Genomic DNA, 56406 nt, shown 5'->3' on the forward strand with positions numbered 1-56406 from the left:
CTGCTCGTGCTGGCGCTGCCGGTCGCGATCGTCGCGCTCGCGCTGCTGTTCGCGCTGTGGGTCGACCCCGCCACGGTCGCCGACACCCGCGTCGCGGTGGGCATCGCCGGGCGCGACCTCACCGTCGGCGCGCTCACCGTCGGGGCGGCCACGGCACTGCGGCTGGCGGCCATCACCGCGCTGCTGTTCGCCGCGGGCTCGGCGGCCGACGGACCGGACCTCGTGCGGGCGCTCGTGCAGCACCTGCGCGTGCCCTACCGCGTCGGCTACGCCGCCCTCGCCGCGCTGCGTTTCGTGCCCCGGTTCGCGCGCGAGCTCGACGTCATCCGGCGCGCGCACCGGGTGAGGGATGCCGCGCCCCCCGGCCCGTTCACCGCGCTCGCGCGGGGATTCGGCTACGCGGTGCCGCTGCTGGCCGGGGCCATCCGCCACGCGGAACGCGTGGCGCTCGCGATGGACGCGCGCGCGTTCGGCGCCCACGCGACTCGCACCGAGCCGCGGGTCGCACGCTGGCATCGCCTCGACACCGCCGTGGTCGCCGGGGGCTGGGTGCTCACCGTCGCGGTCTTCGTCGTCGTCGCCGCATCCTGACCCGAGACCCACGCCGCGGGGCGGCGGCTCCTGCCCGCGCATGACGAGGGGGACGAGGCATCCGCCCCGTCCCCCTCGTGCCGAGCGTCAGCGCTTGCCGACGATCTGACGCGACACGATGTCGCGCATGATCTCGTTCGTGCCGCCGTAGATGCGGTGCACGCGCGCGTCGAGGAACGCCCGGGCGATCGGGTACTCGGTGATGTAGCCGTAGCCGCCGTGCAGCTGCACGCCGAGATCGAGCAGCTCCCACTCGCGGTCGGTCGCCCAGAACTTCACCTTCGCGGCCTCCTCGGCCGTGAGCTTCTTGTCCTTGTAGAGCAGCATCGCGCGGTCGATGTACGCCCACATCACATCGACGGTCGTGGCCATGTCGGCGAGACGGAACCGGGTGTTCTGGAAGTCGGAGATCGACTGGCCGAACGCCTCACGGCTGAGCGTGTAGTCGCGCGTCCAGACGAACGCGGCCTCGCCCGCGGCGGCCGCCGCGACACCGATCGAGAGGCGCTCGAGAGGCAGGTTCATCATGAGCTGGATGAAGCCGAGGCCCTCCTTGCCGCCGATGAGGTTCTCGTCGGGCACGAAGACGTCGCTGAACGAGAGTTCGGCGGTGTCCCACCCGTGGAAGCCCATCTTCTCGAGCTTCTTGCCGTGGTCGAAGCCCTCCATGCCGCTCTCGAGGATCAGCAGGCTGAAGGCCTCGGGACGGTTGCCCTCGCCGGTCTTCACGAACGTGACGACGATGTCCGCGGTCTTGCCCGAGGAGATGAAGGTCTTGGCGCCGTTGACGATGTAGCCGCCGTCGACCTTCTTCGCGGTGGTCTTGATGCCGCGCAGGTCGCTGCCCGCGCCGGGCTCGGTCATCGCAAGCGCACCGAGCACCTCGCCGGTGGCCATGCGCGGGAGCCACTTCTCCTTCTGCTCCTGGGTGCCCATGTGCACGAGGTACGGAACCGCCAGGTCGTCCTGGATGCCGAACGCACCGGCAAGCGAGCCCTGTCCGACGCCGATCGTCTCCTCGAGCACAATCGAGCGGAAGCGGTAGTCCTGCAGCATGCCGGCGCCGCCGAACTCCTCCGGCACCGACAGGCCGATGATGCCCGCCTCACCCGCGGCCAGCATGGTCGCGCGGTCGATCTCGCCGTCCTTCTCCCACTGCACGCGCTTCTCGTTCGTCGCGTACCGCTTGAGGAACTCCTTGACGACGTCGCGGAACGCCTCGTGGTCCTCGTCGTAGATGTCGCGCTCCATGTGCGCAGTCCTTCCGTCTTCGCTTCGGCGGGATACCCGCTCGCGGCTGCGCTCGTGGCCACGCCGCCCCTGCGATCCTAGGTCGCGAGGCGGGCCGCAGGCCAGGGCATTGTGGAATTGCATGTCACCGTCTGCGGAACTCGGTGTCAGCGTTGTGGGGATGCCGCAACCGGGCCGGAGCAGCGGGATTCCGCGGCGATCCGGTACCGCGTTCGAGGGCGACCGGCAGTGCCGTAGTCAAGTGACCGGGTCGCGGTGCCCGAGTCGGCGAGGTGCTCGAGGTAGCGCCGACAGCTGACGCGAGAGAGTCCCGCGAGGTCCGCGATTTCGGCAGCGCTCGCCTCGCCCGCCTCGGCGAGCGCACTGCGCACGACGAGGAGCGTCGGAGCACTCAAACCCTTGGGCAGCTGCCGCCTGGCGCCGGGTCGCATCAGAGCATCGACCGAATCCTGGTCGAGCCCCGGGCGCATTGACTGCGGCACCCGTCGCTCAGCAAGGACATCGTCGATACGCGCATGAAGATCGTCCGCCGTGAACGGCTTCACCAGGTAATGCCGAGCACCGCGCATGCGAGCCGCTCGCACGGTGTCGACGTCACGGGCCGCCGTCACCGCGATGACCTCCGGCTGCACGATCGTGCCGTCGGAACGCAGCACCCGCAGGGCCTCGAGCCCGGTGAAACCGGGGAGGAACACGTCGAGCAGCACGAGATCGGGCGCGAGATCGCGCACCAGTCGCACCGCTTCCGGACCGGTCGCAGCCGTGCCCACGACCTGACATCCGCCGTGGGCGTCCACGAACCGGGCGTGCAGAGATGCGACGGCCGGAACATCGTCGACGATGAGCACGCGGAGGACGTTCATCGTGCGGTCACCGCCATCGGCACCCGTAGCTCGACCTCGAAGCACGCCCCGCCCCAGGGAGACCGCGACACCCGGGCCCCGCCACCGCGACGCCGCGCGACCCGCGCGACGAGAGCGAGGCCGATGCCGCGGCGGCGACCGGCGACATCCTTCGTGCTGAACCCTTCGTCGAAGGCGCGCCGAGCGACCTCATCGTCGAGGCCGGGGCCCGAATCGTCCACCCTCACACGCACCTCGCCCGACACCGCCTGCACGACCACCGCGACGCGATCCTCGGCACGACACGCGTCGAACGCGTTGTCGATGAGGTTGCCGATCACCGTGCGCAGATCATCGGATGCCTCCCCCGGCACCGTCCCCTCGACGTCCACCGTCATCACGAGCCCCCGCTCGCGCGCCTGCGCGAGCTTCACCGACAGCAGCGCCGCCAGTTCCGCGCCGAGGTTCGCGGCCGGCTCATCGACGGCGAGCGCCCCGCCTGAGCGACTCTTTGCGACGAACTCCCGAGCCTCATCGATCTGGCCGATCTCGAGCAGTCCGGAGATGACATGCAGGGAGTTGGAGAACTCGTGTGCCTGCGCGCGCAGTCCGTCGGTGAGCGACTGCGTGCCATCCATCTCCCGCAGCGCCGCGTGGAGCTCGGTGTGATCCCTCAGCAGCAGAGTGCCGCCCACGCGCCGGCCGTCATCGTCGATCGTGCCGGTGCCGCGGGCGATCAGTGCCCGCTCGCCCGCCAGCACGAGTCGCCCGTCGGGCTCGCCTTCCTCGAGCACGGCGAGGATCGGCGCATCGACCACCTCGGTGAGCGGGCGCCCGACCAGATCGTCGACGTTGAGCAGTCGTGCTGCGGCGTCGTTGGCCATCGAGACACGGCCGTCGCTGTCGACGGTGACGACACCCTCACTGAGACGGTGGAGCATCGTCTCCCGGCTGTCGACGAGCTCGGCGATCTGCTGGGGCTCCAGCCGGAAGATGCGCCGGCGAACGAGGGCGGTGACTCCAGCCGCTCCGAACACGCCGACCAGCGTCGACCCGGCGACCGCGACCAGCAGCCAGGGCAGCCAGATCTGCACGTCCGCGGCGAGGGCCGACTCCAGCATGCCGACGGACACGGTTCCGATCACGCGCTGCGCGTCGTCAAAGATCGGGACCTTCACGCGCCACGACTCGCCGAGGGTCCCGGTCTGCGTGCCGACATAGACCTCACCGGACAGCGGAACCGAGGGATCGGTCGACACCTTCTCGCCGATGCGCTCAGGGTTCGGATGGCTCAGCCGAATGCCGGCGGCATCCGTCACGACGACATAGGCGAGCTGCGAGGACTCGCGCAGCACCTCGGCGATCGGCTGGATCTTCGCGCTCGGATTCGGCGAGTCGAGGGCGTCATGGATCGAGGGCAAACGGGCGATCGATTGAGCGACGCCGACCATGCGCTCACGATGGGCGTCTCTGATGGCCAGTTCCTGCACGCTGATGGCGACCGCGCCCGTCGCGACCGTCACCACGCACACGATGGCGGCCTGCAGCAGAAGCAACTGCAGCCTCAGCGACATTGCTCGGCGCATGGAGGACATTCTGCCCGTTGGGTGGCGCTGACGGCGGCGCGCACGAGACCAATACTTTCCGAACCCTCGCTTACTTTCGCAAGCGCGCCCGAGCACATCGACCCCCCTAACGTCGGGTGGCATTGAGGGGATGCGACGGCGCATCCCCGTACTCGAAGGAGAGTCGACCTCACATGCGCACACGCTTCGCCACCGCCGCCCTGCTCGCGGCGGTCGCCCTCAGCTTGACGGCCTGCCATCCGCAGGCATCGAGCGGCGGCTCTGCAGCCGGACCGTCATCTGTGCAGATCATCGTTCCCGCCGATCCTGGCGGCGGCTGGGACCAGACCGGTCGCGCGATCTCGTCGACTCTCACCGGCGACAAGCTGGTCGGCGCCGCTCCGGTCAACAACGTGGGCGGCGCCGGAGGCACGGTCGGCCTCGCCTCGCTCGCGAATGAGCGCAACCCGTACACCCTCATGGTCACGGGCCTGGTCATGGTGGGCGCGGTGGAGACGAACTCGGCGCAGAACCGACTCGAGGACACGACACCGATCGCCCGGCTGACCGACGAGCCCCTGGTGGTCGTCGTGCCCAAGGATTCGCCGTACCAGACGCTCAAGGAGTTGGTCGACGCGGTGCTCGCCGATGGGCAGAAGATCACCATCACCGGCGGCTCCGCCGGTGGCGCCGACCACATCCTCGCGGGGCTGCTGCTCGAGTCCGCAGGCCTCGACGGGGCGGGCATCACCGAGAAGCTCAACTATGTGCCCAACTCCGGCGGCGGTGAAGCGGTGTCGCTGCTTCTCGGCAAGAACGCGTCGGCCGGCATCTCCGGCGTCGGCGAATTCGCCGAATACGTCACCTCCGGTGACCTGCGCGCCCTCGCGGTGTCCAGTGACGCCCCGGCGGCCCTGATCCCTTCGGCGCCCACCATGACCTCGCAGGGCTACGACGTCGTCTACACGAACTGGCGCGGGCTTCTCGCACCGGGCGGTATCAGCGCCGAGCAGAAGCAGCAACTGGTCGACCTGATCACCCGCATGCACGCATCGGCTGCGTGGCAGGCGACGCTCAAGGACAAGGGCTGGACGGACGCGTTCCTCACCGGGGATGAGCTCTCGACATTCCTCACCGCCAACATCTCCGACGTGCAGTCGACGCTGAAGAACATCGGGCTCACGTCGTGACGACGGACATCACTCCCACCTCCGGGGCGGCGTCGCCGCCCCGGAGGTGGAGCGGGGATCGCATCGGGGAGCTCGTGTTCGCGGCGCTGGTGTTCGGCCTCGGCCTCTACGCGCTGATCGGCGCCTTTGCGATCCGCACCCCCGCCGGCGCCCAGGTGGGCCCGCGCGTCTTCCCGTTCCTCGTGTCGGCGCTGCTCATCGGTGCCGGCGTCGCTCTCATCTTCGGCGTGCTCCGCGGCCGCCTCGGTCAGCGCGAGGAGGGCGAGGACATCGATTCGAGTGCCCGCACCGACTGGTGGACGATCACGAAGCTCGTGCTGCTGTTCGTCGGCGTCGTTCTGCTGCTGGACGTTCTCGGCTGGTGGCTCACCGCAGCACTTCTGTTCGGCGGCGCAGCCCTCAGCCTCGGCGCCAAGAAGTGGTGGATCGCTCTCACCGCCGGGCTCGTTCTGGGCATCGCAACCCAGATCCTGTTCGGCGAGGGCCTCGGGCTCTTCCTCCCCCGCGGCTGGGCATTCGACGCCTGGTACGGCCCCGGCCCCCTCTTCTAGGAACCTCATGGACAACATCTCCCTCCTCCTGCAGGGCTTCGCCACGGCCGTCCAGCCCGAGTACCTGCTGTTCGCGTTCATCGGCGTGCTCGTCGGAACCGCCGTCGGCGTACTCCCCGGCATCGGGCCGGCGATGACGGTGGCGCTCCTGCTGCCGCTGACGTACTCACTGCCACCCACCGCCGCGATCATCACGTTCGCAGGCATCTACTACGGCGGCATGTATGGCGGCTCGACCACGAGCATCCTGCTGAACACCCCGGGCGAGTCGGCGTCGGTCATCACGGCGATCGAAGGCAACAAGATGGCCAAACTCGGTCGGGGAGCAGCAGCGCTCGCGACTGCCGCCATCGGCTCATTCGTCGCCGGCACCATCGCGACCGCCCTCCTGACGCTCTTCGCGCCGGTGATCGCCGGCTTCGCGGTCAACCTCGCGCCGGCCGACTTCGTGGCCCTCATCGTCGTGGCGTTCATCACGGTAGGCGCGCTGCTGGGTTCGTCGGTCTCCCGCGGCATCGCCTCTCTCGGCATCGGCCTGCTCATCGGCCTCGTCGGCACCGAGCAGACCACCGGTCAGGCGCGCTACACGATGGGCATGCTTGCGCTCTCCGACGGCATCAGTGTGGTTCTCGTCGCGGTCGCGCTGTTCGCAGTCGGCGAGGCGCTCTACGTTGCAGCGAGACTGCGCAGCGGGCCGATCCCGATCATCCCCGTGACTCGCGGATGGCGCAGCTGGATGTCCCGCGAGGACTGGCGCCGATCGTGGAAGCCGTGGCTGCGCGGCACCGCGATCGGCTTCCCGATCGGAACGATCCCGGCGGGCGGCGCCGATGTCGCCACGTTCCTGTCGTACGCCACCGAGAAGCGCTTCTCGCGCCACAAGAAGCAGTTCGGACGTGGGGCGATCGAGGGGGTCGCCGGCCCCGAGGCAGCCAACAACGCCGCCGCCGCCGGTGTGCTCGTCCCGCTCCTGACACTCGGTCTTCCGACGACCGCGACCGCCGCGATCATCATCACGGCATTCCAGTCGTACGGCATCCAGCCCGGGCCGCAGCTCTTCCAGTCGCAGGGCGACCTGGTGTGGGCGCTCATCGCGAGCCTCTACATCGGCAACGTGCTGCTACTGGTGCTGAATCTGCCGCTCGCGGGCATCTGGGTGAAGCTCCTGCAGATCCCCCGTCCGTACCTCTACGCCGGAATCCTGACGTTCGCCGCCCTCGGCGCCTACGCGGTGCGGTTCTCGACGATCGACGTGCTCATCCTTCTGATCGTCGGGGCACTCGGGTATGTCATGCGGCGCTTCGGCTACCCGGTGGCCCCCCTCATCGTCGGCCTCATCCTCGGCCCGATGGGCGAGCAGCAGCTGCGTAAGGCGCTCCAGCTGAGCCAGGGCAGCATGGGCGATCTCGTGCTGCATCCGTTCGCGGCGACCTGTTACGCGGTGCTGATCGTGCTCGTCGCCGCGGGACTATGGCTCAAGCGTCGTCAGAACCGTTATGAGCGTGCCCTCGAGGCCTCGCTCGCCGCAACGACATCCCCCGCCGCAGCGGTGGATCGGCTGTGGGACGAGGGCGAGCGTCCGTCCGAGGTGTCGACCGACACGATTCGAACGGAAGAGGCAACGCGTATGGCGCGAGCCGCGCAGCGCGATCGACACGACGAGCGATGACGGATGCCTCGGGTGGCCGGACCGGTCACCCGAGGTAGTTCGGCGCGGCGGGCAGTCCGAAGAACGCCTCGAGCGTGTGGAACCCGCCGTCATGGTACGCCGCCGCGAGCTGCGGCCCGATGTAGCGCAGGTGCCAGGGCTCGGAGTCGTACCCCGACACCGCCGTCTGCCCCGGCTCGTAGCGCACGATGAATCCGTAGCGCCAGCCGTTCTCGGCCACCCATTTCCCGGCCGCCGACGTGCCGAAGCCGTCCATCGTGCCGCATCCGGCAGAGGTGCACGAGACGACGTCCGTCGCGAACCCGGTCTGGTGCTCGCTGTATCCGGGATGAGCGCTCGTCGCATCGGCAGCCGCCTTGCCGCCGTTCGCGACATTCGACGCGTACGTGCTCACCTGCGTCTGGTACGACCGGTAGCCGCTCACCACCCCGAGGCCGCCCACGCCCGCAGCGGCCGCGGCATCCGACATCGTGGTGAGGGCGGCAGCGGCGGGCGGCTGCAGTTGACCTGCCCCGTTCACGAGGCGCACACCGACCTTGGCGAGCGCGGCCGGCGCGAAGGACAGCGGCTCGAGCGGGCGCGCCTTGTCGACGACGACCCAGACGTGGTTCGCGTCGGCGAGGGTGATGCAGGGGGCGTCTCCGGAGACCACGGCGTCGCGGAACGCGGCACCACCGCCCACGGCCGTGATGACGGCCTCGTCGTCACGCGCGGCGAGCGCCGCGGTGACCGCCGGGTCGTCGCAGGGCCGCGGCGCCGGGTTGGGCGTCGACGTGAGTGCCGGGACGGGGAGTGCGGCAGCGACGGCGGGCGCAGCGGCCACGTGTCGCGGCGCCACGAGACGCGGCAGCACCGCGAACGCGCACGCCGACGCCACCACGATCGCGACCAGGCCGATCGTGACGGTCCATCGGAGCGCGGAGATCCGCGGGGCGTCGGCCATCAGTCCATTGTGTGCCGCGATGCGTGCGGCCGCGACCCATCGCATTCACATACCCTCACCTATTTACGATAGTGGGCGCCGCCAGACTTGACTTAACATCGATGCTTTGTTCGACTGTGCGCATGAGGTGGAACGGTCAACGCGTCGGAGAGACGGATGCCGCGGCCCTCGCGGGCCTCGACCGCGATGGCGGCATCGTGCGCAGCGTCACGACTCCCGAGTTCGCAGGCATCACCTTCCACGAGGTGCTGGCCAAGTCGGCGCTGAACCACGTGCCGGGGGCATCCGCGATGCCGTTCGACTGGACGGTGAACCCCTACCGCGGGTGCAGTCACGCCTGCGTCTACTGCTTCGCGCGCGGCACGCACACCTATCTCGACCTCGACGGCGGTCGCGACTTCGACACCCAGATCGTCGTGAAGATCAACGTCGCGGAGGTGCTCGCCGCCGAGGTGCGCCGCGGCAGCTGGGGCCGGGAGCACGTCGCCCTCGGCACCAACACCGATCCGTATCAGCGGGCGGAGGGGCGCTATCGGCTCATGCCGGGCATCATCGACGCGCTCGCCTCCTCGGGCACACCGCTGTCGATCCTCACCAAGGGCACGCTGCTGCGCCGCGACCTCCCGCTGCTCGCCGCCGCGCACGACGAGGTGGACGTATCACTCGCGTTCTCGATCGCCGTGTTCGACGACGCCCTGCAGAGCGCTCTCGAACCCGGCACCCCGACGGCCGCCGCGCGCCTGGCGACGGTGCGCGCCGCCGCCGACGCGGGCTTCCGCCCGACGGTGTTCCTGATGCCCGTGCTCCCCCACCTCACCGACTCGATCGCCCAGCTCGACGATGCGCTGCGGCGTATCCGTGAGGCGGGAGCGGCGCGCGTCGTCTACGGCGCTCTGCACCTGCGCCCGGGCGTGAAGCCGTGGTTCTTCTCGTGGCTCGCGCGGGAGAGGCCCGACCTCGTCGGGTCGTACCGCGGGCTGTTCCCCGGGGTGTCGGCGACGACCCCGGCCGCCTACCGGCAATGGCTCGCGCGACGGATGCGTCCGCTGCTGCGCGCCCATCGACTTGACGGGCGGGATGAGACCGAACTGCCCACGCGCACCCGTCGGGGCGCGGCATCCGCCCCGCCCGCGGTGCGCACGACGGGCGCCTCCGCGGTGCCCACCCCACAGACGACCGCGGCCGCCCGTCTGTTCTGACGGACGGCCGCGAAGGCGGCGACGGGGCTCGGCTCGGGCCCGCGTCATCGGATCAGGCGTCGACCTCGGCGAGCTGGCGACCGGCGAGCTCCTCGATGAGGTCGTCGCCCGGGCGGGCATCCTCGAAGGGCGCGTTGATCTCGGCGCGCTCGAGCATCTCCGTCATGCGACGACGACGCTGACGGGTGATGAGGGTCACGACCGTGCCGCTGCGACCCGCGCGTCCGGTGCGGCCCGAGCGGTGCAGGTAGGTCTTGTACTCGTCGGGAGCGTCGGCCTGCACTACGAGGTCGATGTCGTCGACGTGGATGCCGCGGGCCGCGACATCCGTCGCCACCAGCACACGCACCTTGCCGTCGGTCAGACGCTGCAGGTTGCGAGTGCGCTTGGCCTGGTTGAGGTCGCCGTGCAGCGCGACGGCCGGGATGCCGGCGTCGTCGAAGCTCTCGGCGAGCATCTCGGCGTAGGCGCGGGTGCGGGCGAAGACGAGCGTCTTGCCCTCACGGTCGACGAGCGAGGTGACGACCTCGGCCTTGTCGCGGTGGTCGATCACGAGCACGCGGTGGTCGATCGTGCCCGACTCCTGCGTCTCACCGGCGACCTCGTAGACCTCGGGCTCGACGAGGAACTCGTCGACGAGGGCGGCGACCTCACGGTCGAGGGTCGCCGAGAAGAGCAGCTTCTGACTGCCCTCGGCGGTGCGACGCAGGATGCGCTGCACCGGCTCGACGAAACCGAGCTCGCACATGTGGTCGGCCTCGTCGAGCACCGCGATGCTCACCTCGGAGAGGTCGAGACGACCCTGCTCGATGAGGTCCTCGATGCGGCCCGGGGTGCCGATGATGATGTCGACGCCCTTCTTCAGCGCGCCGACCTGACGGGCCTGCGGGACGCCGCCGTAGATCTGCGTGGTGAACAGGCCCACGCTGCGGGCGATCGGCTGCACGGTGCGGTCGATCTGCAGCGCCAGCTCGCGCGTCGGCGCGAGGATGATCGCCTTGGGGGCGCGACCGTACTCGCGCTTGCTGCCGGCCTGCGCGCGCAGGATCGACTCGACGAGCGGCGCGCCGAACGCGATCGTCTTGCCGGAGCCGGTGCGACCGCGGGCCAGCACGTCACGGCCGGCGAGGATCGGGCCGATCGTCGCCGCCTGGATCGCGAACGGGGCGGCGGCGCCGAGCTCGGCGAGGGCCTTCACGATGTTCTGACCGAGACCGAGCTCGGCAAAACCCTGACCCTCGACGGTCTCGGCCTCGACGGCCTGCGCCTCGAGACGCTCGTGCACGACGTCGACGTGCTCCTCGAAGCGGGCAGGCTTCGCGTTCCAGTCGGCGCGGTTCGGGGCGTCGTCACGACGGGGACGGGCATCGCGGCGGTCACCCGTGCGCGGGGCGCGGTCGTCGCGGCGGTCGCGGTCGCCGAAGGAGGGACGGTCGCCGCGGTCGCGGTACGACGGACGGTCGTCACGGTCACGAGCCGGACGACGCTCCGCCCGGTCACCGTACGACGGACGCTCGGAACGCTCGCCGTACGGACGACGCTCGGCGCGATCGCCGAAGGAGGGCCGGTCGCCGCGGTCGCCGTACGCGGGACGCTCGTCACGGTCACGCGCCGGACGACGCTCGGCACGGTCACCGTACGACGGACGCTGGTCGCGGTCGCCGTATGCGGGACGCTCGGAACGCTGACCGTACGCGGGACGCTCGCCGCGGTCGCGATACGACGGGCGGTCGTCACGGTCACGCGCCGGACGACGCTCCGCCCGGTCACCGTACGACGGACGCTCGGAACGCTCGCCGTACGGACGACGCTCGGCACGGTCGCCGAAGGAGGGACGGTCGCCGCGGTCGCCGTACGCGGGGCGGTCGCCGCGATCGCGGTACGACGGACGCTCTCCGCCGCGGGCGGGACGATCGGTGCGGTCGCCGTACGACGGACGCTGGTCGCGGTCGCCGTAAGGGCGACGCTCGCCGCGGTCCTCGAAGGAACGACGGTCGTCGCGGTACGAGCCGCGACCGCCGTCGGCGGCGTGCTGACGGATGCCGCGAGCCTCGTCGCGGCCGGCCTTCTCCTGGGCGCTCCAGCGACGCTTGGGCGCCTCGGCGGCCTGCTCGTCGGCGCGATATCCGCGGTGGTTGGGGCTCTTGGAGCCGGGACGGGCCGTGGCGCTCGAGCTCTCGCCCGGGCGGCGCTTGCGGTCCTGGAACCCGGTCTTCGACCCGTAGCGCGGGTCGAAGTTCTTCGCCGGACGACCGCCGGCGGGCTTCTTGTTCTTGGGCATGGTGAGTTCTTCTTCCTCGTGTCTGAACGCACGAGAACAGCGCTCGGTTCATGCCGAGCATCCCGGGCGCACGTGGGCCGGGGGCCGTTCAAGTGATGGTGGTCATGAGCGCCGAATAGCGCACACCATCGGCCCCGAGGACTCACACAAGAAAGAAAACCGCGTCACGCGGTGTCCGAAGCCGACCCTCTATCGTAGCGCACGTCGCATTACGCTGAAGACATGAGTGCTGCGCCGGCCACGGGCATCCCGTTTCACATCGGTCGGGGCGCGGTCTCGGCCTCCATCGCCCCCGTCGGCGCGGCGCTGCGCGCGGTGACGGTCGACGGCGTCGATCTCGTGCCCGGCTACCCCGATGAGCTGCCCACACCCGCTGCGTGCGGGGTCGTGCTGGTGCCGTGGCCGAACCGTGTGCGTGCCGGAGCCTGGAGCCAGCGCGACCGCAGCTACCAGCTCGCGCTCACCGAGCCTCAGCTGGGCAACGCCTCGCACGGGCTGCTGCGCTTCGCCACGTATGCAGCCGACGAGGTCGCCCCGGACAGCGTCACCCTGCGGGCACCGGTCGTGCCCCAGACCGGCTATCCGTTCCACCTCGACACGCGCGTCACGTATCGCATCGCGGAGCGCGGCATCGAGGTACGTCATGAGATCACCAATGTCGGCGGAGAGGACGCGCCCGTCGCCGTCGGAACGCATCCGTACCTGCAGATCTCGGATGTCGCGACCGCCGACCTGACCGTCGAGATCGACGCCGCGACCCGCTATCTGCTCGACGACCGCAAGCTGCCCGTCGGTACCGCCCCGGTCGATGCCGCCCACGACCTGCGCACGCCGCGTCGGGTCGGCGACCTCGACATCGACACCGCGTACGCCGACCCGGTGCGCGACGACGAGGGGCGCATCCACGGGCTGCTGCGCGCCCCGGACGGACGCACCGTCGACCTCTGGGCGGGCGATGGCTTCACCCACCTGCAGGCCTTCACCACCGACCGTTTCCCCGGCACCCCCGTCGCGATCGCGATCGAGCCGATGACGGCACCCGCCGACGCCCTCAACTCGGGCGATGGGCTGCGCTGGCTGGCGCCCGGTGAGAGCTGGCGACTGGTCTGGGGCATCGATCTCGTCGTGTGACCACGGATGACGACACCCCGCGCGTCGGGGGAATGGCGATGGATGCCGCGCGGTTGCGGCCTCCTCGGAAAGGAACTCCCATGAAGTCAGTGCAGATCGTGAGCTGGGGCGCCACCGACGACCTCGAAGTGCGGGACATCCCCACGCCCGAGGCGGACGGCGGACAGGTGCGGGTGAAGGTGCAGGCGACGGGACTCAACCCCGTCGATTGGAAGATCATCGAGGTGATGCAGGACAAGCCGGGCGGCTATGGCGCCCACATCGTGCTGCCGTCGGGCAACGGCAACGACTACGCCGGTGTCGTCGACCAGGTCGGCGAGGGTGTCACGGGGGTCTCCGTCGGTGATGCGGTCTTCGGCGGCAGCCGCTACTTCGCGCAGGCCGAGTACGTCGTCGTCGACGCCGGCAGCGTCATCCCGATCCCCGACGGGCTCACCGTCGCGCAGGCCGGCGGACTCGACATCGTCGGCCGCACGGCTGTGGCGAGCGTCCGTCAGGTCGCACCGCAGGCGGGCGAGACCGTGCTCGTCTCGGCGGCCGCGGGCGGCGTCGGCGTCATCGCCGCGCAGCTGGTCCGCCTCGCGGGAGCCCGCGTGATCGGCACGGCGAGCCCTGCCAACCACGGCTACCTCACCGAACTCGGCATCGAGCCGGTCGCCTACGGCGACGGACTCGTCGAGCGTCTGCGCGAGCTCGCGCCCGAGGGCATCGACGCGGTGCTCGACAACCAGGGTCGCGCGACCCTCGAGGCCGCGGTCGAGCTCGGCGTGCCGACCGGACGCATCAACACGATCGCGGAGCACTCCTTCGCGGCGCAGCACGGCATCTCCTCCGTCGGCGGCGCGAAAGCCGACAACAAGGACCTGGCCGAGCTCGCCGGCCGCGTCGCCACGGGCGAGATCCTCTTCCCGATCGATTCGGTGTACCCGCTCGATCAGGTGACAGCGGCCTACGCGCACCTGAAGGCGGGCCACCTGCGCGGCAAGGTCGTGCTCGAACCGTGAGCACGGAGTCGGGTCGGCGCGCAGAGCCGCGTCGTCCCGACTGCTGCGGCCGGCCCGCTGCTGCGCTCGGCGCGTCGCGCTCAGTCCGCGGGCGGGCCGAGCAGCGGCCGCAGCTCGAGGCGGCGGTTGCACGCGCGTGAACCCTCGATCATCAGGGTGCGCGCGGCATCCTCATCGTCCGCCTCGATGATCCAGAACCCCGACGTCCACTCGGGCGCCTCGACGAGAGGTCCGTCGACGAGCACCGGATCGGCGCCGCGACCGTCGATGAGAACGGATGCCGCAGGATGCGCGAGGCCCGCCCCGAACACCCAGTGGCCGCCGTCGACGAGCGTCTGGTTGAAGACGTCGATCGCGGCCATCTCCTCAGGCGTCGCCGACGAGCTGCGACTGTCGACCACGTTCACCAGGAACTGCATGGGGTGATCATCCTCCCGGAGCCGGCGCCGCGCCACTCGTCCGGTCAGTGCGCGGGGCTCGCCTCCGCCACGGCCGAGGTCTTCGCCGCCCGACGCGCCTGACGACGCTCCTTGGCACCCTCGACGAGGTTGTAGAGCGTCGGCAGCACGAGCAGGGTGAGAAGCGTCGACGACACGAGCCCGCCGATCACGATGATCGCGAGCGGCTGCGAGATGAACCCGCCGTGCCCGGTGATGCCGAGCGCCATCGGGGTCAGCGCGAAGATCGTCGCGAGCGCCGTCATGAGGATCGGGCGCAGACGCCGCGAGCCGCCGGCGATGACGGCGTCGTGGGCCGAGAGACCCTTCTCGCGGTACTGGTTGACGAGGTCGACGAGCACGATCGCGTTCGTCACGACGATGCCGATGAGCATCAACACGCCGATGAGAGACGCGACACCGAGCGGCACGCCCGTGACGACCTGCAGGATGATGGCACCGGTCGCGGCGAACGGCACCGACACCAGCAGCAGCAGCGGCTGACGCAGCGACTTGAAGGTCGCGACCATGACGATGTAGACGATGAGGATCGCCGCGAGCAGCGCGAGCCCGAGCTGCGAGAACGCCGACGACTGATCGGAGGCGACACCGCCGATCGTGGCGGTCGCGCCACTGGGCAGCACGGTGTCCTTGAGCGCGGTGTTGACGCTCGCGGTCGCTGTCGCCAGGTTGTCGGTCGACGGCGTGATGGTGATCGCCGCGGTGCGCTGGCCACGGTCGGTCGTGATCGAGACCGGGCCCTGACTCTGTGCGACAGTGGCGAGCGAGTCGAGGCGCACCTCGCCGGCCGCCGTCGGGATCTGCAGCGCCTTGAGCGCATCGACAGTCGTGGGCACGTCGCTCGCCTGCAGGTAGACACTCACGCCGGTTCCGTTCAGCTCGACGGTGCCGACCTGCTGCGGACGCATGGTGTTCGAGACGATGCTCCCGACCGCGACCTCGGAGAGCCCGGCCGCGGCGGCCTTCGCACGGTCGACCGTGACGGCGATGAAGGGCAGCGAGGCGGACAGGTTGCTGGAGATCTGACCGATGCCCGCCTTCCCCTGCACAGCCTTCACGAGCGCGTCGCTCGACTGCTGCAGCGAGGACTCATCCGGTGCGGTGATGTCGATCTCGATGTTGCTCGACGTGAACCCGCCGCCCGACGCCTGCACCTGCACGGTGCCGACGTTCGGAAGCGCCGACAGCGTCGACTCCACGCGGGTGCGCAGATCGACCTGATCGACCGAGGCGTCGGTGGTGATCGAGTAGGTCACGCCTGACCCGCCGCCCGAGAAGGCGTCGCGCAACGACGACCCGCTCGAGCCGATCGAGGTCTGCACCGTCTGGACGCCGCTGACGCCCTTCAGCGCCTGCTCGACCTGTTTCGCTGCGGCGTCCTCGGAGTCGAGGCTGGCCGCGTTGCCGAGCGACTGCGTCACCGTGAGCGTGTTCTGACCGGAGTCGCCCAAGAAGTTGATCTTCATGAGCGGCGCCAGCCCGCCGGTGCCGACCAGCACGAGCACGGCGATGAGCAGTGTCACCCAGGAGTGCCTCAGCGTCCAGCGGATGATCGGCAGGTACGCCTTCTGCAGGCGGGTGGGCGGGGCATCCACGTGCTCGGGGTCGATCGGGGCGCCCGCGGCATCCGTCACGGGCTTGCCCGGCCGCAGGAACCAGTACGCCAGCACCGGCACGATGGTCAGCGCCACGAAGAGCGAGGCGACCATCGCCAGGGTGACCGTGAGCGCGAAGGGGCGGAACAGCTCGCCGGTGATGTCGCCGACGAAGGCGATCGGCAGGAAGACGGCCACGGTGGTGAGCGTCGAGGCGCTCACCGCGGTCGCGACCTCGCGCACCGCCTTGATGATCGAGGGGAGCTTCTCGGCATCGCCGACGTAGTGACGTTTGATGTTCTCGATGACGACGATGGAGTCGTCGACGACGCGGCCGATCGCGATCGTCAGCGCACCGAGGGTCAGGATGTTGAGCGAGTACCCGAACGCCTGGATGCCGATGAAGGTGATGAGCACGCTCGTCGGGATCGAGATGGCCGTGACGAGCGTCGATCGCACCGACAGCAGGAACAGCAGGATCACCACGACCGCGAACACGAGTCCGAGCAGTCCCTCTTCGGCGAGCGACTGGATCGACTGCTCGATGAACGGCGCCTGATCGAAGACGACGGTGAACGAGCCGCCGCCGAGCTGGGTGGTGAGATCCGGCAGCGCGTCGCGCACCTCGCGGGAGACGTCGACGGTGTTCGCGGACGGGAGCTTCGTGATCGCGATCGTGAGGGACGGCTCACCGTTCACTCGGGAGATCGAGGTGATCGGCGCCTGGCCGAGCGTGACGGTGGCGACGTCGCCGATCGTGACAGCGCCCTTCAGCAGCTGCGGCGCGGTCGTGGGCACGAGCGGGAGTGCGGTGATCTGATCGACCGACGTCAGTTTGGTGCCGGTCTGCACCGTGAGGGTCTGGTCGCCCTCGGTGATCGTTCCGCCGGGGAAGAGGATGCCGTTCTGCGACAGGGCGTCCTTGACGGCGGTCTGCGTGTAGCCGTGTGCGGCGAGCTTTGCCGGATCGGGGACGATCGTGACCTGCTGGGCCCGCCCGCCGACGATCTGGGCGGCGTTCACACCCGCAAGCTGCTGCAGCTTGGGCACGATGACCGACTCGAGGCGCGCCTGGGCCGCCGCCTCGTCGGAGTATCCCGAGACCGCGACCTGGATGACGGGGAAGTCGGACACGCTCGCGGTCACCACACTCGGGTCGACGCCGCTGGGCAGCGTGCTCTTGATGCGGTCGATCGCGAGCGAGACCTTCTGCTCGGCGGTGGTGAGGTCGGTGCCGTACGTGAACGACGCCTGCACGATCGACGAGTTGGCGGTGCTGGTCGCACTCGAGGACTCGAGACCGGGCACCCCCTGGATCGCCGTCTCGATCGGGGTCGAGACATCGTTCGAGACGACCTCGGGCGATGCCCCGGGGTAGCTCGAGACGATCGCGAGCTGCGGGAACTCGACGGAGGGGATGAGCTCCTGCTTGAGGCTCGTGAGCGCGATGCCACCGAAGATCGCCACGACGATGGTGACGAGGGCGATCAGAGCGCGGTTCTTGAGGCTGAGGACGGCGAGGTGCGACACGGTCGGCCTTCGTGATCGTTGACGGATGCCGGAGTCCGGCCGATACACGTCTGTATCGGGGTCAGTATCGCACGCCGATCCTTCTGTATGACTGAGGGATGCTGCCGGTCGCGGCCGCGGCATCCGTCACCGCCGACGGCCGCGCTAGCACCGGGGCGCGGGCGTCGTCAAGCCTGGGCCGGCGGGCGGGGCGTGATGCCACTCTGGGCGTGCGCCGTCGTGCGCCTCTGCGAGGAGACCCCTCGCGCCGACCCACCGGAGGATCCATGAACATCGCCCTGGTTCTCATCATCGTCATCGCCATCGTGGTGGCGATCGTCAGCGGACTGAACGCCGCCCTCAGCTGGTTGCTGTGGGTCGCGCTGATCGTGGGCGTCATCGCGCTCATCGCATTCCTGCTGAGGGTCATCGGCGGCCGCAAGGCCTGACGCTTCCCCCGGACGTCGCGCGTTTCGGGTGCGCGCGCCGTCGACTCTCCGTCCCCCCAAGGAGAGCGGATGCCGCGGCTTTCTGCCGCGGCATCCTTTTGTGTCCGGGCATCACGTGTCGGCGCGATCGGCCCACATGCGAAGCGCGTCGCGCACGAACGTCGCACCGTCGACGCCGCCGTAGTTCGCGGCGAAACGCGGATCGGCGACGTACATGTCGCCAAGGCCGCGCACGTAGGCGCGTACGTCGCCGCCGTCGCCCGCGGGCGTGCCGGGAATCGCGCACAGCCAGGCGACGTGACGGTCGGCGAGGCGTTGCGCGTCGTCGCCGGACGGATCCTCCCCGGCGATCGCCGCGGCGCGCCAGTCGGACTGCAGCGCGCGGGAGCGCTCCTGCCACGCGGCGCGATCGTCGGCGCTCATGCCGCGCCACCACGCGTCGCTGCGGGCGTAGGCATCCGCGCCCCAGCGCCGCTCGACCTCCTCGCGGTGCTCCTCGTGGGCGAACCCGTCGAACATGTTCTCGGCCGTGAGCCGTTCTCCTCTCCGGAGTGCGTGGATGGTGTGGGTGACGGATGCCGCCTGTCGCCGCAGCCGCTCCTGCCGGCGTTCGATGGCGTCGAGGTGGACCTCGAGCGCCGTGGCCGTGTCGGCGTCGCGGTCGAGCGCGGCAGCGATGTCGGAGAGCGGCAGCCCGAGCTCCCGCAGCAGCAGGATGCGCTGCAGGCGCACGAGCGCGGCGTCGTCGTACAGGCGGTAGCCGGCGGCGGTTGTCGAGGACGCCGGCAGGAGTCCGATCGCGTCGTAGTGCCGCAGGGTGCGGCTCGTGACGCCGGCGATGCGGGTGACGTCCGTGATGCTGCGCATGCGGTCTCCGTTCGTCGGGGTGCGGCGCCGGCGAGGATGTCCGTCGGCGTCGGGTTCGAGCGTAGGGATTGACGCCGCGTCAAGGTCAAGCCCGCGACATCCGATTCTCGATCAGCGCTTACGCAAACGCGATATATCGTGTTATCGTCACAACACGCGATATATCGCGTTCATCGAACCAGGAGAACGACATGACCCCTGAGAAGTGGCTCATCCACCCGGGCGAGACCCGGGTCATCGACATCGCATCCGCGACCGCCCTCAAGGTGGGGCTCGTGGGCGGCGAGGTCGACATCGTCGCCCACGACGAGCCGACCGTGCGCATCGAGGTGCACGGCGTCACCGTCAAAGACCTCCGGGTCGAGGTCGACGGCGACCGCGTCGAGATCGACCACCCCCAGCTGCGGTGGGACAACTTCCTCGAGGTGTTCCGCAACTTCGGCTCGGGCGGCCCCAAGGCCGAGATCAGCGTGGCCGTCCCCCGCGACATCGCGCTCACCCTCGGCGTCGTCAACGCGAGCGCTCTCGTCGCCGGCCTCCAGCGCGACGCGCGTCTCAACACCGTCTCGGGCGACATCATCGTCGACGGCCACACCGGATCGCTCACCCTCAACGCGGTGTCGGGCGACGTCCAGGTGCGCGGGCTCGAAGGTCGACTCGGCGCCAACAGCGTGTCGGGCGACGTCGCCGCGACGGGCGTCATCACCAAGGCCGACGTCGACACCGTGTCGGGCGCGCTGCTGTTCGACTCGACCGGCCCGGTGCATCAGATCGGCTTCAACACGGTGTCGGGCGACGCGACCGTGCGTCTGGACCCCGACCTCGCCGTCAACTACGTGCTGCGCAGTGTCAGCGGGAAGGTGCAGCTCGACGGCATCGTGCATCGCGGCAACGGCCCGGGCGTGAACTTCACCGGATCGATCGGCGAGCTCAGCGGCTCGTTCGCCGACGTGCGCGTCAACTCGGTCTCGGGCGACGTCACGCTGCTGCGCCACACCCCCGACGCGGCGCTCTCCCCTGAGGACGGTGCCCGATGACTCCCGCGGTCTTCTCCCACGGCGACCTGCGCCTCTACCTGCTGAACCTGCTCGACGAGTCCCCCCGGCACGGCTACGACCTCATGCAGGCCCTCGCCGACCGCACCGGCGGTACCTACACGCCGAGCGCCGGAACCATCTATCCGCGGCTGTCGAAGCTGGAGGAGGAGGGGCTCGTCACCAAGACCGTCGACGGACGCAAGACCGTCTACGAGATCACCGACGCCGGACGCGCCGAAGTGGCATCCCGCCGGGGCGACCTCGACGGCATCGAGGCGCACCTGTCGGACTCGGTGCGCCTCATCGCCGAAGAGGTGCGCGGCAGCGTGCGCGACGCGATGAAGAGCCTGCGCGCCGACCTCGCGGCGGCCAAGGCCGACCAGCGCAGCCACACCCCGCGATCGTTCGTGACCGAGCCCGACGACCGCGCCGACAGCCGCGAGCAGGTGCGCCGACTCGACGTCGTGGTGAACGAGTTCCGCGCCCAGGTGCGCGCCGACGCCCGCACCCACGTCGCGCGCGGCGGGGAGCTCGCCGCGACCGTGGTCGACGAGGTGGAGCGCGCACTCGACGAGGCCGCGCGGGAGCTGACCCGGGCCCTGCGGCGCTGAGTGCCGCTGCGGTTCTCGGATGCCGCACCCCGGCGTCCGGCACCATGGCGACACCGTGCGCATCGCCCCGCACCCTGCACGGAGGCGGGGCGATGCGCCGTGTTATTCTGAGTGCTATTCTTCCCGGCTCCTCAGCCGGACTCGTGGATACGTCGGGCCCCTCGAAGCCCGCTTCTCAGATCGTGAGGGGGTCTCGCATGGGGCGTGGCCGTCAAAAGGCGAAGCACACCAAGATCGCCCGTGAGCTCAAGTCGTACAGCCCGAGCGTGAACTACGCCGCGCTGGAGCGTGAGCTCGGGCATCCCAGCGACGAGGGCGACCAGTACGTCGACAAGTGGGCCGACGAGTACGACGACGAGGACGAGCTCGAAGAGGAAGACGCCTTCGACAACGAGAAGGCCTGAGCCCGACCCGCTCTCACCCGCCACGTGGCGCCGACGCGGGCACGCGGCATCCGCTCGCGACGACCGCCCTCAGGACGTCTGCGTGCCCTCGACCCAGGCCAGGTATTCCTCACTGACCGTGCCCGTGACGTAGCGGCCGTCGAAGCAGCTCATGTCGAGATCCTCGACGTCGGAGCCCTCGAGGATCGCCGCCTTCAGGTCGTCGATCTCCTGGTAGACCATGTAGTCGGCGCCGAGCTCCTTGGCGATCTCGGGGATCGTGCGGCCGTGGGCGACGAGCTCGTGGCGGGAGGGCATGTTGATGCCGTAGACGTGCGGGTAGCGCACCGGCGGCGCGGCCGACGCGAACGTCACGCTCTTCGCGCCCGCGTCGCGCGCCATCTGGATGATCTCCTTGCTCGTCGTGCCGCGCACGATCGAGTCGTCGACCAGCAGCACGTTCTTGCCCTTGAACTCGCTCGACATCGCATTGAGCTTCTGGCGCACGCTCTTCTTGCGCACCGCCTGGCCGGGCATGATGAACGTGCGGCCGATGTAGCGGTTCTTGTAGAAGCCCTCGCGGTACTCGATGCCGAGCTTGCGGGCCACCTGCATCGCCGCGGGACGCGACGAGTCGGGGATCGGCATGACCACGTCGATCGTGCCGGCCGGGGTGTACTTCGCGATGGTGTCGGCCAGACGGTCGCCCATGCGCAGGCGCGTCTCGTAGACCGAGATGCCGTTCATGATCGAGTCGGGACGCGCGAGATAGACGTACTCGAACGAGCACGGGAAGAGCGTGGCCTGCTCGGCGCACTGCCGCGTGTGCAGCGTGCCCTCGAGGTCGATGAACACGGCCTCCCCCGGCAGCACGTCGCGCACGACCTCGAAGCCGGCGTTCTCCAGCACGAGCGACTCGGATGCCACGATCCACTCGTAGCGGCCGTTGGCGGCCTGGCGGGTGCCGATGATCAGCGGGCGGATGCCGAACGGGTCGCGGAACGCGAGGAGACCATACCCGGCGATGAGAGCGATCGTGGCGTACGAGCCCTCGACGCGGCGGTGCACGCGGCTCACCGCCTCGAAGATCTGGTCGGGGTCGAGCTCGAGCCCCGAGATGACCTGCTGCAGCTCGCCGGCGAGCACGTTCACGAGCAGCTCGGTGTCGGAGCTCGTGTTGAGGTGCCGGCGGTCCTTGTGGAACAGCTCGTCGGTCAGTTCACGCGTGTTGGTGAGGTTGCCGTTGTGCACGAGCACGATGCCGTAGGGGGCGTTCACGTAGAACGGCTGCGCCTCCTCCTCGCTCGACGCGGTGCCCTTCGTCGCGTAGCGCACATGACCGAGCCCGATCTCGCCCAGCAGCGACCGCATGTCGCGGGTGCGGAAGGCCTCGCGCACCTGCCCGCGCGCCTTCACCTGATGGAAGACGCCGCTGCGCTCGGCGGTGGCGATGCCCGTCGAGTCCTGCCCACGGTGCTGCAGCAGCAGCAGGGCGTCATAGATCTCCTGATTGACCAGCCCTTGGCCGACCATGCCGACGATGCCGCACATAGAGGTGTTACTTCGCTCCGGGGGTGAGGTGGGTGGCGGGGCCGCCGGCGTAAGCGCCGACGAGACGGACCGAGCCGCCGTCGACCCCCTTGGCGCCATGCTCGAAGTGGCCGTCGGGCAGGGCGCCGTCGCGCACGACGCCGACCTGCCACGTGGGGATGCCGGCATCGATGAGAGCGGATGCCGCGGCATCCGCCTTGTCCGCCGAGACGATCGCGAGGAAGCCGATGCCGAGGTTCCAGGTGCCCTCGGTCTCGACGAGGTCGAGCTGGCCGAGGTCGGCGAGCACACGGAAGACGGGCGCGGGCGACCAGGTGGAGCGGTCGAGCTCGACCCAGGTCGACCGGGGCAGCACCCGGGCGAGGTTGGCGGCGATGCCGCCGCCGGTGACGTGGCTGAGCGCATGGATGCGGTCGCCGAACGCGTCGATGAGGCCGAGCAGCGGCGTCGTGTAGAGACGGGTCGGCTCGAGAAGCGCCTCACCCCACGTCGTGCCGAAGTCGGCGGCGTTGTCGCCGTACTGGATGCCCGCACGCGCGACGATGTGGCGCACGAGCGAGAAGCCGTTCGAGTGGAGTCCGCTCGAGCCGAGCGCGAGCACGACGTCGCCGGACTGCACGCGCTCGTAGCCGAGCACGCGATCGGCCTCGACCACTCCGGTCGCCGCGCCCGCCACGTCGTAGTCACCGATGCCGAGCAGCCCCGGGTGCTCGGCGGTCTCGCCGCCGACCAGGGCCGTGCCGGTCTCGGCGCAGCCGTGCGCGATGCCGCGCACGATGTCGGCGATGCGCTCGGGGAAGACCTTGCCGCACGCGATGTAGTCGGTCATGAACAGCGGCTTCGCACCGACCACGACGATGTCGTCGACGACCATGCCGACGAGATCCTGGCCGATGGTGTCGTGCTTGTCGATGGCCTGCGCGATCGCGACCTTCGTGCCGACGCCGTCGGTGCTGGAGGCGAGCAGCGGGCGCGTGTAGCCCGTGAGCGCCGAGGCGTCGAACAGCCCCGCGAACCCGCCGACACCGCCGAGCACCTCGGGTCCGTGCGTGCGCTTGACGGCGGACTTCATGAGCTCGACCGCCAGGTCACCCGCCGCCGTATCGACACCGGCCTCGGAATACGGATTGCGCGGGGAATCGACCACGCGCCCAGCCTACCCGCGACGCGCGCACCTCCGCCCTACACTGGCGCCATGAGCGCCGGGGATGCGCAGTGGGTGGTCCGTGAGGATGCCGGACGCCCGGTTCTCCTCGCCCTCTATCTGAGGCAGGTGCTGGGGCTCCGCTCCCCTGACGAGCTGCCGGTGCTGCGCGGCATCCCTCTCGCCGACCCCGCCCGCGACGCCGACCTGCAGCAGACCCTCGAACGGCAGTGGCGCGCGTTCTGGGCCATGACGGTCGAGCCGCAGGCGCATCCGTCGCCCGTTCCCCTCGCGCTGGTCGGCGGATTCGAGACGCTCGTCGCCCTGCCGATCGAGGGAGCCGACGAGCTGCGCCAGCACATCGCCCCGCACGCGCGGCCGGCGCTCGCGTACGCCGAGCGTGCACACGAGTCGTATCGTGCGGATGCCGCCGCCACCCCGCGTGCGTCGGCGCGGGCATACCGCAGCGCGATCGCCGATCACGAGCGGCAGGTGGGCCGCCCCGCCCACTCGTTCGAACTGAACGTGCAGGTGCTACCGCTGGCTCAGCGCGGCGTGTGGTGGATCGGCTCACTCACGATCGCGGTGACCGACGGGCTGCGCGACGACGTGGTGGCGTTCGACTCGGCGCTGCACCCGATCATCGCCGACCTGGCGTGACCGGGCGCGTCACTCCTCGATGCGGATGCGGTCGCGCTCGACCTCGACCTCGACGACCCGGCGGCCGACGGTGCGATCGAGCACCACAGCGACCAGCAGCGCCAGCAGCACGCCGACGGCCACGCACACGAGCAGCAGGAAGCCGAAGACCTGCAGCTGCGTGTAGGTGACGCCCGTCACGCTCGTCTCGTCCGCACCGTGGAACGCGAAGGTCAGCACCATCGCGGCCACGAGCCCGACCGCCGCGCCGATCACGAGGAAGACCGTGAACTTCGGCGCGCGCCGCACCGTCGCGCGCTGACGCACGGGGGCCGAGGTGTCGGGGGTGTCGCTCACGCCTCCATTGTCGCACCGCGGTCGCCGCGCGGGTTCCGCGGCGGGAACCGCACAGCGCGCGGCGATGTCGGTGAGACGGCACGGTGCGCGGCGGGCGGGGTTCCGCCTGCCGCGCACAGTGCCGTCTGGCCGGCGGACCGACCGGCCGGCTGACCGACCGGGGCTCAGGCCCGGCGGCGCCGCACCACCAGCACCGCGGCGAGCACGGCGGCCGCGAGCAGCACGCCGCCGCCCACGAACCACGGCCACACGAGCGCGGTGTCATCGGAGGTGAGCTCGGCGCCCGCGGCCGTGACCTCGGTTGCGCCCGACCCGCTCGAGGACTGCGCCGCGGCCGCGCACCCGGACGGCAGGGCGATCGACGCCGACACCGGATCGAGCTGCTCCCCGGCCGAGTACGTGCCGAACGCCGCTGCGCCCGCAGGGGTGAGGGTGGTGGCGGCATCCGTCAGGGTGATGCCGGCTGCGTCCCGCACCGACGGGGTCAGGGCGAACTGGGCGAACCGCACGTCGTGCTGCGCCACGGCCTCACCGGCCTGGGTCGTGCCGGTCACGTCGAACACGAGATAGCCGACGTCTCCGGCGAACTCGATCCGCGCGTTCGCGAGCGTCGTGTCCAGAGCGCCGCCGTGACCTGTGAACCGGACGCTGCCGCCGAACATGACCGTGCCGACCAGCGCCTCGGGGTCGACGGCGCCGGTGCCCGTGGCCCACGAGAACACCGGGTAGGCGTAGGTCACGCCCTCGAGCTGCCAGCCGCCGGCGGCGATACCCTCGATGTAGGTGCGGAACGACTCCTTGACGCCCCAGTCGAGCGTCGCGGCGGTCGCCTGGCAGGTGCCGAGCGCTGTCGCGACGGCGCGGGTGAGCGTGAACGGGATGCCGCGGCTCACCGACCCCTGGAACGTCAGCGTGTGTGCGCCGTCGGCGAGGGTCGCCGGCAGCGTGCCGGTCCAGGTGGCGGTGCCCGAGGCATCCGCCGCCACCGTGTCGAGCAGCGTCGGCGTCGAGTAGACGACGATCGAGATGCCGGTCTCGCCCGACTGGAAGCCGCTCGCCGTGACGGTCACGCGGTCACCGGACTGCAGCGCGGCGAGGGTCGCCTCGTCGAGCTCGATGCCCGTGGTCGCCGGCGGGGTCGCCGGGATCGATCGGGTGGTGCGGACCGCACTCGACGCGGTCGCGACCGTGCCCGTCGCGCCCGCAGGCGCCGCCGCCGCCGCGCCGACGGTGAAGGTGAGCGGGTCGAGCGTGGTGGCGTTCCCGCCGAACACCTGTGTGCGGCCGGCGTCGGTGAGGGTCGCCGCCACACCGGCGTAGGTGACGGCGCCGCTCGCCTCGGTGCGGGTGGCGCCCGCGAGCTCGAGGGTGGCGAAGACGACCTCCCGACCGCCCGAGGTGACCACGAGGGCGCCCGCGGTCGCCGACGTCAGGCGGATCTGCGGGTTGGCGACGGTGACGTCCAAGATGCCCCCGTGCCCGACGTATCGCACCGAGCCGACGTACGAGACGGTTCCCATCGAGCCGTCGAACGTGCTGCCTGCGGCCTGACCGAAGCGGTAGACGCCGTCACTCAGGGTCGCGCCTCCCGACACGATCACGCTGCCGTGGGCGATCGGACCGGTCACGTAGCGCGTGAAGCTCGACGAGATCGGCCATGAGAGCGATCCGCCGGCGACGGTCTCGGGGGCGGGGGTGGTCGGCGTCGGCGTTGGTGTGGGCGTCGGGGACGACGTCGGGTTCGGCGTGGGCGTGTCGGTCGGAGTGGGCGTCGGGGTCGGGGCGCCGGGGAAGACCTGCTGCCACTGAGCCTCGGTGACCGTCAGGTCGGCGCGGGCGTACAGGGTGCCCGCCGACGGGAGGGTGTGCTGCTGCCACACGATGACCTCGTAGTCGAGCGCGGGGTCGAGCTTTGCGGCGGGCGCGATCAGGTCGGTACTCAGCACGCCGCCGGTGATGCCGCGCGCCCACGTCATCGCTGCGGAGCCGTCGGAAGCGGTGACATCCGCCTCGGTTCCCTTCTCGATGAGTGCGACGTACGCGCCGGAGACCGAGCCGAGCCCGGTCGCGTCGACATGCACGGCGAGGCCCTGATCGGCCGTGGCAGAGGTCACGGATGCCGCAGCCCGCCGATCGGGCGCGAAGGTGATCGGCACCGCCCGCTCGGCCGCGGCCTGCACGACGCCGCCGGCGCCGACGGTGAAGACGGCCAGGCTGCCGCCCTCGATCTTGACGGCGTCGAGCGCGGCCTGGGTCACGTCGACGGTCCACTCGGCTCCGACGGTGCCGTCGGCGGCGACCGTCCATTTCGTGGGGGCGAACGAGTTGGCGGCGTCGGCGACCCACGTCGATGCGGCGTTCGAGCGCGCCGACGACAGGGCACCCTCGGACGGGCGCCACGTGGGCGCGAGCCAGCCGACCTGGATGTAGAAGCCCGCCTTGCCGGCCCCGTAGCGGGAGACGGCGGAACCGTCGTAGCCGCTGGCGATGACCGTGAGGGTCTGGCCCTGCGGGTCGAGACCGGAGGTCTGAGAGACGGTCAGCGACGGGGTCGCGGGCACCGGCGCGTAGGTCAAGGACTGCGTGACCCGCTGCGACGCGTCAGGGATGCCGTGAGCCTTGCGGGCGAACAGCACGTAGGACGTGCCGTCCGTCGCGGCGGGCACCGTGACATCCACTTGGAAGGATCCGTCGGCGTTCATCGGCGCCGTGCGACCCAGGCCGGGAAGGTCGCCGTCGGTGTTCGCGACGTCGAGCCAGACGGTGAAGGTGTCGCTCGAAGCGCCCTCCGCTCGAACGCCCAGGTAGAGCCCGGGGGATGCGGAGCTGAAACCGGAACCGGTCACGGTGACGGCACCGCCGGCGCTCGGGACGAGACCGGCCGACAGCGTGGGCGAATCGGCCGCGACGGCGAGCTGCGTCGGCACGACGAGGCCCATGATCACGAGCAGCATCGCGACCACGGACGCGATGACGGGACGGAGAGAACGGGGTGGTGCGAGGGAACTCACGGCATGCTCCTGCGGGCGCCGGGACACGGCGCGGATCGGGATGGGAAGGAACGAGTTAGGGTGACCTAACCTCCCTTGCACGCTAGAGGTCCCGCTGAGAGATCGTCAAGTTTTAGGTTAGCCTTGCCTAAATATGAGCCTCTCTCACCGCATCCGTTCGACGTCGGCTGCGCTCGCTGCCACGGCCCTCGCGATCACCCTCACCGCGTGCGCGAGCGCCGGAAGCACGGCATCAGCGACCTGCGACACCCCGGCATCGGCCGCCGCCGTCGTCGACGCGCGCGGCCTCACCGGCGTCACCACCGCCTGCCTCGATGACCGGGCAATCACCCCGGTCGCCGATCAGACCGCGGCCGTGCTGCCCACGACCGTCGTCGACGCCGAGGACCGGAGCGTCACCGTCGCCTCGATCGAACGCATCCTGCCTATCGACATCTCCGGCACGATCGCCGCCACCGTCTTCGGACTCGGACTCGGCGACCACGTCGTCGGCCGTGACTCGTCGACGACCTTTCCGGGCGCGGAGAACCTGCCCGTCGTCACGCAGGGCGGCCACACGCTCAACGCGGAGGCGATCCTGTCCCTCGCGCCGACGGTCGTGCTCACCGACACGACGATCGGCCCGAAGGAGGTGCGCCAGCAGCTGCGCGACGCCGGCATCGCGGTCGTCGTGATCTCATCCGAGCGGAGGCTCGACGGCACGGCGGCTCTCACCGACGAGATCGCGCGCGCTCTCGGGGTGCCGAGCCGGGGCTCCGCCCTCGCGGCACGGCTGACGGCGGACGTCGCGGCGGCGCAGGCCGAGGTCGCGGCGACGGATGCCGCATCCGCCCGCCCCCGCGTGCTGTTCCTCTACGTGCGCGGCAGCGCGAACGTGTACTACATCTTCGGCCGGGACTCCGGCGCCGACTCCCTCATCGAGGCGATCGGCGGCATCGACGTCGCCGGCGAGATCGGCTGGGAGGGGATGCGTCCGATGACAGCGGAGGCTCTCGCCGCCGCGCAGCCCGACGTGCTGCTGATGATGACCGACGGGCTCGCCTCAGTCGGCGGCATCGACGGACTGCTCGAGCGGGTGCCGGCCCTGCAGCAGACGCCCGCCGGAGAGCACCGCCGGGTCGTCGACATGGCCGACGGGCAGATCCTGGCGTTCGGGCCACACTCCGCCGACGTGGTGCGCGCGCTCGCCGCGGCGCTGCGCACTCCCGGCGACGACGCCCCGGGTGCCGGCGCGAGCGCAACCCCCGCCTCATGAGCGGCGAGACCGTGCTGCCGGCGCCCGCACGCGCGGGCCGCGGGCGCTTCGCGACCACCGTCGTCGTGCTCGCCGTCGCGCTCCTGGTCACCCTCGTCATTTCGCTCGGGGCGGGTCAGTACCCTCTCAGCCCGCTGCAGGTGGTCGAGGCACTCTGGCATGCGCTCTCCGGGCATGCCGCCCCCTCCCCCGCCGCCGGAGTCGTCACGAGCGTGCGCCTGCCGCGCATCGTGCTCGGCGTGCTCGTGGGCGCGGCCCTCGCCGTCTCGGGTGTCGCGATGCAGGCCATCTTCGGCAATCCGCTCGCCGACGCCGGAGTGGTCGGCGTCTCGTCCGGCGCAGCCCTCGGCGCCGCGGCCAGCCTCACCTTCGGGCTCAGCGTGCTCGGCACGTGGACGACTCCCGCACTCGCCTTCGTCGGCGGACTCGCCGCCGTGCTCGCCGTGTACGCCATCAGCCGGTCGGGTGGGCGCACAGAAGTCGTGACCCTGCTGCTCACCGGCATCGCGATCAACGCGATCGGCGGCGCCGGCCTCGCTCTGCTCACTTTCCTCGGCACGTCGTCGACCCGGGAGCAGATCGTCTTCTGGCAGCTCGGCAGCCTGAACGGCGCGCTCTGGTCGAGCATCGCGCTCGTCGCCCCGCTCGTGATCGCCGGTGTCGTCGCGACGATCGTGGTGGCTCGGCGCCTCGACCTGCTCGCCCTCGGCGAGCGCACGGCGCGCCATCTCGGGGTGCGCGTCGAGGCGCTGCGGCTGTTCGTGATCGTGGTCGTCGCCGTGCTGGTGTGCGCGGCGGTGTCGTTCGCGGGCATCATCGGCTTCGTCGGGCTCGTCGTCCCGCACCTCATGCGCATGCTCATCGGCCCCGGCCATCTGCGCCTCACGGTTGCGAGCGCACTGGGCGGCGCCCTGCTGCTCGCGATCGCCGACCTCATCGCGCGCACCGCGGTGCCTCTCGCGGACCTGCCGATCGGCATGCTCACCGCCCTCGTCGGAGGGCCGTTCTTCCTCTGGCTCCTCGTGCGCACGCGTCGGCAGGCGGGGGGCTGGGGATGACCGAACGGATGCTGCGCGCCGCGGGCGTGCACGTGCAGATCGCCGGGCGTGCGACGTCTCTGCTCGCCGACGTCGACCTCGCAGTGCGCCCCGGCACCTTCCACGCCCTCGTCGGCCCGAACGGCGCGGGGAAGTCGACCCTGCTCGGCGTGCTCGCCGGCGACATCGGGCCATCCGCCGGCGCGGTCACGCTCGACGGCACCCCGCTCGACCGTCTCGGGTCTCGAGCGCTCGCCCGGCGCCGGGCCGTGCTGCTGCAGCAGAACTCGGTGTCGTTCGCGTTCCGCGCCCGGGAGGTGGTGGCGATGGGTCGCGCTCCGTGGCAGGGGAGCGCCGCGGCATCCGAGGATGACGACGTGATCGCCGAGGCACTCGCCGCCACCGATGTGACCCACCTCGCCGACCGCGTCGTGACCTCGCTCTCGGGCGGCGAACGCGCCCGGGTGGGGCTCGCGCGCGTGCTCGCGCAACGCGCGGATGTGCTGCTGCTCGACGAGCCGACCGCGGCGCTCGACCTGCGCCACCAGGAGGACGTGCTGCGCATCGCGAGGGATCGAGCCCGGGCGGGCGACGCCGTGGTCGTCGTGCTGCACGACCTCAACGCGGCGCTCGCCTATGCGGACACGGTCACCCTGCTCGCCGCGGGGCGCGTCGTTGCGACCGGGAGCGCCGCCGACGTGCTCACCCCGGAGCGGGTGAGCGAGGTCTACGGGCAGCCGGTCGATCGCCTGACCGACGCCGCCGGCATGCCTGTGCTCGTGCCGCGACGCCGGTGAGAAGGCACGCCGCGCGGCGGGCGGGGTTCCGCGCGGCGCGCGGCGTGCCTTCCAGTGCCGCGCGCGGCGGAGCGCCGCGGCTCAGGGGCGCAGCGGCAGCAGATCGGAGATGTCGGCGCGCACGCCCGACGCGACGATGAGGCCGGCGGCCGCGGCATCCGCCCACGACCGCTGGCCCGTCGCGAGGGCGATCCAGGTGCGCGCGTCGGTCTCGACGACGTTCGGCGGCGTGCCGCGCGTGTGCCGCGGACCCTCGATGACCTGCACGGCCCCGAACGGCGGCACCCGCACCTCGACCGTGTGCCCGGGCGCCTTCTCGAGGAGCAGCTGCAGCAGGTAGCGCACCGCCGTCGCCAGGTCGGCGCGGGCCGGCGCGTCGGTCGCGGCGACCGCCGCGAGGGCGGCCCGGCCGTCGCCGGTGTCGATCTTCGGGGGCACAGCTCGACGGTAGCCCGTCGGTAGGCTGACCGGGTGAGAATCCTCGTCCTCGGCTCGGGCGCGCGCGAGCACGCCATCATCCTCTCGCTGCGCTCGGAGGACGAGGAGCACGTCATCTTCGCGGCCCCCGGCAACGCCGGCATCGCTCGCGACGCCGCCCTCGTCGACCTCGACCCGGTCGACCCCGCGGCCGTCACCGCCTTCGCACTCGAGCACGACATCGCCCTCGTGGTGATCGGCCCCGAGGCGCCGCTCGTCGCCGGCGTCGCCGACGCGGTGCGCGAGCGCGGCATCCCCGTCTTCGGCCCGAGCCGCGCTGCCGCCCAGCTCGAAGGCTCGAAGGCGTTCGCGAAGCGCATCATGGATGCCGCGGGCGTGCCGACCGGGCGGGCGATCCGCGCGCACGATCTGGCGTCGACCGCCGCGGCGCTCGACGATCTGGGCGCCCCCCACGTCGTCAAGGCCGACGGGCTCGCCGCCGGCAAGGGCGTGATCGTGACGAGCGACCGCGAGGCCGCCCTCGCCCACGCCGCCCACTACCTGCCGTCGGGGCCGGTGCTCGTCGAGGAGTTCCTCGCCGGACCCGAGGTGTCGCTCTTCTTCCTCAGTGACGGCGACCACGTGCTGCCGCTCTCCCCCGCCCAGGACTTCAAGCGTCTGCGCGACGGCGACGAGGGCCCGAACACCGGCGGCATGGGCGCCTACTCGCCCCTCCCCTGGCTGTCGGAGCGCTTCGGTGGCGAGGAGGAGTTCGTCGAGCTCGTGACCCGGGACGTCGCCGAGCCCGTCATCCGTCAGCTCGACTCCGAGGGCACCCCGTTCATCGGGCTCCTCTACGCGGGCCTCATCATCACGGAGGCGGGCGTGAAGGTCATCGAGTTCAACGCACGCTTCGGCGACCCCGAGACCCAGATCGTGCTGCCGCGCCTCATCGATCCGCTGTCGCGGCTGCTGCTGGCCGCGGCATCCGGCACGCTCGAGGACCAGCCGAAGCCCGCCTTCGCCGACGCGGTCGCGGTGACGGTCGTGCTGGCGAGCGAGGGCTACCCGGATGCCCCGCAGACCGGACGCGCTCTCCGCGGGCTCGACGCCGCCGACGCCGTCGACGGCGTCCACGTCGCGCACGCCGCGACTGCCGACACCGAGCAGGGACTCATCGCCACCGGGGGTCGCGTGCTCAACGTGGTCGCGCTCGGATCCACCTTCGGCGAGGCGCGGGAGCGCGCCTACGACGCCCTGTCCCGCATCGAGCTCGACGGCGGCCAGTACCGCACCGACATCGCCGCGCGCGTCGTGGAGCACTGAGCCGCGGCATCCGCCCCTGCACACCACGAGGCCCGCACCCTGATCGGGGTGCGGGCCTCGTGGTGTCGGGTCAGTGGCCGCCGGCCGAGGCAGCAGGCTCGCCGGCGGGAGCGCCCGCGCCGTAGGTCGGCGCCGGTACCTTGCGCAGGAACAGCGCGGCGATCACCGCGACGAAGATCACCACGATCGGCAGGATCATCGTCTGCGCCATCGCCGTCGCGAACGGTCCCGCGATCATGCTCGGGAGGGCGCCGGCGGTGAAGTCGCCCGTGTGCGAGCCCGCTCCGGGAAGGTTGTCCTGGAGCCGCCCCTGCATGAAGGCGGCGACCGCGGCGGAGCCGATGACCGAGCCGATCGTGCGGGTGGTGTTGTAGATGCCCGCGCCGGCGCCCGCCTGGCGGGGCGGCAGGTTGCGGGTCGCCGAGGTGGCGAGCGGCCCCCACATTCCCGCGTTGCCGATACCCATGAGCGCCGAGGGCAGCAGGAATGCCCACACCGGGGTGTCGGGCTTCATGATGAGGGCGTACCAGACGAGGGATCCGGCGACCGCGAGCAGGGCGGGAACGAGCATGAGGCGCGGGTCGATGCGGTCGAGGAGACGACCGGCGACCGGCGCGAGACCGCCCGCGAACAGCGCCATGGGGATGAGCAGCAGCGCCGACTCGGTCGGCGTTCGCCCGAGGGCGAGCTGGTAGAAGAACATCAGCGGCAGCGACATGCTCGTCACGGTGAAGCCGACGGCGGCGATGCCGAGGTTGGCGGCGGAGAAGTTGCGATCCCGGAACAGCCCGAGCGGCACGAGCGGCTCGCTCTTGGTGCGCGCCTGGGTCCACACGAAGAGGACGAGAAGCACCACGCCCCCGGCGATCATCGTCCAGATCCAGCCGTTCCAGTCGTAGCTCTCCCCCTCCTGCAGGCCGAAGACGATGAGGAACAGCGCGGCGGCGCTCAGCACGACCCCGACGAGGTCGAACTTGTGGGGGTGGGTGGGCAGCTTCGGCACGAGGATGACGGCCATGACGAAGCCGATGATGCCGACCGGCAGGTTGACGAAGAAGATCCACTCCCAGCCGAGGCCGTCGACGAGCAGGCCGCCGGCGAGCGGGCCGACGAGCATGGCCACACCGGCCGTCGCGCCCCACAGGCCCATGGCGGCACCGCGCTGGTTCGGCGGGAAGGTGCGCGTGATGACGGCCATGGTCTGCGGCGTGACCAGGGCCGCGCCGAGGCCCTGCACGGCGCGCATCGCGATGAGCATCGGAAGGGTCGTGGACAGTCCGCAGCCGACCGAGGCGAGCGTGAAGACGGCGAGACCGATGAGGTAGATGTTCTTCGGGCCGAATCGGTCGCCGAGACGTCCGGTGATCAGCAGCGGCACGGCGTAGGTGAGCAGGTAGGCGCTCGTGACCCACACGACGTTGTCGAGGTTGGAGGTCGCGGGATCGAGCGCCGCCTTGATGGCGGGGTTGGCGACGGAGACGATCGTGGTGTCGACCAGGATCATGAAGAAGCCGATGATGAGGGCCCACAGCGCGGGCCACGGGCTGCGCGGGTGGGCGGCCGCGGGGGTGCGGGTCGCTCCGGTGGAGGTCTGGCTCACGGGGTGCCTTTCTGGCGAAGAGGATGCGGGGGGTCGGGGCTCACGCGGACGCGTGCACGCCCCACGGGTAGGCCTGGGTGACCAGGTCGTCGAGGAGTCGGTCGATCCAGGCGAGGTCGGCGGTGAGCAGCGCCTGCTGCCGCACGATCTCGACGAGGTATTGGGGCTCGGACCCGCGGGCGTCGGCATCGCAGCGCATGCGGGCGATGTCGTCGGCCTCGGCCTCGAGCGCGGCGCGGCGCTCACGCAGCAGCGCGACGGTCTCGGTGCGGTCGAGGTTGTGGGCCTCGGCGAGCGCGATGCGGAACGAGGCGGGCCGGTCGATGCGGGGAAGCTCGCGACGCACCCAGGCTGCGACCGTCTCGTCCCCTTCGGGGGTGAGGGCGTACGTGGTTCGCTCGGGGCGGTTGCCGTCGCGGTCGACACCGGTCTCGACGATCAGCTCGGCGGCGGCGAGCTTGGCCACCGCGTGGTAGAGCGTGCCGTTCGCGAGTGTGAGGAGGCGGTCTTCGCGTCGCTCGCGCAGCAGCCGCATCATCTCGTAGGGATGCATCGGGCCTTCGCGCAACAGAGCGAGCACCATGACCCCCATGGGGCTGAGGCGATCGACGTGGTCCGACATGATTACTCCGAGTTGATTAGTCCATGTGGACTATATACCCCGCCGGCGGCATCGGAAGCCGCTCCGGAAAGATCGTGCTCGGGGGCACCGACATCCGCGCCCTACGATGTGCGCATGGTCGATCACGCCGCGCGCGACCGCGCCCACGAGGCATTCGACCCCATCGCCCAGCGCTATCTCGCGCGCGACGGGGTCGACATCGGGCGCATGTTCGGCTCCGAGGGTCTGCGCGTGAGGGGCAAGGTGTTCGCCTTCGTCGGGTTCGACGGCGGCCTCATCCTCAAACTCCCCGAGGCCCGCGTGGACGAGATCTCCGCAGAGGGCTGGGGCACACGCATGGCGATGCGAGGGCGGCCGATGCGGGAGTGGGCGGTGCTCGATGTCGCCGAACTCGCGCATTGGGACGCCGCGGTCGGAGAAGCCTTCGCGTTCGTCGACGAACTCACCGAGTGAGCCCCCGCTAGCCTCGGGGCATGCCCCGCGACATCCGACCCCTGCGGCCCGCCGACATCGAGGCCGTCGTCGCACTGTGGGAGGAGAGCGGGCTCACGCGGCCCTGGAACGACCCGCGCCGCGACATCGAACGTGCACGCACGCTGTGGCCCGACCTGCTGCTCGTCGCCGCGGACGACGATGCGATCGTCGGGACGGTGATGGCGGGCTACGACGGGCACCGTGGGTGGCTGTCGTACCTCGCGACCAGCCCCCGGAACCGTGGCGAGGGCATCGGCCGCGCGCTGGTCGCCGAGGCCGAGTCCCGTCTCACCGCTCTCGGCTGTCCGAAGGTGCAGCTCATGGTGCGCGCCGGCAACGAGCAGGTGCTGGGCTTCTACGATGCGCTCGGATACGAACGCGTCGACGTGACGGTGACCGGCAAGCGCCTCATCGCCGACGCGTGACGGGCGCGCCCGCGATAATGGGCGGGTGACGAGCACCCCCGCACTCCCCGGCTGGCGACACGTGTACTCCGGCAAGGTCCGCGACCTGTATGTGCCCGACGACACGGCAGCGGATGCCGCGGCCTCCCGCCTCCTCGTCGTGGCGAGCGATCGGGTGAGCGCCTTCGACCATGTGCTCGAGCCGGGCATCCCCGGGAAGGGCGCCGTGCTGACGCAGCTGAGCCTGTGGTGGTTCGACCGCCTCGCGGGCGGCGACGGGGGGCGCGGCATCCCGAATCACCTCACGGGAGACGAGCCCCCGGCGGCGGTCGCCGACCGCGCGATGGTGGTCGCCGCCCTCGACATGCAGCCGATCGAGTGCGTCGTGCGCGGCTATCTCACCGGGTCGGGCTGGGCGGAGTACCGGCAGTCGGGCACGGTGTGCGGCATCCCGATCGTGGCGGGTCTGACCAACGGCGACCGGCTGCCCGAGCCCATCTTCACGCCCGCGTACAAGGCGCCGCTCGGCGAGCACGACGAGAACATCACCTTCGAGCGCACCATCGAGCTCGTCGGGGTCGAGAACGCCGAGACGCTGCGCGCCCTCTCGCTCGAGGTCTACGGCCGCGCGGCCGCAGCGGCGGAGGAGCGCGGACTGATCCTCGCGGACACGAAGTTCGAGTTCGGCCTCGACGCGAACGGCGTGATGACGCTCGCGGACGAGGTGCTGACCCCCGATTCGTCGCGCTATTGGGATGCCGCGGCCTGGCGCACCGGCGAGACCCCGGCCGAGCGCATGGCGAGCTTCGACAAGCAGATCGTGCGGGACTGGCTGAGCGCGCACTGGGACGGTGCCGGTGAGCCGCCGACGCTGCCCGGCGAGGTGGTCGAGCGGGCGTCCGCACGCTACCGCGAGCTTCTGGTCAAACTCGGAGCTTGACCGCGGGAATGACGCGGCCCGGTGGGTGTTAAGTATTCGTATGAATGAAAAACTCGCCGCCGACACCGCGATGGGCGCCGTGACCCTGCTCGTCGGCGACCTCGACGCGATGACGCGTTACTACCGGGACGTCGTCACCCTCGAGGTGCTCACCGCCGAGGGCGACACCGTCACCCTCGGACGCGCCGGCCGGCCCATCGTGATCCTGCGTCACGACCCGAGCCTGCGGCACGCCCCCGCCGGATCGGCGGGACTGTTCCACACCGCGATCCTGTTCGAGAGTCGCGCAGCCCTCGCCGCCGCGCTCTACAGCGTCGCCCGCCACGCCCCGCAGACCTTCACCGGCAGCGCCGACCACGTCGTCAGCCAGGCGTTCTACTTCACCGACCCCGAGGGCAACGGCATCGAGCTCTACTGGGACCGCGCGCGCACCGCCTGGTCGTGGACCCACGGCCAGGTCGAGATGGCGACGCTCTACCTCGACCCGAACGCGTTCCTGTCGGAACACCTCACCGAGCAGGCCGCCGCGGGTTCGACGGCGGGGGACGCGGCATCCGTCGGTCACGTGCACCTGTCGGTCGGGGATGTCGCGACCGCCCGCGCGTTCTACGTCGACACCCTGGGCTTCGACGCCACCGCGAGCATGGGCAACCAGGCGCTGTTCGTGTCGGCCGGCGGCTACCACCACCACATGGCGATGAACGTGTGGAACTCGCGCGGCGCCGGCCCCCGTATGCCCGCCCTCGGCCTCGGCCGGGTCGAGCTCGCGCTGCCCGACGGCGACGCGATCGGCGAGCTCGGCGAGCGCCTCTCGCACCACGGCATCGCCACCGCGAACGACGGCCGCACCGTCACGTTCGCCGACCCGTGGAACAACGAACTGGTCGCGCACCTCGCCTGAGGCGCGCGGGCGGGTAAGGGAGGCGCGATCACACCGCCCGGTCGGCGATGATGCGCGCGTACGCGAGCGCGGAGTCCTTCGGCGTGCGCTCCTGGGTGTCGTAGTCGACCCGCACGATGCCGAAGCGCTTCTCGTAGCCCCAGGCCCACTCGAAGTTGTCGAGCAGCGACCAGTAGAAGTAGCCGCCGACGTCCACACCCCGCTCGATCGCGGCGTGGATCGCGGCGACATGCCCCTCCAGGAACGCCACCCGGTCGACGTCGTGCACCCGGCGCTCACCGTCATCGACGACGAGCTCGTCGTCGTAGGCGGCGCCGTTCTCGGTGACGAAGAGGCGGGTGCCCGCGGCATCCGCGTACTGGGTCGCGACCCGCACGAGCAGGTCGGTGAGCCCCTCGGGCTGCACCTCCCATCCCATGCCGGTGCGCGGCAGTCCCCGCTCGAACCAGTGCACGTCGTCGGCGGCGGGGAAGGGCGAGGCGCCCTCACGCTCGGTGGGAGCCTGATCGGCGGGCGGCGCCTGCTCGGGCACGCGTCCACCGACGAACTCGTTGTGGTAGTAGTTCACGCCGAGTGCGTCGATCGGCGTCGAGATGACGGCGAGGTCGCCCGGCCGCACGGCCGCCTCGAGCGCATCGACCGCCTCGGGGTCGACGGCGCGGATGTCGTCGACGACGTCCGCGGGGTACGCCCCGAGGAACACCGGGTCGAGAAACCAGCGGTTGAACTGGCCGTCGATGCGGCGGGCGGCATCGAGGTCGCGCGGGTCGGACGGATCGGCGGGCTGAGCGCCGGTGAGGTTGAGGGTGATGCCGAGCGACAGGTCGGCGTCGCGGGCGCGCAGCTGCATCACCGTCTGGCCGTGGCCGAGCAGCAGGTGATGGGCCGCGAGCAGCCCCTCGCGTCGCGAATAGTGGCCGGGAGCATGGAGGCCCGCGGTGTAGCTGAGGAAGGACGAGCACCACGGCTCGTTGAGCGTCGTCCAGACGTTCACCCGGTCGCCGAGGGCGTCGTGCACGTCGAGGGCGTACTCGGTGAAGCGCTCGGCGGTGTCACGCACCGTCCAACCGCCTCGCTCCTGCAGCGCCTGCGGAAGATCCCAGTGATAGAGCGTGAGCCACGGCAGGATGTCGGCGCCGAGCAGTTCGTCGACGAGCCGCGAGTAGAAGTCGATGCCCGCCGGGTTGAGCGCGCCGCCGTCGGGTCGCACCCGTGACCACGACACCGAGAACCGGTAGGTCTGCAGCCCCAGGCGCTTCATGAGCGCGACGTCCTGCGGGTAGCGGTGGTAGTGGTCGCAGGCGGTCTCGCCGTCGTCACCCGCGATGACCGCGCCGGGCACGCGGCAGAACGCGTCCCAGATCGAGTCGCGGCGCCCGTCGACGTGCGCGGCTCCCTCGATCTGGAATGCGGCGGTCGCGGCACCGAAGAGGAAGTCGTCGGGGAAACGGCGGGGGGAGACGCTCATGGCCCCCATTATTGGGCACGTCCGAGCGTTCCTCGAATCGATTCGACGATGGGACGGGAATCTCCCATGTGGAACCTGGATCCCGCATACGGGTCTGCTCGTCGAGTTCGACCCTCGGATGCTCCGGCGCAAAGTATGAGCGTCGGCGATGTGTGAGCTTTGACAGAGCTGTGTAACTGAGAAATGCTGACGCTCATGGGGAACGTGGGGAGGAAGCGCTGGATCGTGCTGCTCGCAGCCACGGTCGCGCTCATCGTTGTCGCCGCCGTCACACCGCCGGCGGTCGGAATCATCATCGCGCTCATCGTGGCGCCGGCGACGATCGTCGTCGCGATCGTCGCCTTCGTGCGAGGCGGCATCAGGGTCGTCGGTCTCTCGACGCGGGGGCTGGCCGCCCTCGCATTCGGCATGGGATTGGTGCTCTTCGTCGGCGCCGCGGCAGCGGCCGGCAGCCGGCTCGACAGGCCGTCGACGCAGCAGGCAGCAGCATCCGCTCCGGCAACGACTGCCTCACAGACACCGGCTGCCCCGACGCCGACGCCGACCTCACTGTCGGACGAGGCGGTCGAGGCGGCGGGCCTCGCCACGGCCGGCGGTGCCAGCGTGGTCGTCTCGACCGCGTCGTCGGGATCGGCGCTCGACGTGCTCGCCACGCTGCCGGTGCAGGCGGCGACCTCGCTCAGCGGCTATTCCCGGGACGCCTTCGGGCCGGCGTGGGCCGACGTCGACAAGAACGGGTGCGACACGCGCAACGACATCCTCGCGCGGGATCTGACCGGCATCACGCGACCGGGCTCCTGCACGGTGACCGCGGGAACACTCACGTCGGCCTACTCCGGTGCGGTGGTGACGTTCACCCGCGGCGAGAAGACATCGCCCCTCGTGCAGATCGATCACGTGGTGTCGCTCGCCGACGCCTGGACCACGGGCGCGCAGACGCTCACGGCCGACCAGCGTCGCAGTCTCGCGAACGACCCTCTCAACCTGCAGGCCGTCGAGGGCGCTCTCAACGAAGCGAAGAGCAACCTGGATGCCGCGGGCTGGCTCCCGCCGCTCGCCGGCTACCGCTGCACGTTCGTCGCGCGGCAGATCGCCGTCAAGAACACCTACGGGCTCTGGGTGACGCCGGCGGAGAAGGCCGCGATGACGTCGGTGCTCGCCTCGTGCCCCGCGCAGCCGACCCCGGCATCGTCGTTCCAGGCGGCGGCCGTCGTCGCGCAGCCGGCACCGGCACAACCCGCTCCCGCTCCGGCCCCCGCCAAGCCCGCACCCGCCCAACCCGCACCCGCCCCGGCACCCGCGAAACCGGTCCCGGCGCCGGCGCAGCCCGCACCCGCCCAACCCGCACCCGCGCAACCGGACGTCGCCTACAAGAACTGCTCCGAGGTGCGCGCGGCCGGCAAAGCGCCGCTGTACCGCGGTCAGCCCGGGTACGCCGCGAAGCTCGACCGCGACGGCGACGGGATCGCCTGCGAGTGAGCGCCCCGCGCGCCTAGACTGGGGGCGAACCCCTGCCCGCGACATCCGGAGCTTCGCAATGCCCACCATCGTCGTCGACGTCATGCCCAAGGCCGAACTGCTCGACCCGCAGGGGAAGGCCGTCACCGGCGCGTTCGCGCGACTCGGCGTCGACGCCTTCAGCGGAGTGCGCATCGGCAAGCGCTTCGAGCTGACCGTCGAGGGCGAGGTGTCCGACGAGGTGCTCGCCGAGGCATCCCGTGTCGCCGCCGAGGTGCTGTCGAACTCCGTCATCGAGGACGTCGTCGGCATCGAGGTCGTCGAGTGACGGTACGCATCGGGGTCGTCACCTTCCCCGGCTCGCTCGACGACGTCGACGCACGCCGCGCGGTGCGCATCGCCGGTGCCGAGCCGGTCGCCCTGTGGCACGCGTCGCACGATCTCGACGGCGTCGACGCGCTGATCCTGCCCGGCGGCTTCAGCTACGGCGACTACCTGCGTGCCGGCGCCATCGCGGCCCTCGCGCCGATCATGCGGGACGTGAAGGATGCCGCGGCGAAGGGCATGCCCGTACTCGGCATCTGCAACGGCTTCCAGATGCTCGTCGAGGCGCACCTGCTGCCGGGCGGACTCATCCGCAACGCGCACCAGCAGTTCATCCGCCGCGACCAGCGCCTGCGCGTCGAGAACACGTCCACCGCGTGGACGAGCGACTTCGCCGACGGTCAGGAGATCGTCATCCCCCTGAAGAACGCGGACGGCGGCTACGTCGCCTCCGACGACGAGCTCGACCGTCTCGAGGGCGAGGGGCTCGTCGCGTTCCGCTACACCTGCGTGAACCCGAACGGGTCGCTGCGCGACATCGCCGGCCTCACCAACCCGGCGGGCAACGTCGTGGGCCTCATGCCGCACCCCGAGCACGCCGTCGAACCCGGCTTCGGTCCCTCGACCGCGGCCGCGATGCGCTCGGGCGTCGACGGTCTGTCGTTCTTCTCATCGGCGATCGCGGCCGTCGTCGGCGCCGCCGCCTGACCCGGCCGGGCGCACCACCCGACCGGGCGTGCAGCACCGCGCACACGCCGCGACCTGGCGCCCGTCGGCGCGGGGGTAACGTCGAGGTGTGACATCCCCTCTCGTCGTCTCGGTTCCCACCGAGGGCCTCGCCCGTGATCTGCAGCCGCTTCCCGAGAACGTCGAGGTGGTGGTCTGGCCGATGACCGGCCCCGCCCCCTGCGACCGCATCGACATCGTCGTACCGCCGTACCAGAACCTCAACGCCGCCCTCGGGCAGCTGGCCGGGGTCGAGGTCGGACTCGTGCAGAGCCAGTCGATCGGCTACGAGGGCATCGCCGCACTGCTGCCCGCGGGCGTTCCGCTCGCGAACGCCGCGGGCGTGCACGAGACCTCCACCGCCGAGCTCGCCGTGGGTCTCGCGATCGCGTCGCTGCGGCGCCTCGACCAGTTCGCCCGCGACACCGCGACCGCCACCTGGAACCCGGTCTTCGGCACGAGCCTCGCCGACCGCCGTGTGCTCGTGCTCGGCTGGGGCGGCGTCGGGAAGGCGATCGGCGCGCGACTGATCCCGTTCGAGGTCGACCTCACCGCCGTCGCCTCGCGAGCCCGCGACGAGGACGGCGTCGCCGTGCACGGCTTCGCCGAGCTCGCCGACCTGCTGCCGCGCACCGAGGTGCTCATCCTCGCTCTTCCGGGCGGCGACAGCACGCGCCACATCATCGACGCCGCCGCGCTCGCCCTGCTCCCCGATGGCGCGCTCGTCGTGAACGTCGGCCGCGGGCCGCTCATCGACACCGACGCGCTCGTCGCGGAGACCGCGTCCGGGCGCCTGCGCGCCGCGCTCGATGTGACCGACCCCGAGCCGCTTCCCGCCGACCACCCGCTGTGGCGGTCGCCGGGTGTGCTCATCGCCCCTCACGTCGGCGGGGCGTCGAGCGCGATGCGCCCCCGCCTGGTGCGCGTGCTGCGCGATCAGATCACGCGCGCCGCACGCGGCGCCGCACCGATAAACATCGTCGTCGCCGGCTGATCGCGGCTACGAGTTGGGCGTGACCGGGGTGCGGGCGACCGGGTAGGCGTCGACCGTCACGGTGTCGTCGCGCGCCGTGAACCGCAGATCGGCGCCGTCGGGGAACGCCTGCTCGACGGCGGGCGTGAAGACGACCGGACGACCGTTCGAGGCGAGCGGGTTCGTGTCCGCACTCGTGCCGATACGCACATCGACCACGACCGGAAGGGTGCCGAGTGCGCAGCCGATGAGCGAGGCATCCGGATAGACATCGGGCTGCGGGATCACGGCGATGCACCGCATGTCTCCCGCGGGCGGAATCACCGTGTAGACGGACATCCCGAGGTACGACTCGTACGCCCGCGACGAGGTGGACGTGCCCGTGAACATGACTGCCGACGGCGCATCACCGGGGATGCGCTGCAGCACGGCGGCGTGCTGCGAGGTGACGACGTGGGTGACGAGAAGCGTCGTACCCGTCGACAGCCCGGCCACGACGACGAGGCTCGCGATCCACCAGATCGCGGTGACCCGATCGACGCGCGGGCGCATGCGACGCCACAGCGACACATCGGATGCCGCCCCATCCGCGTCGCGCTCACCCCCACCGCTCGCACGCGTTCCGGCACCGGGCCCCGGCACAGCGCCCGACTCGGTGGCCGGATCGTCCGCGGGGCGGACGACGGGCGGCTCGAGGACCGATCGTGTCCTGACGGTCGCCGCGGGGGCCGCGGCATCCGTCGCCCTGCGGCCCTCGAGCACGTCGAGGCGCGCGAGCGCGACGGGATCTCCCGCGATGTCGGCGTGGGGTCCGTACGCGCGCAGTCGCAGCGCGGCGAGCTCGGCGCGTTCGTCGCCGGTCACGGCGCGGGCCGTTCGTCGATGTCGCGACCATCCCACAGATCGTCGCAGGCGACGAATGTCGCCCCGTGCGCGGCGAGATAGGGGCCGGCACCCCGGTCGCCCGCGACGGTGGCCGCCACCGCGGCCCAGTGGTCGCGCCCGATCAGAACCGGGTGCGACGGGGCGCCCGCGACGGTCGCCTGCACGAGAGCGGATTCCGCGGCCTCCGCGGCGGCCCCGAGCACGCGCGCGACCGCGGCCGCCGGCAGCGTCGGGGTGTCGACGGGCACGATCACCGCGAGCTCCGCCCCGGTCGCGGCCGCGGCGTCCAGAGCCGAGCGCACGCTCGCCGACAGCCCGTCGTTCCAGTCGGGCACCAGCACGGCACGACCGGGGGCGGGGATGCGCCGGGCGACCTCCGCCGCGGCGGCGCCCACCGTCACGAGCACCGGGTCGCAGCCGGACGCGGCGAGAAGCGCCACCGCCCGGTCGAGCCAGGGCGTGCCGTCGGCATCGGCCGCGAGCGCCTTCGGCCCGCCGTAGCGGGTGCCCGCGCCCGCCGCGAGCACGATCCCGCAGGGTGCCCCCACGACCGGCAACGGCGTCACGTCCACCGCGCCAGCGTAGCCCGCCCGAAACACGCGAGGGCTAGCGTGGCGGCATGCTCGAGCTTGCGACCGACCTGCTGCCGCTGCTCGCGGCGGGCGAGCGCGTCGCGGTCGTGACGGTCGCGCACGTGGCGCGTTCGGCGCCGCGCGGCGCCGGCGCGGCGATGGCGATCACGTCCGACGCGCGGGCGATCGGCTCGATCTCCGGCGGCTGCGTCGAGGCGGATGCGGTCGCGCTCGCCCTCTCGTGCCTGGCGACCGGACGGGGTCAGACCGCGCGCTTCGGCTTCACCGACGAGCAGGCCTACGCCGCCGGTCTCGCCTGCGGCGGCTCGATCGAGGCTGTGGTCAGTGTGCTCGATCCCGCCGACACGGTCGTGCGCGACGCTCTCGAACGCGTCGCGGCGGGTCGCCGCGCGGCGGTCGGCATCGTTGCCGCGGGGCCCGACACCGGCCGCATCCTCCCCCTCGACGCCGGCGGCAGCGAGACGCGCCTCGGCGAGCATGACGGATGCCCCGTGCTCGCCGTCGTGCAGACGCCCCCGCCCGCGCTGTACCTGCTGGGTGCCGGCGAGCACGCCGCCGCGCTATGCCGGGTGGCCGCCGCCGCCGGCTTCGCAGTCACCGTGTGCGACGCGTGGGAGCTGCTGGCGACGCGCGAGAGGTTCCCCGCGGCAACCCGGATCGTCGTCGACCTGCCGCACGACTTCCTCGCGACGCTCGACCCCGTCGACCTCGACGACCGCACTGCGATCTGCGTGCTCACCCACGACGAGCGCCTCGACGTGCCCGCCCTCGAGGTCGCGCTGCGGCTTCCGGTCGGCTTCGTCGGGGCGATGGGCGCCCGCTCGACCGTCGCGCACCGTGCCACGCGGCTGCGCGAGGCGGGGCTCGGCGACGACGACCTCGCCCGGCTGCACTCGCCGCTCGGGCTCGACCTCGGCGGACGCACCCCCGAGGAGACCGCGCTCTCGGTGCTCGCCGAGATCGTCGCAGCACGCCACGGCGGATCCGCGGTGCCGCTGCGAGAGCGCCGGGGCGCCATCCACGCCCGCGCCGCCGCCGACACGATGCTTCCGACCGAGGCGGACGCCGCGGCATCCGCCTGTGCCCTGCCCGCCCTCGCGACCCTGGAGGCACACCGGTGAGCCTCACCCCGCCACTGCCCGCCGACGCGCTCGCTCCCGTCGACCTCGGCCATCTCGAGCACGCGATCACCCTCGCCCGCGCCGCCCGCGACCGCGGCGACCATCCGTTCGGGGCCGTCGTGGTCGCGCCCGACGGCACGGTCGTCGAGGGCCTGAACTCGGTCGTCACACAGGACGACCCGACCGGCCACGCCGAGACGAACCTCGTGCGCGCCGCCGCCGCGCGGCTCACGACCGAGGCGCTGCGGGGCGCCACGCTCTACACGAGCACCGAGCCGTGCGCGATGTGCACCGGCGCGATCTACTGGGCGGGGATCCCGCGCGTCGTCTATGCGCTCGGCGAGGACGAGCTGATCCGCATCGTGCAGGCGCAGGAGGGCATCCCGACGCTCGCGCTCCCCTGCCGCGAGGTGTTCGCCCGCGGCGGGCGCCCGATCGAGGTCATCGGACCGGTGCTGCTGCCCGAGGCGGCGGCCGTGCACGACGGCTTCTGGATCTGACCCGGGCCGAGAGCACCGTTCACGACCGGCGACGAGCGGATGCCGCGATCCCCCGCCGCGGCCGCAGCGTGACCGTGAACTCCAGCCGCACCGGACGGGTGACCGTGATGTCGAGCGCGCGGGTCAGCATGGCGACGATGAGGGTCGCCTCGATCCACGCGAACTGCTCGCCGATGCACCCGCGCGGCCCCGCACCGAACGGCACGAAGTCATAGCGCAGCCCGCCGGGCCGGCGCTCCCACCGATCGGGATCGAACACGGTCGGCTCGTCGTACCACCGCGCGCTGCGGTGGATGACCCAGGGCGACACCCCGACGACGTCGCCCGGCGACGCCTCGAATCCCCCGAACGCGATCGGCGCGTCGAGCGAGCGCCCGAACACCCAGGCCGGCGGGAACAGGCGGATCGTCTCCTGCACGACCCGCCGCGTGAACGGCAGCCGGCCGCGCGGGTCGAGCCACGAGGCATCCCCCGCCTCATCGACCTCGGCGCGGATGCGTTCGGCCAGGTCGGGGCGCGACGCGAGCTGCCAGAGGCAGAAGGCGATGGCGTTCGCGGTCGTCTCGTGACCGGCGACCATGAGGGTGATCACCTCGTCGGCGATCTCCGCATCGGTGAGCCGGTCGGCCCCGCCGCTCTCGGGGTCGCGTGCCGCCACGAGCGTCGACAGCGCGTCGCGCCCGTCGGCGCCGGACGCCCGCCGTTCGGCGACCAACCGGGTCACGAGGGCGAGCAGTCGCTCACGGGCCTCGACGATGCGACCCGACGTCACGACCTCGGCGCCCGCGCGCGCTCCGGGCCGCAGGCGCACGAACTCGGTCAGCGCTGTCTGCAGCGCCGTGCGCACCTCGTCGGCGTGGTCGTCGAGTCGCGCGCCGAGGATCGTGCGCCCCACGATGAGCAGGGTGAGTCGAGTCATCTCGGCGTGCAGATCGACGGATGCCGCGGCCAGCCGCTCGATGCTCGCCTGCACCTCCTCGACCATCACCGCGGTGTACGCGTCGAGCTGCGTGGGTGAGAACGCCGCCCCGACGAGCCGGCGCGCCCGCGCATGAGCCGCCCCCTCCGACGTCAGCAGACCCTGCCCGAGCAGCGCGCTCGTGGCCTGCACGCCCGGCCCCTTGTGCACGTCGCCCGCGTGGGTGACCAGGAGGGTGCGCACATCGTCGGGCTCGGTCAGCAGGAAGACCCGCCGCCGACCGCGCCCCATGCGGATGGTCTCGCGCCCGTCACGGGTGAGCCGGCGCAGCATCGCGCCCGGGTTGCGGGTGGGAAGCGCCAGGGCGCTCTGCGCGGCCACCTCGAGGATCGACCGCGGGCGCGCTCCGAGCACGGCGGGCGCGCTCATGCGCCGCACGCCCAGTCGACCTCGCCGCTGAGCGTGTGCCCGCTCTCGGTCACCGAGAGGTGCAGCGACCCGCCCGAGGCGGTCGTGGTGACCGGCACCGCCGGGAGGGCGAGCGGGTAGGTGACACCACCCTCGGTGATCGTGCCGGAGAGCGTGCCCGACCACGACCCGGGCCCGGTGTACCCGACGATGCGCACGCTCATCGTCACCGAGTACCCCTGAATCTCGGCGGACGCGACGCTCGCGTGATACGTGCGCGCCGACACCGCGCACGCGACATCGGTGTTCACGTGCCCCGCCACCGCGAGCGGCGATGTGATCGCGAGGGTGAGCGACCCCGCGCCACCCGACCCGGTGCCGACGGCGGTCGGCGAGGGGATCGGCGCGGCCGACGGGAGCGAGGACGACGGCGTACCGGTGGGCGCCGGCGACACAGCGGCACTCAGGTCGCTGCGCGACACCTGGCCGCAGCCGGCGAGCGCGAGCACGGCGGCGAGCGCGACGACGGCGAGGGGGGCGGATCGTCTCATGGCGGTCCCTTCGAGCGGGTGACGGGTGCGCTCACCGTATGCACGCGTCTCGGCCCCCGCAACCGTGCCACGTGGCACTCGAGTGCCATTTCACGCCGGCCCGCCCGCGGGTGAAGGATGTCTGCACAGGAGGCCCCATGACGCCCACGGATGCCCCGCCCGACCGCCGCGAGCGCAACCGCCGCCGGGTCAGGGAGGCCCTGCGCACAGCCGCGCTCGAGCTCTTCAGCGAGAAGGGCTTCGCGGAGACGACCGTCACCGACATCACCGAGCGCGCCGACGTGTCGCGCCGCACGTTCTTCCGCTACTTCGAGAGCAAGGAGGACGTCATCGGCAACGATCTTCGCGACCTCCTCCCCCGCGTGCTGCGAGAGCTCGAGAGCCGTCCGCGTGACGAGCATCCGCTCGCGTCGATCCACGCGTCGGTGCTGTCGGTCGTCCCAGAGAAGGGGCCGCCGGCCCTGGTCTTCCGCATCGGCCGACGTGCCGAGCTGCTGCCGTTCGGGCGCCGACTGCTGCCCGTGCTGATGCAGTGGGAGCAGGGCATCGCCGCGACGCTCCTGGTGCGGTGGGGCGCGACGCCGGCTGCGGCATCCGAGGAGCTGCGCCTTCGCGCCACCGTCACCGCGTGCGCAGCGACCTCGGCCCTGCGGTGCGCGGCGCTCTACACCCGCATGACCCCGACGGGGCAGTTCACCGTCGACCCCGACATCGTCTCGGTGGTCACCCGCGCCCTCGACATCATCGCCGAGGGGTGCCCGCCTCCCGGCTGAGCGGATGCCGCGGCCTCCGACACGACCGCGAAACACGCGAGTGTTAGCGTCACCGACAACGCGTGTCCTATCTACCATGACCGCCCGGATCTGGGGGCGGATCCGTCGGCTCAGGGCGGGGACGGCGACGATTCCGTTCGTCCATCCACCCCAGGAGCCGCCCCCATGTCCACCGTCGTCGACAAATCCCAGGCAGGGCTCACCGCCCGCCAGTACCACGTCGGACTCGAGCCGGGCGAGGTCTCCTCGGTCGCGCTGCTGCCCGGTGACCCGTTCCGCGTCCCCCTCGTGGCGGAGTTCCTCACCGACGTGCGCGAGGTCGCGTGGCGCCGCGAGCACCGCACGATGACCGGCTGGTACAAGGAGCGCCTCATCACCGCGACCTCCACCGGCATGGGCTGCCCGTCGACCGCGATCGCCGTCGAGGAGCTCGCGCGCGTCGGGGTGCGCTCGTTCATCCGTGTGGGCAGCTCGGCGGGCCTGCAGCCCGGCATCGCCCCCGGTGACCTGCTCGTGAGCGAAGGCAGCTTCCGCAACGACGGCACCACCGACGCCTACCTCCCGAAGGGTTTCCCGGCGGTGCCCGATCTCGAGCTCACGACGACCCTGGCGCGCCACGCCAGCCGCATCGCGGAAGCCGCCGGAACGCGCTCGCACACCGGCATCAGCGTGAGCGACGACGCGTTCTACGCCGAGACGCCCGAATGGATCGGCGAGCTGAACCGCATGGGCATCCTGAACGTCGAGATGGAGGCATCCGCTCTCTACGTCGTCGCGCGTCTGCGGGGGCTGCGCGCCGGCATGGTGTGCGCGTGCTCGAGCAACCTCGTCGAGGGCGCGTCGCTGTACGACGAGTCGAACGCGGCCCTCAAGGACGGCTGGATGCGTTCGATCGAAGCCGCCCTCGACACCGCGGTGGAGCTTCAGCTGTGACCGCGCGTCGCGTGCTCGAGGGCGCCTACGTCGCCACGGTGGATGCCGCGGGCACCGAGCACCGCGCCGGGCACGTGGTCGTCGACGGCGACCTGATCGTCGCGGTGGGCGACGGCCCCGCCCCCGCCGAGCTGCGGGACGGCGCCGAGATCATCGACGCGCGCGGCACCCTCGTCACCCCGGGACTCGTCAACACCCACCACCACCTCTACCAGTGGCTCACGCGCGGCTACGCGCAGGATGCGATCCTGTTCGACTGGCTGACGGCGCTCTACCCGCTGTGGGCGCGCATCGACGCCGACCTCGTCGAGGCGGGCGCCGCCGGCGCCATGGCGGTGCTCGCCCGCTCCGGCTGCACCACGGTCGGCGATCACCACTACGTGTTCCCGCAGGGATCCGGCGACATCGTGGGCGGGCTCGTGGCCGCGGCATCCCGCATCGGCGTGCGTCTGCACGCGACGCGGGGGTCGATGGACCTCGGCGCCTCGCAGGGAGGACTGCCGCCCGACTTCGCGGTCGAGACGACGGATGCCGCGCTCGCGGCGTCGCAGCAGGCGGTCGAGCGGTGGCACGACGCGTCCTTCTCGTCGACGGTGCGCATCGCGATCGCGCCCTGCTCGCCGTTCTCGGTGACCGCCGATCTGCTGCGCGAGGCCGCCGTGCTCGCGCGCGCGCTCGACGTACGGCTGCACACGCACGCGTCGGAGACGGTCGAGGAGGACGCCTTCTGCCAGGAGCGGTTCGGCATGAGCCCGACCGACTACCTCGACAGCCTCGGCTGGCTCGGCGACGACGTGTGGATGGCGCACGCCGTGCACCTCGACGCCCCCTCGATCGCACGGTACGCGGCCACCGGCACCGGCGTCGCGCACTGCCCGTCGTCGAACGCGCGGCTCGCCGCCGGCATCGCGCCCGTGCACGACATGCTGCACGCCGGGGTTCCGGTCGGGCTCGGCGTCGACGGCTCGGCGTCGAACGAATCGGGCCAGCTCGGCATCGAGATCCGCGAGGCCGTGCTCATGAACCGGCTGCGTACCGGCTCCGACTCGTTCTCGGTGCGCGACGGCCTGCGCATCGCGACCATCGGCGGCGCCCGCGTGCTCGGACGCGACGCCGAGCTGGGCTCGCTCGAGCCCGGCAAGCTCGCCGACATCGCGGTGTGGCGCATCGACGGGGTGGAGCACGCGGGCATCCTCGACCCGGTGGCCGCCCTCGGGCTCGGCGCGCTCCCGCCCCTCGCCCGCCTGTGGGTCGGCGGACGCGACGTCGTCGTCGACGGCGCCCTGGCGACCGCCGAGGAGCCCGTGCTCGCCGAGGCCGTCGCCCGCGCCTCGGCGGACCTCGCCGCCCGGGCGTAGGGCGCGCTGGGGCGCACCGCCCGGGCCCGCGAAACACCCGCGAAACCGCGGTTTGGTTTGCTGGGTCACGGAGGAATGTTGTGGACATCAACACGGTCGAGAGCTATCGGCTCGCGCGCACCCGCGGCGACCTCGCCCTCGCGCCGGGCGAGGTGATCTTCGCGGGCGGCACGTGGCTGATGAGCGAACCGCAGCCCGAGACATCCGGGTTCGTCGATATCACCGCGATGGACTGGCCCTTCCTCGAGATCTCCGCCGACGGCCTGCGCATCGGCGCGACCTGCCCGATCGCCCACCTCGTCGCGTGGGCCGAGGGACGGGGCAGCGAGCCCGTGCCCGCCGACTGGACGGCCGCGCACCTCGCCGCCGACGGCGCACACGCGCTGCTCGCGTCGTTCAAGATCTGGAACTCCGCGACCGTCGGCGGCAACGTCTGCCGCTCGTTCGCCGCGGCCGGCATGGTGTCGTTCGCTGTCGCCCTCGACGCCGTCGCGTGGGTGTGGCGCCCCGACGGCACCGACCTGCGACTGCCCGTGAGCGAGCTCGTCACGGGCAACGGCGAGAACACCCTCGCGGCCGGCGAGGTGCTGCGGGCGATCGAGATCCCCGCGTACGCCCTGCGCTCCCGGGCGCGCCTGCAGAAGATCGCGCTCGCCGAGCTCGGGCGCTCGGGTGCCGTCGTGACCGGCCGCGTCGACCCCGACGGCGCGAGCGTCTTCGCGATCACGGCGGCGACGCTGCATCCGGTCGTGCGACGGTTCCCGTCACTGCCGGATGCCGCGGCCCTCGCCGCCGCGGTCGAATCGGCGCCGTCGTACTACACCGACCCGCTCGGGCCGGCCGACTGGCGCCGCGGCGTGAGCCGTGCGCTCGCGGAGCGCATCCGCATCGAGCTGGAGGCGGGCGCATGAGGTTCACCGTCGACGGCACCCCGCGCGACGCCGAGCCGCGGGCGGGACAGTGCCTGCGCACGCTGCTGCGGGAGACCGGCGCGACGAGCGTAAAGAAGGGATGCGACGCCGGCGACTGCGGCGCCTGCTCCGTGCTCGTCGACGGCACGCCTGTGCACTCGTGCATCACCCCGGCGCACCGCGCCCAGGGGCGGGAGGTCACGACGGCGGCGGGGCTCGCGCCCGGCGACGAGCTGCATCCGGTGCAGGAGGCGCTCGTCGAGCACTTCGGATTCCAGTGCGGGTTCTGCACGCCCGGCATGAGCGTGACCGCGTCGACCTTCGACGCCGACGACGTCGACGACCTCGACCGGCGCCTCAAGGGCAACCTGTGCCGCTGCACCGGGTACCGGCCGATCCGCGAGGCCGTCCACGAGGCGGTGCTCGGCCCGGTGCGGGAGACCGGGGCCGGCTACGCGGGCGGCGGTGCGGCCCCGGGCGCCGACACGTCCCCCGCCCCGACAGCGGGGGCGGACGGCGTCGGCCGCTCGGTGCGCCCCGCGCCCGCCCGGCGCGTGGTGCAGGGTCTCGAACCGTACACGTTCGACGAGCCTGTGCCCGGATCGCTCGTGCTGCGCGTGATCGGCTCGCCGCACGCGCACGCGCGCATCCGCTCGATCGACACCGCCGCCGCCCGCGCGGTGCCCGGGGTCGTGGCCGTCTTCACGCACGAGGACGCGCCCGCCGTGCACTACTCGACGGGCCGTCACGAGCACCGCACCGACGACCCCGACGACACGCTGCTGCTCGACACCGTCGTGCGGCACGTCGGGCAGCGGGTCGCGGCGGTCGTCGCCGAGACCGCCGGCGCCGCCGAGGCGGCCTGCCGTCTCATCGAGGTCGACTACGAGGTGCTCCCCGCGGTGCTCGACCCGGAGGCGGCCCGCGCACCCGGCGCCCCGCTGCTGCACGCCGACCGCACCCCCGCCGACCGGGTCGCCGAACCCCACCGCAACGTCATCGCGTCGCTGCACGAGGGGCACGGCGGCGACATCGACGCGGCCCTCGCAGAGAGCGCCGTCACCGTGTCGGGCACGTGGCGCACGCAGCGCGTCTCGCACGCGCAGCTCGAGACCCACGGCTGCGTCGGCTGGCTCGACGACGACGGCCGCCTCGTCATCCGCTCGTCCACACAGGTGCCGTTCCTCACGCGCGACGAGATCGCGCACATCTTCGACCTCGACCCCGACCGGGTGCGCGTGCACACGGCGCGTGTGGGCGGCGGCTTCGGCGGCAAGCAGGAGATCTTCGCCGAGGACCTCGTCGCGCTCGCCGTGCTGCGCACCGGCCGCCCGGTCGCCTACGAGTTCAGCCGCGCCGAGGAGTTCCAGCGCACGTCGGTGCGGCATCCGATGCGGGTGGCGGTGACCCTCGGGGCGGATGCCGCAGGCACCCTCACCGCGATGAAGATCGACCTGCTGAGCGACACCGGCGCCTACGGCAACCACGCCATCGGGGTGATGTTCCACTCGCTCGCCGAGTCGACCACGATCTACCGCGCCCCGGTGCGTCGCCTCGACGCCGAGGTCGTCTACACGAACAACGTGCCCTCGGGGGCGTTCCGCGGCTACGGCCTCGGGCAGGTCGTGCTCGCGGTGGAGTCCGCGATGGACATGCTCGCCGAACGTCTCGACATCGACCCGTTCGACCTGCGGCGCCGCAACGCCGTCGTCGAGGGCGACAACCTGCACCCCGACCAGGACGAGTACGAATCCGACCTCGTCTGGGGCAGCTACGGCCTCGACCAGTGCCTCGACCTCGCCCAGGGCGCCCTCGAGCGCGGCAACGGCGTCGACGCTCCCGACGGCTGGCTCGTCGGCGAGGGGATGGCCGCGGCGATGATCGCCACGATGGCCCCGCGCGGACACATCGCCCACACCACGGCGACGCTCCGGCCCGACGGCACCTACGTGCTGCGCGCCGGCACGGTGGAGTTCGGCAACGGCACCCACACGGTGCTGCGGCAGATCGCGGCATCCGTCTTCGATGTCGGCTTCGACCGCCTCGAGGCCCGCTTCGCCGACACCGACGAGGTGCGGCACGACACCGGCGCGTTCGCGTCGGCGGGCATCACCGTGACCGGCAAGGCGCTGCATGCCGCATGCCTGACGCTGCGTGATCGAATGCGGCTCACTGCCGCCGCGCTCACAGGCACCGACGAGTCGGCGGCCGTGGTGACCGGCGACGGGGTGCGCACCCCTGCGCGGATCGTCGGCTTCGGCGAGCTCGTGGCCGCGGCGCCCGCTGCGGAGCGCACCGAGGAGGGGCTCGTCGGCGACGGTGCCGAGTACGGCGACCTGCGCTCGCTCGCCTTCAACGTGCACGCGACCCGGGTGGCCGTCGACCCCGAGACCGGCACCGTGCGCATCCTGCAGAACATCCAGTCGGCCGACGCCGGCTTCGTCATGAACCCGGCGCAGTGCCGCGGCCAGATCGAGGGCGGCGTCGCCCAGGGGGTCGGCAGCGCGCTCTACGAGGAGGTCATGATCGGCGACGACGGCCGGGTGATCAACCCGGTCTTCCGCACCTACCGCGTGCCGCAGTCCGCCGACGTGCCCGACACCGAGGTGCTGTTCGCGTCGACGAACGACGACCTCGGCCCCTTCGGCGCCAAGTCGATGAGCGAGTCGCCCTACAACCCCGTGTCGGCGGCGATCGGCAACGCGATCAGCCGCGCGATCGGGGTGCGCGTGTTCGAGCAGCCGTTCTCGCGCGACCGCGTGTGGCGGGCCCTGCAGGCCGGTGACGCGGGCAGCCGGTGACGCTCAGTCGGTCGCGGCGGAGTGCGGCGGCCGCTGCTTGACGATCAGCAGCCGGAACGGTGCGCCGTCAGCCGACCACGTGCGGTGGGCGACGCCGCCGGCGTAGTACGACGAGTCGCCCACGCCGAGCTCGGTCACCTCGCCGTCGAGGTCGAGGCACACACGTCCGTCGAGCACGTAGGAGAACTCGTCCTCCGCGTGGGCGAAGTAGTCGCCGGGAGCGGTGTTGTCGGCCGCGTAGACCATCGGATGGAACGGGCGCACCGGGTGGGCCAGCAGCCTCCCCGACCCGACGGCGAAGTCGGCTTCGAGGTCTCCGCCGGCGCCGCGGTGCACCTCGGTCGCCGGCACGTCGGCAGTCGGCGCCTCGGCCGCGGCGATCAGCTCGAGCGGGCTCGTGCCGAGCGCCACCGCGATGCGGCGCAGTGATCCGAGGCTCGGTTGGGCGAGTCCGCGCTCCAGCTGGCTGAGGAACGGATGCGACAGCTCGGTCGCGGTCGCGAGCTGCACGAGGGTGAGCCCGCGGGCCTTGCGCAGTCCGCGCACGTGCGCGCCGAGCAGTCCCGCCGCAAGCAGATCGGATGCCGCGGCACCCCCGACGATCGCGGGTTCGGCGCTCACGCGCTACACGCCCCGCTGGCCCTGCATGCCCATCCTGGCCAGCACCACGTTCTCGATGATCTGGATGACGTTGTAGAGCACGAGCGCGACGGCGGTGACCCCGGCGATCGACGCCCAGACGGCGTTGTACTGCGCCTGCGACAGGTAGCCGCCGATGCTGCCGCCGACACCGCCGCCGACCGCCAGCCATTCGGCGAGCAGTGCGCCCGTGATGGCGCCGGGCACGGAGATGCGCACGGCCGCGAAGAACGCCGGGAGCGACGAGGGCATCGCGACCTTCATGAGGCGCGCGAACGAGCCGCCGCCGTAGACGGTGACGAGGTCGTTCATCTGCGGTGCGGCGGATTTCAGGCCGAACGAGATGTTCACGAGCGCCGGGAAGAGCACCACGATGCCGCCGATCACCGCGATCGACCAGACCTCGCGACCGAAGATGAGGATGATCACGGGTGCCATGGCGACCAGCGGCACCGACCTCAGCAGCATGGCGATCGGCATGAGCGCGTGCTCGGCGCCCTTGCTCAGCTGGAAGATCATGGCACCGACGAGGGCGACGAGGAGGCCCGCGATGAAGCCGACGACCGAGTGGGCGAGGGTCTCGCCGATGGTCGCGAAGATCTTGTCGCGGTTGGTCGCCGCGGCGGGAACCACGAACAGGTAGTTCCAGACGTCGAGCGGGCCCTTCGCGACGAACTTGGAGACGTTCAGCAGCGACAGGGCGCCGGCCCACAGCACGATGACCGCGACGATGGTGCCGACGAAGTTCACGACGCTCCACAGCAGCGCGCGCAGCACGCTGCGCCGCGCCTGGGCGCGCAGGGTACGGGTGAGGTCGGTGGCGGACTCGGATGCCGCGACGGCCGTCGTCATGAGCGCCCCTTCGACCAGGGCGCGATCGCCCGCGAGATGAACCCGACGAGCACGTAGCCGAGCATCGCCACGAGACCGCTCAGCAGCGCGATCGCCCACACCTGGGGCGCATTGAGCTGCTGCTGCGCGATGACCATGATCACACCGACGCCCACTTCGACCTTGCCGAAGAACTCACCGAGCACGGCGCCGAGGAACGCGGCCGGAACGGCGATCTGCAGGGCGTTGAGGATTGCGGGAAGGGCGGCGATGAGACGCACCTTCACCAGCTGCGTGAACTTCGACCCACCGTAGACCGTGACCACGTCGAGGCTCGACTTGTCGGCCGACTTGAGGCCGAGCAGCGCTCCGACGACGGTCGTGAAGAAGACCGAGAGGGCGGCGAGGAAGATCGCGGTGCCCGAGGGCTGCCCGATCGGCGGGGCGCCGATGAGCACCACGGCGATCTGGCCGAGCGCGACGATCGGAACGCAGTAGGTGAGGATCGCCAGCTGCATCGCGACCGACTCGAGGCGCGGGACGACGAGCACGACGGCCGCGAGGAGCAGCGCGAGCACGTTGCCCCAGAGGTATCCGATGCCCGCTTCCGCGAGGGTCACGGCGAAGTTCTTC

Annotated in this window: 54 protein-coding genes (1 of these 54 cut by a window edge); 31 read left to right on the plus strand and 23 right to left on the minus strand. The window is 71.6% G+C overall.

The window, feature by feature from the left end; translation table 11 throughout:
- A partial coding sequence (locus tag BGO15_RS00920) for an energy-coupling factor transporter transmembrane component T (RefSeq protein WP_286746656.1) occupies positions 1-591 on the plus strand: 591 nt, incomplete at its 5' end.
- A gap of 87 nt (positions 592-678) precedes the next feature.
- Here BGO15_RS00920 and BGO15_RS00925 read toward each other — a convergent pair.
- The 3 genes from BGO15_RS00925 to BGO15_RS00935 form a co-directional block, all read right to left on the minus strand.
- A complete protein-coding gene (locus BGO15_RS00925) occupies positions 679-1842 on the minus strand; it encodes an acyl-CoA dehydrogenase family protein (RefSeq protein WP_045247535.1) in 1164 nt (387 codons plus the stop codon).
- A 146-nt stretch (positions 1843-1988) separates the two neighbouring features.
- The gene (locus tag BGO15_RS00930) at positions 1989-2705 is read right to left on the minus strand and encodes a response regulator (RefSeq protein WP_056209604.1); all 717 of its coding nucleotides are present in this window, start codon (positions 2703-2705) and stop codon (positions 1989-1991) included.
- Entirely contained in the window at positions 2702-4270 is a 1569-nt protein-coding gene (locus BGO15_RS00935) for an ATP-binding protein (RefSeq protein WP_200934413.1), read from the minus strand. The genes BGO15_RS00930 and BGO15_RS00935 overlap by 4 nt, the downstream gene beginning before the upstream one ends.
- Before the next feature lie 173 nt (positions 4271-4443).
- Between BGO15_RS00935 and BGO15_RS00940 the strand changes: the two genes are divergently transcribed.
- From BGO15_RS00940 to BGO15_RS00950, 3 genes are read left to right on the plus strand one after another with little or no spacing between them, the layout of a single operon-like run.
- Positions 4444-5439: a Bug family tripartite tricarboxylate transporter substrate binding protein gene (locus BGO15_RS00940; protein ID WP_056206286.1), complete on the plus strand. Its 996-nt coding sequence runs from the start codon at positions 4444-4446 to the stop codon at positions 5437-5439.
- A complete protein-coding gene (locus BGO15_RS00945) occupies positions 5436-5990 on the plus strand; it encodes a tripartite tricarboxylate transporter TctB family protein (protein WP_082482965.1) in 555 nt (184 codons plus the stop codon). The genes BGO15_RS00940 and BGO15_RS00945 overlap by 4 nt, the downstream gene beginning before the upstream one ends.
- Positions 5991-5997: 7 nt before the next feature.
- Positions 5998-7659, plus strand: coding sequence for a tripartite tricarboxylate transporter permease (locus tag BGO15_RS00950; RefSeq protein ID WP_082482964.1), 1662 nt, complete (start codon positions 5998-6000; stop codon positions 7657-7659).
- 25 nt (positions 7660-7684) lie between these two features.
- Here the strand turns inward: BGO15_RS00950 and BGO15_RS00955 are convergent, their stop codons facing one another.
- Complete coding sequence (locus tag BGO15_RS00955) at positions 7685-8602, minus strand: M15 family metallopeptidase (RefSeq protein WP_056206283.1); 918 nt, start codon at positions 8600-8602, stop codon at positions 7685-7687.
- Positions 8603-8724: 122 nt separating this feature from the next.
- Between BGO15_RS00955 and BGO15_RS00960 the strand changes: the two genes are divergently transcribed.
- On the plus strand, positions 8725-9801 hold the full coding sequence (locus BGO15_RS00960) for an Rv2578c family radical SAM protein (protein WP_056519718.1): 1077 nt from the start codon (positions 8725-8727) through the stop codon (positions 9799-9801).
- Positions 9802-9853: 52 nt separating this feature from the next.
- Here BGO15_RS00960 and BGO15_RS00965 read toward each other — a convergent pair whose 3' ends face one another.
- The gene (locus BGO15_RS00965) at positions 9854-12082 is read right to left on the minus strand and encodes a DEAD/DEAH box helicase (RefSeq protein WP_056519715.1); all 2229 of its coding nucleotides are present in this window, start codon (positions 12080-12082) and stop codon (positions 9854-9856) included.
- Between the two features lie 222 nt (positions 12083-12304).
- Here BGO15_RS00965 and BGO15_RS00970 point away from each other — a divergent pair, with 222 nt between their 5' ends.
- Positions 12305-13213 (plus strand): aldose 1-epimerase family protein, encoded by a 909-nt coding sequence (locus tag BGO15_RS00970; RefSeq protein ID WP_056519712.1) that lies wholly within the window; start codon positions 12305-12307, stop codon positions 13211-13213.
- 80 nt (positions 13214-13293) lie between these two features.
- The gene (locus tag BGO15_RS00975; protein ID WP_056206279.1) at positions 13294-14217 is read left to right on the plus strand and encodes an NADP-dependent oxidoreductase; all 924 of its coding nucleotides are present in this window, start codon (positions 13294-13296) and stop codon (positions 14215-14217) included.
- A gap of 80 nt (positions 14218-14297) precedes the next feature.
- Here the strand turns inward: BGO15_RS00975 and BGO15_RS00980 are convergent, their stop codons facing one another.
- Positions 14298-14636 carry a YciI family protein gene (locus BGO15_RS00980; RefSeq protein ID WP_056206277.1) on the minus strand — a complete coding sequence of 113 codons (339 nt, stop codon included), beginning with the start codon at positions 14634-14636 and terminating at the stop codon, positions 14298-14300.
- A 44-nt stretch (positions 14637-14680) separates the two neighbouring features.
- On the minus strand, positions 14681-17800 hold the full coding sequence (locus tag BGO15_RS00985) for an efflux RND transporter permease subunit (RefSeq protein ID WP_056519708.1): 3120 nt from the start codon (positions 17798-17800) through the stop codon (positions 14681-14683).
- A gap of 266 nt (positions 17801-18066) precedes the next feature.
- On the opposite strand from BGO15_RS00985, the gene BGO15_RS00990 reads away from it, so the two are divergent.
- On the plus strand, positions 18067-18228 hold the full coding sequence (locus BGO15_RS00990) for a hypothetical protein (RefSeq protein WP_048809092.1): 162 nt from the start codon (positions 18067-18069) through the stop codon (positions 18226-18228).
- A 111-nt stretch (positions 18229-18339) separates the two neighbouring features.
- Here BGO15_RS00990 and BGO15_RS00995 read toward each other — a convergent pair whose 3' ends face one another.
- Positions 18340-19095 (minus strand): MerR family transcriptional regulator, encoded by a 756-nt coding sequence (locus tag BGO15_RS00995; RefSeq protein WP_056206275.1) that lies wholly within the window; start codon positions 19093-19095, stop codon positions 18340-18342.
- A 191-nt stretch (positions 19096-19286) separates the two neighbouring features.
- Here BGO15_RS00995 and BGO15_RS01000 point away from each other — a divergent pair, with 191 nt between their 5' ends.
- From BGO15_RS01000 to BGO15_RS01010, 3 genes are all read left to right on the plus strand, one after another.
- Positions 19287-20132, plus strand: a complete 846-nt coding sequence (locus tag BGO15_RS01000; RefSeq protein WP_045247546.1) for a DUF4097 family beta strand repeat-containing protein — start codon at positions 19287-19289, stop codon at positions 20130-20132.
- On the plus strand, positions 20129-20743 hold the full coding sequence (locus tag BGO15_RS01005) for a PadR family transcriptional regulator (RefSeq protein ID WP_045247547.1): 615 nt from the start codon (positions 20129-20131) through the stop codon (positions 20741-20743). The genes BGO15_RS01000 and BGO15_RS01005 overlap by 4 nt, the downstream gene beginning before the upstream one ends.
- A gap of 197 nt (positions 20744-20940) precedes the next feature.
- Positions 20941-21147, plus strand: a complete 207-nt coding sequence (locus BGO15_RS01010; protein WP_045247548.1) for a DUF3073 domain-containing protein — start codon at positions 20941-20943, stop codon at positions 21145-21147.
- Positions 21148-21216: 69 nt separating this feature from the next.
- Here BGO15_RS01010 and purF read toward each other — a convergent pair whose 3' ends face one another.
- Together purF and purM are read right to left on the minus strand one after the other, a co-directional pair.
- Positions 21217-22677: an amidophosphoribosyltransferase gene (gene purF, locus BGO15_RS01015; protein WP_056206271.1), complete on the minus strand. Its 1461-nt coding sequence runs from the start codon at positions 22675-22677 to the stop codon at positions 21217-21219.
- A 7-nt stretch (positions 22678-22684) separates the two neighbouring features.
- Entirely contained in the window at positions 22685-23824 is a 1140-nt protein-coding gene (gene purM / locus BGO15_RS01020) for a phosphoribosylformylglycinamidine cyclo-ligase (RefSeq protein WP_056206270.1), read from the minus strand.
- A gap of 48 nt (positions 23825-23872) precedes the next feature.
- Here purM and BGO15_RS01025 point away from each other — a divergent pair, with 48 nt between their 5' ends.
- Positions 23873-24481 carry a hypothetical protein gene (locus BGO15_RS01025; protein WP_045247551.1) on the plus strand — a complete coding sequence of 203 codons (609 nt, stop codon included), beginning with the start codon at positions 23873-23875 and terminating at the stop codon, positions 24479-24481.
- Positions 24482-24490: 9 nt separating this feature from the next.
- Here the strand turns inward: BGO15_RS01025 and BGO15_RS01030 are convergent, their stop codons facing one another.
- Both BGO15_RS01030 and BGO15_RS01035 read right to left on the minus strand, forming a co-directional pair.
- The gene (locus tag BGO15_RS01030) at positions 24491-24817 is read right to left on the minus strand and encodes a hypothetical protein (protein WP_048809093.1); all 327 of its coding nucleotides are present in this window, start codon (positions 24815-24817) and stop codon (positions 24491-24493) included.
- A 164-nt stretch (positions 24818-24981) separates the two neighbouring features.
- A complete protein-coding gene (locus BGO15_RS01035; protein WP_056519706.1) occupies positions 24982-27828 on the minus strand; it encodes an HtaA domain-containing protein in 2847 nt (948 codons plus the stop codon).
- Positions 27829-27961: 133 nt separating this feature from the next.
- Here BGO15_RS01035 and BGO15_RS01040 point away from each other — a divergent pair, with 133 nt between their 5' ends.
- Genes BGO15_RS01040 through BGO15_RS01050 form a run of 3 tightly spaced genes read left to right on the plus strand, consistent with a single transcriptional unit; the run spans position 27962 to position 30917 of the window.
- Entirely contained in the window at positions 27962-29083 is a 1122-nt protein-coding gene (locus BGO15_RS01040) for a heme/hemin ABC transporter substrate-binding protein (protein WP_235557464.1), read from the plus strand.
- A complete protein-coding gene (locus tag BGO15_RS01045) occupies positions 29080-30141 on the plus strand; it encodes a FecCD family ABC transporter permease (RefSeq protein ID WP_056206268.1) in 1062 nt (353 codons plus the stop codon). The genes BGO15_RS01040 and BGO15_RS01045 overlap by 4 nt, the downstream gene beginning before the upstream one ends.
- A complete protein-coding gene (locus BGO15_RS01050) occupies positions 30138-30917 on the plus strand; it encodes a heme ABC transporter ATP-binding protein (RefSeq protein WP_200930820.1) in 780 nt (259 codons plus the stop codon). The genes BGO15_RS01045 and BGO15_RS01050 overlap by 4 nt, the downstream gene beginning before the upstream one ends.
- An 81-nt stretch (positions 30918-30998) precedes the next feature.
- On the opposite strand, the gene BGO15_RS01055 is transcribed toward BGO15_RS01050, so the two are convergent.
- Positions 30999-31355 carry a sterol carrier family protein gene (locus BGO15_RS01055; RefSeq protein WP_045247582.1) on the minus strand — a complete coding sequence of 119 codons (357 nt, stop codon included), beginning with the start codon at positions 31353-31355 and terminating at the stop codon, positions 30999-31001.
- Between the two features lie 33 nt (positions 31356-31388).
- Here BGO15_RS01055 and purD point away from each other — a divergent pair, with 33 nt between their 5' ends.
- Entirely contained in the window at positions 31389-32660 is a 1272-nt protein-coding gene (purD, locus tag BGO15_RS01060; RefSeq protein WP_056206264.1) for a phosphoribosylamine--glycine ligase, read from the plus strand.
- Between the two features lie 70 nt (positions 32661-32730).
- On the opposite strand, the gene BGO15_RS01065 is transcribed toward purD, so the two are convergent.
- The gene (locus BGO15_RS01065; protein ID WP_156454804.1) at positions 32731-34164 is read right to left on the minus strand and encodes a DHA2 family efflux MFS transporter permease subunit; all 1434 of its coding nucleotides are present in this window, start codon (positions 34162-34164) and stop codon (positions 32731-32733) included.
- Between the two features lie 136 nt (positions 34165-34300).
- Complete coding sequence (locus BGO15_RS01070; RefSeq protein ID WP_056206260.1) at positions 34301-34882, minus strand: PadR family transcriptional regulator; 582 nt, start codon at positions 34880-34882, stop codon at positions 34301-34303.
- Positions 34883-34996: 114 nt separating this feature from the next.
- Between BGO15_RS01070 and BGO15_RS01075 the strand changes: the two genes are divergently transcribed.
- The 4 genes from BGO15_RS01075 to BGO15_RS01090 are packed head-to-tail and all read left to right on the plus strand — an operon-like array spanning position 34997 to position 37601.
- Positions 34997-35335: a hypothetical protein gene (locus BGO15_RS01075; RefSeq protein WP_056206259.1), complete on the plus strand. Its 339-nt coding sequence runs from the start codon at positions 34997-34999 to the stop codon at positions 35333-35335.
- 20 nt (positions 35336-35355) lie between these two features.
- Entirely contained in the window at positions 35356-35781 is a 426-nt protein-coding gene (locus BGO15_RS01080; RefSeq protein WP_056206256.1) for a GNAT family acetyltransferase, read from the plus strand.
- Positions 35782-35806: 25 nt separating this feature from the next.
- A complete protein-coding gene (locus BGO15_RS01085) occupies positions 35807-36700 on the plus strand; it encodes a phosphoribosylaminoimidazolesuccinocarboxamide synthase (RefSeq protein ID WP_056519701.1) in 894 nt (297 codons plus the stop codon).
- Between the two features lie 40 nt (positions 36701-36740).
- On the plus strand, positions 36741-37601 hold the full coding sequence (locus tag BGO15_RS01090; protein WP_056519698.1) for a VOC family protein: 861 nt from the start codon (positions 36741-36743) through the stop codon (positions 37599-37601).
- Positions 37602-37629: 28 nt separating this feature from the next.
- Here the strand turns inward: BGO15_RS01090 and BGO15_RS01095 are convergent, their stop codons facing one another.
- Positions 37630-39069 (minus strand): GH1 family beta-glucosidase, encoded by a 1440-nt coding sequence (locus tag BGO15_RS01095; RefSeq protein ID WP_056206254.1) that lies wholly within the window; start codon positions 39067-39069, stop codon positions 37630-37632.
- Between the two features lie 183 nt (positions 39070-39252).
- On the opposite strand from BGO15_RS01095, the gene BGO15_RS01100 reads away from it, so the two are divergent.
- From BGO15_RS01100 to BGO15_RS01115, 4 genes are all read left to right on the plus strand, one after another.
- Positions 39253-40548: an excalibur calcium-binding domain-containing protein gene (locus BGO15_RS01100; protein WP_235557463.1), complete on the plus strand. Its 1296-nt coding sequence runs from the start codon at positions 39253-39255 to the stop codon at positions 40546-40548.
- A 58-nt stretch (positions 40549-40606) separates the two neighbouring features.
- On the plus strand, positions 40607-40855 hold the full coding sequence (purS, locus tag BGO15_RS01105; RefSeq protein WP_045248005.1) for a phosphoribosylformylglycinamidine synthase subunit PurS: 249 nt from the start codon (positions 40607-40609) through the stop codon (positions 40853-40855).
- The gene (purQ, locus tag BGO15_RS01110) at positions 40852-41559 is read left to right on the plus strand and encodes a phosphoribosylformylglycinamidine synthase subunit PurQ (RefSeq protein WP_056519697.1); all 708 of its coding nucleotides are present in this window, start codon (positions 40852-40854) and stop codon (positions 41557-41559) included. The genes purS and purQ overlap by 4 nt, the downstream gene beginning before the upstream one ends.
- An 88-nt stretch (positions 41560-41647) precedes the next feature.
- Complete coding sequence (locus BGO15_RS01115; RefSeq protein WP_056519694.1) at positions 41648-42571, plus strand: 2-hydroxyacid dehydrogenase; 924 nt, start codon at positions 41648-41650, stop codon at positions 42569-42571.
- A 6-nt stretch (positions 42572-42577) separates the two neighbouring features.
- Here BGO15_RS01115 and BGO15_RS01120 read toward each other — a convergent pair whose 3' ends face one another.
- Positions 42578-43414 (minus strand): hypothetical protein, encoded by an 837-nt coding sequence (locus BGO15_RS01120; protein ID WP_056206247.1) that lies wholly within the window; start codon positions 43412-43414, stop codon positions 42578-42580.
- Positions 43411-44007: a nucleotidyltransferase family protein gene (locus BGO15_RS01125; protein ID WP_235557462.1), complete on the minus strand. Its 597-nt coding sequence runs from the start codon at positions 44005-44007 to the stop codon at positions 43411-43413. Before BGO15_RS01125 ends, BGO15_RS01120 begins: the two co-directional genes overlap by 4 nt.
- A 47-nt stretch (positions 44008-44054) precedes the next feature.
- Between BGO15_RS01125 and BGO15_RS01130 the strand changes: the two genes are divergently transcribed.
- Together BGO15_RS01130 and BGO15_RS01135 are read left to right on the plus strand one after the other, a co-directional pair.
- The gene (locus BGO15_RS01130) at positions 44055-45149 is read left to right on the plus strand and encodes an XdhC family protein (RefSeq protein ID WP_056206245.1); all 1095 of its coding nucleotides are present in this window, start codon (positions 44055-44057) and stop codon (positions 45147-45149) included.
- Positions 45146-45649 (plus strand): nucleoside deaminase, encoded by a 504-nt coding sequence (locus BGO15_RS01135; RefSeq protein WP_235557461.1) that lies wholly within the window; start codon positions 45146-45148, stop codon positions 45647-45649. The genes BGO15_RS01130 and BGO15_RS01135 overlap by 4 nt, the downstream gene beginning before the upstream one ends.
- 19 nt (positions 45650-45668) lie before the next feature.
- Here the strand turns inward: BGO15_RS01135 and BGO15_RS01140 are convergent, their stop codons facing one another.
- Both BGO15_RS01140 and BGO15_RS01145 read right to left on the minus strand, forming a co-directional pair.
- Positions 45669-46997, minus strand: a complete 1329-nt coding sequence (locus BGO15_RS01140) for a cytochrome P450 (RefSeq protein ID WP_156454800.1) — start codon at positions 46995-46997, stop codon at positions 45669-45671.
- The gene (locus BGO15_RS01145; protein WP_056519690.1) at positions 46994-47527 is read right to left on the minus strand and encodes a hypothetical protein; all 534 of its coding nucleotides are present in this window, start codon (positions 47525-47527) and stop codon (positions 46994-46996) included. The genes BGO15_RS01140 and BGO15_RS01145 overlap by 4 nt, the downstream gene beginning before the upstream one ends.
- Before the next feature lie 137 nt (positions 47528-47664).
- On the opposite strand from BGO15_RS01145, the gene BGO15_RS01150 reads away from it, so the two are divergent.
- The 5 genes from BGO15_RS01150 to BGO15_RS01170 all read left to right on the plus strand — a co-directional run bounded on the left by BGO15_RS01150 (position 47665) and on the right by BGO15_RS01170 (position 54303).
- Positions 47665-48300 carry a TetR family transcriptional regulator gene (locus tag BGO15_RS01150; protein WP_048808983.1) on the plus strand — a complete coding sequence of 212 codons (636 nt, stop codon included), beginning with the start codon at positions 47665-47667 and terminating at the stop codon, positions 48298-48300.
- Between the two features lie 165 nt (positions 48301-48465).
- Positions 48466-49233: a nucleoside phosphorylase gene (locus BGO15_RS01155; protein ID WP_056206242.1), complete on the plus strand. Its 768-nt coding sequence runs from the start codon at positions 48466-48468 to the stop codon at positions 49231-49233.
- Entirely contained in the window at positions 49230-50591 is a 1362-nt protein-coding gene (locus BGO15_RS01160; RefSeq protein WP_056206240.1) for an 8-oxoguanine deaminase, read from the plus strand. Before BGO15_RS01155 ends, BGO15_RS01160 begins: the two co-directional genes overlap by 4 nt.
- 80 nt (positions 50592-50671) lie before the next feature.
- A complete protein-coding gene (locus BGO15_RS01165) occupies positions 50672-51502 on the plus strand; it encodes an FAD binding domain-containing protein (RefSeq protein WP_056206238.1) in 831 nt (276 codons plus the stop codon).
- Positions 51499-54303 carry a molybdopterin-dependent oxidoreductase gene (locus BGO15_RS01170; RefSeq protein WP_056519687.1) on the plus strand — a complete coding sequence of 935 codons (2805 nt, stop codon included), beginning with the start codon at positions 51499-51501 and terminating at the stop codon, positions 54301-54303. Before BGO15_RS01165 ends, BGO15_RS01170 begins: the two co-directional genes overlap by 4 nt.
- A gap of 3 nt (positions 54304-54306) precedes the next feature.
- Here BGO15_RS01170 and BGO15_RS01175 read toward each other — a convergent pair whose 3' ends face one another.
- The 3 genes in view from BGO15_RS01175 to BGO15_RS01185 are tightly spaced (at most 3 nt apart) and all read right to left on the minus strand, a layout consistent with a single transcriptional unit that may run on beyond the window.
- Entirely contained in the window at positions 54307-54924 is a 618-nt protein-coding gene (locus BGO15_RS01175) for an XRE family transcriptional regulator (RefSeq protein ID WP_235557460.1), read from the minus strand.
- 3 nt (positions 54925-54927) lie between these two features.
- A complete protein-coding gene (locus tag BGO15_RS01180) occupies positions 54928-55794 on the minus strand; it encodes an ABC transporter permease (RefSeq protein WP_045247995.1) in 867 nt (288 codons plus the stop codon).
- On the minus strand, positions 55791-56406 hold the 3' portion of the coding sequence (locus BGO15_RS01185) for an ABC transporter permease (RefSeq protein ID WP_082482961.1). 212 nt of this gene lie beyond the right edge of the window; 616 of the gene's 828 nt are visible here — the last part of the coding sequence; the start codon falls outside the window, past its right edge; it ends in the stop codon at positions 55791-55793. The genes BGO15_RS01180 and BGO15_RS01185 overlap by 4 nt, the downstream gene beginning before the upstream one ends.

The organism is Microbacterium sp. 71-23, from assembly GCF_001897265.1.
Lineage (GTDB): Bacteria > Actinomycetota > Actinomycetes > Actinomycetales > Microbacteriaceae > Microbacterium > Microbacterium ginsengisoli.

Bases quoted from the DNA above. Each gene is read 5' to 3' on its own strand.
- BGO15_RS00925 (WP_045247535.1), bottom strand. From the start codon at position 1,842: ATGGAGCGCGACATCTACGACGAGGACCACGAGGCGTTCCGCGACGTC.
- BGO15_RS00930 (WP_056209604.1), bottom strand. From the start codon at position 2,705: ATGAACGTCCTCCGCGTGCTCATCGTCGACGATGTTCCGGCCGTCGCA.
- BGO15_RS00935 (WP_200934413.1), bottom strand. From the start codon at position 4,270: ATGCGCCGAGCAATGTCGCTGAGGCTGCAGTTGCTTCTGCTGCAGGCC.
- BGO15_RS00940 (WP_056206286.1), top strand. From the start codon at position 4,444: ATGCGCACACGCTTCGCCACCGCCGCCCTGCTCGCGGCGGTCGCCCTC.
- BGO15_RS00950 (WP_082482964.1), top strand. From the start codon at position 5,998: ATGGACAACATCTCCCTCCTCCTGCAGGGCTTCGCCACGGCCGTCCAG.
- BGO15_RS00955 (WP_056206283.1), bottom strand. From the start codon at position 8,602: ATGGCCGACGCCCCGCGGATCTCCGCGCTCCGATGGACCGTCACGATC.
- BGO15_RS00960 (WP_056519718.1), top strand. From the start codon at position 8,725: ATGAGGTGGAACGGTCAACGCGTCGGAGAGACGGATGCCGCGGCCCTC.
- BGO15_RS00965 (WP_056519715.1), bottom strand. From the start codon at position 12,082: ATGCCCAAGAACAAGAAGCCCGCCGGCGGTCGTCCGGCGAAGAACTTC.
- BGO15_RS00970 (WP_056519712.1), top strand. From the start codon at position 12,305: ATGAGTGCTGCGCCGGCCACGGGCATCCCGTTTCACATCGGTCGGGGC.
- BGO15_RS00975 (WP_056206279.1), top strand. From the start codon at position 13,294: ATGAAGTCAGTGCAGATCGTGAGCTGGGGCGCCACCGACGACCTCGAA.
- BGO15_RS00980 (WP_056206277.1), bottom strand. From the start codon at position 14,636: ATGCAGTTCCTGGTGAACGTGGTCGACAGTCGCAGCTCGTCGGCGACG.
- BGO15_RS00990 (WP_048809092.1), top strand. From the start codon at position 18,067: ATGAACATCGCCCTGGTTCTCATCATCGTCATCGCCATCGTGGTGGCG.
- BGO15_RS00995 (WP_056206275.1), bottom strand. From the start codon at position 19,095: ATGCGCAGCATCACGGACGTCACCCGCATCGCCGGCGTCACGAGCCGC.
- BGO15_RS01000 (WP_045247546.1), top strand. From the start codon at position 19,287: ATGACCCCTGAGAAGTGGCTCATCCACCCGGGCGAGACCCGGGTCATC.
- BGO15_RS01005 (WP_045247547.1), top strand. From the start codon at position 20,129: ATGACTCCCGCGGTCTTCTCCCACGGCGACCTGCGCCTCTACCTGCTG.
- BGO15_RS01010 (WP_045247548.1), top strand. From the start codon at position 20,941: ATGGGGCGTGGCCGTCAAAAGGCGAAGCACACCAAGATCGCCCGTGAG.
- purF (WP_056206271.1), bottom strand. From the start codon at position 22,677: ATGTGCGGCATCGTCGGCATGGTCGGCCAAGGGCTGGTCAATCAGGAG.
- BGO15_RS01025 (WP_045247551.1), top strand. From the start codon at position 23,873: ATGAGCGCCGGGGATGCGCAGTGGGTGGTCCGTGAGGATGCCGGACGC.
- BGO15_RS01040 (WP_235557464.1), top strand. From the start codon at position 27,962: ATGAGCCTCTCTCACCGCATCCGTTCGACGTCGGCTGCGCTCGCTGCC.
- BGO15_RS01045 (WP_056206268.1), top strand. From the start codon at position 29,080: ATGAGCGGCGAGACCGTGCTGCCGGCGCCCGCACGCGCGGGCCGCGGG.
- BGO15_RS01050 (WP_200930820.1), top strand. From the start codon at position 30,138: ATGACCGAACGGATGCTGCGCGCCGCGGGCGTGCACGTGCAGATCGCC.
- BGO15_RS01065 (WP_156454804.1), bottom strand. From the start codon at position 34,164: ATGATCCTGGTCGACACCACGATCGTCTCCGTCGCCAACCCCGCCATC.
- BGO15_RS01070 (WP_056206260.1), bottom strand. From the start codon at position 34,882: ATGTCGGACCACGTCGATCGCCTCAGCCCCATGGGGGTCATGGTGCTC.
- BGO15_RS01075 (WP_056206259.1), top strand. From the start codon at position 34,997: ATGGTCGATCACGCCGCGCGCGACCGCGCCCACGAGGCATTCGACCCC.
- BGO15_RS01080 (WP_056206256.1), top strand. From the start codon at position 35,356: ATGCCCCGCGACATCCGACCCCTGCGGCCCGCCGACATCGAGGCCGTC.
- BGO15_RS01090 (WP_056519698.1), top strand. From the start codon at position 36,741: ATGAATGAAAAACTCGCCGCCGACACCGCGATGGGCGCCGTGACCCTG.
- BGO15_RS01095 (WP_056206254.1), bottom strand. From the start codon at position 39,069: ATGAGCGTCTCCCCCCGCCGTTTCCCCGACGACTTCCTCTTCGGTGCC.
- BGO15_RS01100 (WP_235557463.1), top strand. From the start codon at position 39,253: ATGCTGACGCTCATGGGGAACGTGGGGAGGAAGCGCTGGATCGTGCTG.
- purS (WP_045248005.1), top strand. From the start codon at position 40,607: ATGCCCACCATCGTCGTCGACGTCATGCCCAAGGCCGAACTGCTCGAC.
- BGO15_RS01130 (WP_056206245.1), top strand. From the start codon at position 44,055: ATGCTCGAGCTTGCGACCGACCTGCTGCCGCTGCTCGCGGCGGGCGAG.
- BGO15_RS01140 (WP_156454800.1), bottom strand. From the start codon at position 46,997: ATGAGCGCGCCCGCCGTGCTCGGAGCGCGCCCGCGGTCGATCCTCGAG.
- BGO15_RS01145 (WP_056519690.1), bottom strand. From the start codon at position 47,527: ATGAGACGATCCGCCCCCCTCGCCGTCGTCGCGCTCGCCGCCGTGCTC.
- BGO15_RS01150 (WP_048808983.1), top strand. From the start codon at position 47,665: ATGACGCCCACGGATGCCCCGCCCGACCGCCGCGAGCGCAACCGCCGC.
- BGO15_RS01155 (WP_056206242.1), top strand. From the start codon at position 48,466: ATGTCCACCGTCGTCGACAAATCCCAGGCAGGGCTCACCGCCCGCCAG.
- BGO15_RS01170 (WP_056519687.1), top strand. From the start codon at position 51,499: ATGAGGTTCACCGTCGACGGCACCCCGCGCGACGCCGAGCCGCGGGCG.
- BGO15_RS01180 (WP_045247995.1), bottom strand. From the start codon at position 55,794: ATGACGACGGCCGTCGCGGCATCCGAGTCCGCCACCGACCTCACCCGT.